72 protein-coding genes, 1 pseudogene and 2 other annotated features (1 of these 75 only partly in view) are annotated in these 56,418 nt (G+C 38.9%); of the genes and pseudogenes, 2 read left to right on the plus strand and 71 right to left on the minus strand.

Annotated features, from left to right (window positions below; all coding sequences use genetic code 11):
- The first annotated feature begins 284 nt into the window (after positions 1-284).
- Positions 285-941 (plus strand): hypothetical protein, encoded by a 657-nt coding sequence (locus tag ACIQ1H_RS19030; RefSeq protein WP_228134200.1) that lies wholly within the window; start codon positions 285-287, stop codon positions 939-941.
- A 46-nt stretch (positions 942-987) separates the two neighbouring features.
- Here ACIQ1H_RS19030 and ACIQ1H_RS19035 read toward each other — a convergent pair whose 3' ends face one another.
- The gene (locus ACIQ1H_RS19035; RefSeq protein WP_173479264.1) at positions 988-1,662 is read right to left on the minus strand and encodes a KinB-signaling pathway activation protein; all 675 of its coding nucleotides are present in this window, start codon (positions 1,660-1,662) and stop codon (positions 988-990) included.
- 151 nt (positions 1,663-1,813) lie between these two features.
- Here ACIQ1H_RS19035 and gerD point away from each other — a divergent pair, with 151 nt between their 5' ends.
- Positions 1,814-2,422, plus strand: a complete 609-nt coding sequence (gene gerD / locus ACIQ1H_RS19040) for a spore germination lipoprotein GerD (protein WP_402891010.1) — start codon at positions 1,814-1,816, stop codon at positions 2,420-2,422.
- A 51-nt stretch (positions 2,423-2,473) separates the two neighbouring features.
- Here the strand turns inward: gerD and ACIQ1H_RS19045 are convergent, their stop codons facing one another.
- The 70 genes and pseudogenes from ACIQ1H_RS19045 to gltX all read right to left on the minus strand — a co-directional run.
- A complete protein-coding gene (locus tag ACIQ1H_RS19045) occupies positions 2,474-3,529 on the minus strand; it encodes a P-loop NTPase (protein WP_173479262.1) in 1,056 nt (351 codons plus the stop codon).
- A 72-nt stretch (positions 3,530-3,601) separates the two neighbouring features.
- A complete protein-coding gene (locus ACIQ1H_RS19050) occupies positions 3,602-4,315 on the minus strand; it encodes an N-acetylmuramoyl-L-alanine amidase (RefSeq protein ID WP_139860807.1) in 714 nt (237 codons plus the stop codon).
- Between the two features lie 146 nt (positions 4,316-4,461).
- Complete coding sequence (locus ACIQ1H_RS19055) at positions 4,462-4,938, minus strand: YxiG family protein (protein WP_402891014.1); 477 nt, start codon at positions 4,936-4,938, stop codon at positions 4,462-4,464.
- A gap of 33 nt (positions 4,939-4,971) precedes the next feature.
- On the minus strand, positions 4,972-5,415 hold the full coding sequence (locus ACIQ1H_RS19060) for a YxiG family protein (RefSeq protein WP_402891017.1): 444 nt from the start codon (positions 5,413-5,415) through the stop codon (positions 4,972-4,974).
- A 17-nt stretch (positions 5,416-5,432) separates the two neighbouring features.
- Positions 5,433-5,891 carry a YxiG family protein gene (locus ACIQ1H_RS19065; protein WP_402891018.1) on the minus strand — a complete coding sequence of 153 codons (459 nt, stop codon included), beginning with the start codon at positions 5,889-5,891 and terminating at the stop codon, positions 5,433-5,435.
- Between the two features lie 831 nt (positions 5,892-6,722).
- Positions 6,723-7,343 (minus strand): hypothetical protein, encoded by a 621-nt coding sequence (locus tag ACIQ1H_RS19070; protein ID WP_402891019.1) that lies wholly within the window; start codon positions 7,341-7,343, stop codon positions 6,723-6,725.
- A 142-nt stretch (positions 7,344-7,485) separates the two neighbouring features.
- A complete protein-coding gene (locus ACIQ1H_RS19075; RefSeq protein ID WP_402891022.1) occupies positions 7,486-7,818 on the minus strand; it encodes a hypothetical protein in 333 nt (110 codons plus the stop codon).
- A gap of 292 nt (positions 7,819-8,110) precedes the next feature.
- A complete protein-coding gene (rpsI, locus tag ACIQ1H_RS19080) occupies positions 8,111-8,503 on the minus strand; it encodes a 30S ribosomal protein S9 (RefSeq protein ID WP_004233744.1) in 393 nt (130 codons plus the stop codon).
- Between the two features lie 25 nt (positions 8,504-8,528).
- Positions 8,529-8,966: a 50S ribosomal protein L13 gene (gene rplM, locus ACIQ1H_RS19085; protein ID WP_173479261.1), complete on the minus strand. Its 438-nt coding sequence runs from the start codon at positions 8,964-8,966 to the stop codon at positions 8,529-8,531.
- Positions 8,967-9,236: 270 nt separating this feature from the next.
- Entirely contained in the window at positions 9,237-9,977 is a 741-nt protein-coding gene (gene truA / locus ACIQ1H_RS19090; protein ID WP_402891024.1) for a tRNA pseudouridine(38-40) synthase TruA, read from the minus strand.
- Positions 9,978-9,989: 12 nt separating this feature from the next.
- Positions 9,990-10,787: an energy-coupling factor transporter transmembrane component T family protein gene (locus ACIQ1H_RS19095; RefSeq protein WP_402891026.1), complete on the minus strand. Its 798-nt coding sequence runs from the start codon at positions 10,785-10,787 to the stop codon at positions 9,990-9,992.
- Positions 10,784-11,656, minus strand: coding sequence for an energy-coupling factor ABC transporter ATP-binding protein (locus ACIQ1H_RS19100; protein WP_139859718.1), 873 nt, complete (start codon positions 11,654-11,656; stop codon positions 10,784-10,786). Before ACIQ1H_RS19100 ends, ACIQ1H_RS19095 begins: the two co-directional genes overlap by 4 nt.
- Entirely contained in the window at positions 11,632-12,477 is an 846-nt protein-coding gene (locus ACIQ1H_RS19105; RefSeq protein WP_402891030.1) for an energy-coupling factor ABC transporter ATP-binding protein, read from the minus strand. Before ACIQ1H_RS19105 ends, ACIQ1H_RS19100 begins: the two co-directional genes overlap by 25 nt.
- Before the next feature lie 385 nt (positions 12,478-12,862).
- Entirely contained in the window at positions 12,863-13,243 is a 381-nt protein-coding gene (gene rplQ, locus ACIQ1H_RS19110; RefSeq protein ID WP_010860588.1) for a 50S ribosomal protein L17, read from the minus strand.
- 56 nt (positions 13,244-13,299) lie between these two features.
- A complete protein-coding gene (locus ACIQ1H_RS19115; protein ID WP_004233733.1) occupies positions 13,300-14,244 on the minus strand; it encodes a DNA-directed RNA polymerase subunit alpha in 945 nt (314 codons plus the stop codon).
- A gap of 139 nt (positions 14,245-14,383) precedes the next feature.
- Complete coding sequence (gene rpsK / locus ACIQ1H_RS19120; protein WP_004233731.1) at positions 14,384-14,773, minus strand: 30S ribosomal protein S11; 390 nt, start codon at positions 14,771-14,773, stop codon at positions 14,384-14,386.
- A gap of 25 nt (positions 14,774-14,798) precedes the next feature.
- On the minus strand, positions 14,799-15,164 hold the full coding sequence (gene rpsM, locus ACIQ1H_RS19125; RefSeq protein WP_024364357.1) for a 30S ribosomal protein S13: 366 nt from the start codon (positions 15,162-15,164) through the stop codon (positions 14,799-14,801).
- Positions 15,165-15,188: 24 nt separating this feature from the next.
- Entirely contained in the window at positions 15,189-15,302 is a 114-nt protein-coding gene (gene rpmJ / locus ACIQ1H_RS19130; protein WP_000868344.1) for a 50S ribosomal protein L36, read from the minus strand.
- Between the two features lie 37 nt (positions 15,303-15,339).
- Entirely contained in the window at positions 15,340-15,558 is a 219-nt protein-coding gene (infA, locus tag ACIQ1H_RS19135; protein WP_004233690.1) for a translation initiation factor IF-1, read from the minus strand.
- 88 nt (positions 15,559-15,646) lie between these two features.
- A pseudogene (locus ACIQ1H_RS19140) lies at positions 15,647-15,724 on the minus strand (type I methionyl aminopeptidase); the annotation flags it as partial.
- A gap of 249 nt (positions 15,725-15,973) precedes the next feature.
- A complete protein-coding gene (locus ACIQ1H_RS19145) occupies positions 15,974-16,627 on the minus strand; it encodes an adenylate kinase (protein ID WP_402891033.1) in 654 nt (217 codons plus the stop codon).
- A gap of 69 nt (positions 16,628-16,696) precedes the next feature.
- Positions 16,697-17,992 carry a preprotein translocase subunit SecY gene (gene secY, locus ACIQ1H_RS19150; RefSeq protein ID WP_173479259.1) on the minus strand — a complete coding sequence of 432 codons (1,296 nt, stop codon included), beginning with the start codon at positions 17,990-17,992 and terminating at the stop codon, positions 16,697-16,699.
- Positions 17,992-18,432: a 50S ribosomal protein L15 gene (gene rplO, locus ACIQ1H_RS19155; protein ID WP_402891036.1), complete on the minus strand. Its 441-nt coding sequence runs from the start codon at positions 18,430-18,432 to the stop codon at positions 17,992-17,994. The genes secY and rplO overlap by 1 nt, the downstream gene beginning before the upstream one ends.
- Positions 18,433-18,466: 34 nt before the next feature.
- Positions 18,467-18,649 carry a 50S ribosomal protein L30 gene (gene rpmD / locus ACIQ1H_RS19160; protein ID WP_024364361.1) on the minus strand — a complete coding sequence of 61 codons (183 nt, stop codon included), beginning with the start codon at positions 18,647-18,649 and terminating at the stop codon, positions 18,467-18,469.
- Positions 18,650-18,662: 13 nt separating this feature from the next.
- Positions 18,663-19,166 carry a 30S ribosomal protein S5 gene (gene rpsE / locus ACIQ1H_RS19165; RefSeq protein ID WP_024364362.1) on the minus strand — a complete coding sequence of 168 codons (504 nt, stop codon included), beginning with the start codon at positions 19,164-19,166 and terminating at the stop codon, positions 18,663-18,665.
- Between the two features lie 21 nt (positions 19,167-19,187).
- Positions 19,188-19,547, minus strand: a complete 360-nt coding sequence (gene rplR / locus ACIQ1H_RS19170) for a 50S ribosomal protein L18 (protein ID WP_173479257.1) — start codon at positions 19,545-19,547, stop codon at positions 19,188-19,190.
- Positions 19,548-19,579: 32 nt separating this feature from the next.
- Positions 19,580-20,119 (minus strand): 50S ribosomal protein L6, encoded by a 540-nt coding sequence (rplF, locus tag ACIQ1H_RS19175; protein ID WP_079562361.1) that lies wholly within the window; start codon positions 20,117-20,119, stop codon positions 19,580-19,582.
- 30 nt (positions 20,120-20,149) lie between these two features.
- Positions 20,150-20,548 (minus strand): 30S ribosomal protein S8, encoded by a 399-nt coding sequence (rpsH, locus tag ACIQ1H_RS19180; RefSeq protein ID WP_008181717.1) that lies wholly within the window; start codon positions 20,546-20,548, stop codon positions 20,150-20,152.
- 29 nt (positions 20,549-20,577) lie between these two features.
- On the minus strand, positions 20,578-20,763 hold the full coding sequence (locus tag ACIQ1H_RS19185; protein WP_004233656.1) for a type Z 30S ribosomal protein S14: 186 nt from the start codon (positions 20,761-20,763) through the stop codon (positions 20,578-20,580).
- 21 nt (positions 20,764-20,784) lie between these two features.
- Positions 20,785-21,324 (minus strand): 50S ribosomal protein L5, encoded by a 540-nt coding sequence (gene rplE, locus ACIQ1H_RS19190; RefSeq protein ID WP_024364365.1) that lies wholly within the window; start codon positions 21,322-21,324, stop codon positions 20,785-20,787.
- Positions 21,325-21,353: 29 nt separating this feature from the next.
- Positions 21,354-21,662: a 50S ribosomal protein L24 gene (gene rplX, locus ACIQ1H_RS19195; protein WP_004233652.1), complete on the minus strand. Its 309-nt coding sequence runs from the start codon at positions 21,660-21,662 to the stop codon at positions 21,354-21,356.
- A 35-nt stretch (positions 21,663-21,697) separates the two neighbouring features.
- Positions 21,698-22,066, minus strand: a complete 369-nt coding sequence (rplN, locus tag ACIQ1H_RS19200) for a 50S ribosomal protein L14 (RefSeq protein WP_004233650.1) — start codon at positions 22,064-22,066, stop codon at positions 21,698-21,700.
- A gap of 43 nt (positions 22,067-22,109) precedes the next feature.
- Entirely contained in the window at positions 22,110-22,373 is a 264-nt protein-coding gene (gene rpsQ, locus ACIQ1H_RS19205; RefSeq protein WP_008181723.1) for a 30S ribosomal protein S17, read from the minus strand.
- An 18-nt stretch (positions 22,374-22,391) separates the two neighbouring features.
- Positions 22,392-22,592: a 50S ribosomal protein L29 gene (gene rpmC / locus ACIQ1H_RS19210; protein WP_004233646.1), complete on the minus strand. Its 201-nt coding sequence runs from the start codon at positions 22,590-22,592 to the stop codon at positions 22,392-22,394.
- Entirely contained in the window at positions 22,582-23,016 is a 435-nt protein-coding gene (rplP, locus tag ACIQ1H_RS19215) for a 50S ribosomal protein L16 (protein WP_010860599.1), read from the minus strand. Before rplP ends, rpmC begins: the two co-directional genes overlap by 11 nt.
- Before the next feature lies 1 nt (position 23,017).
- Positions 23,018-23,671, minus strand: a complete 654-nt coding sequence (rpsC, locus tag ACIQ1H_RS19220) for a 30S ribosomal protein S3 (RefSeq protein ID WP_069514333.1) — start codon at positions 23,669-23,671, stop codon at positions 23,018-23,020.
- Positions 23,672-23,674: 3 nt separating this feature from the next.
- The gene (gene rplV, locus ACIQ1H_RS19225) at positions 23,675-24,019 is read right to left on the minus strand and encodes a 50S ribosomal protein L22 (RefSeq protein ID WP_004233639.1); all 345 of its coding nucleotides are present in this window, start codon (positions 24,017-24,019) and stop codon (positions 23,675-23,677) included.
- Between the two features lie 22 nt (positions 24,020-24,041).
- Positions 24,042-24,320, minus strand: coding sequence for a 30S ribosomal protein S19 (gene rpsS / locus ACIQ1H_RS19230; RefSeq protein WP_004233637.1), 279 nt, complete (start codon positions 24,318-24,320; stop codon positions 24,042-24,044).
- A 60-nt stretch (positions 24,321-24,380) separates the two neighbouring features.
- A complete protein-coding gene (gene rplB / locus ACIQ1H_RS19235) occupies positions 24,381-25,211 on the minus strand; it encodes a 50S ribosomal protein L2 (protein ID WP_173479256.1) in 831 nt (276 codons plus the stop codon).
- Between the two features lie 47 nt (positions 25,212-25,258).
- On the minus strand, positions 25,259-25,543 hold the full coding sequence (rplW, locus tag ACIQ1H_RS19240) for a 50S ribosomal protein L23 (RefSeq protein ID WP_036205532.1): 285 nt from the start codon (positions 25,541-25,543) through the stop codon (positions 25,259-25,261).
- Complete coding sequence (rplD, locus tag ACIQ1H_RS19245; protein WP_139859731.1) at positions 25,543-26,166, minus strand: 50S ribosomal protein L4; 624 nt, start codon at positions 26,164-26,166, stop codon at positions 25,543-25,545. Before rplD ends, rplW begins: the two co-directional genes overlap by 1 nt.
- Before the next feature lie 26 nt (positions 26,167-26,192).
- Positions 26,193-26,822, minus strand: a complete 630-nt coding sequence (gene rplC / locus ACIQ1H_RS19250) for a 50S ribosomal protein L3 (RefSeq protein ID WP_139859733.1) — start codon at positions 26,820-26,822, stop codon at positions 26,193-26,195.
- 46 nt (positions 26,823-26,868) lie between these two features.
- The gene (gene rpsJ, locus ACIQ1H_RS19255) at positions 26,869-27,177 is read right to left on the minus strand and encodes a 30S ribosomal protein S10 (protein ID WP_004233624.1); all 309 of its coding nucleotides are present in this window, start codon (positions 27,175-27,177) and stop codon (positions 26,869-26,871) included.
- A gap of 367 nt (positions 27,178-27,544) precedes the next feature.
- Positions 27,545-28,861, minus strand: a complete 1,317-nt coding sequence (locus ACIQ1H_RS19260) for a Na+/H+ antiporter family protein (RefSeq protein WP_402891043.1) — start codon at positions 28,859-28,861, stop codon at positions 27,545-27,547.
- A 199-nt stretch (positions 28,862-29,060) separates the two neighbouring features.
- The gene (locus tag ACIQ1H_RS19265; protein ID WP_402891046.1) at positions 29,061-31,040 is read right to left on the minus strand and encodes an FtsX-like permease family protein; all 1,980 of its coding nucleotides are present in this window, start codon (positions 31,038-31,040) and stop codon (positions 29,061-29,063) included.
- Positions 31,030-31,791 (minus strand): ABC transporter ATP-binding protein, encoded by a 762-nt coding sequence (locus ACIQ1H_RS19270; RefSeq protein ID WP_173479254.1) that lies wholly within the window; start codon positions 31,789-31,791, stop codon positions 31,030-31,032. Before ACIQ1H_RS19270 ends, ACIQ1H_RS19265 begins: the two co-directional genes overlap by 11 nt.
- A 96-nt stretch (positions 31,792-31,887) precedes the next feature.
- Positions 31,888-32,910 carry a sensor histidine kinase gene (locus ACIQ1H_RS19275; RefSeq protein WP_402891049.1) on the minus strand — a complete coding sequence of 341 codons (1,023 nt, stop codon included), beginning with the start codon at positions 32,908-32,910 and terminating at the stop codon, positions 31,888-31,890.
- Positions 32,911-33,594, minus strand: coding sequence for a response regulator (locus tag ACIQ1H_RS19280; protein WP_402891277.1), 684 nt, complete (start codon positions 33,592-33,594; stop codon positions 32,911-32,913).
- A gap of 101 nt (positions 33,595-33,695) precedes the next feature.
- Positions 33,696-34,883 (minus strand): elongation factor Tu, encoded by a 1,188-nt coding sequence (gene tuf, locus ACIQ1H_RS19285; protein WP_173479253.1) that lies wholly within the window; start codon positions 34,881-34,883, stop codon positions 33,696-33,698.
- A 136-nt stretch (positions 34,884-35,019) separates the two neighbouring features.
- Positions 35,020-37,098, minus strand: coding sequence for an elongation factor G (gene fusA / locus ACIQ1H_RS19290; protein WP_139860379.1), 2,079 nt, complete (start codon positions 37,096-37,098; stop codon positions 35,020-35,022).
- Positions 37,099-37,140: 42 nt separating this feature from the next.
- On the minus strand, positions 37,141-37,611 hold the full coding sequence (rpsG, locus tag ACIQ1H_RS19295) for a 30S ribosomal protein S7 (protein ID WP_024364378.1): 471 nt from the start codon (positions 37,609-37,611) through the stop codon (positions 37,141-37,143).
- A gap of 149 nt (positions 37,612-37,760) precedes the next feature.
- Positions 37,761-38,180 carry a 30S ribosomal protein S12 gene (gene rpsL, locus ACIQ1H_RS19300; RefSeq protein WP_010860613.1) on the minus strand — a complete coding sequence of 140 codons (420 nt, stop codon included), beginning with the start codon at positions 38,178-38,180 and terminating at the stop codon, positions 37,761-37,763.
- A 98-nt stretch (positions 38,181-38,278) separates the two neighbouring features.
- On the minus strand, positions 38,279-38,527 hold the full coding sequence (locus ACIQ1H_RS19305; RefSeq protein WP_024364379.1) for a ribosomal L7Ae/L30e/S12e/Gadd45 family protein: 249 nt from the start codon (positions 38,525-38,527) through the stop codon (positions 38,279-38,281).
- A gap of 138 nt (positions 38,528-38,665) precedes the next feature.
- The gene (gene rpoC / locus ACIQ1H_RS19310; protein ID WP_402891053.1) at positions 38,666-42,352 is read right to left on the minus strand and encodes a DNA-directed RNA polymerase subunit beta'; all 3,687 of its coding nucleotides are present in this window, start codon (positions 42,350-42,352) and stop codon (positions 38,666-38,668) included.
- A 205-nt stretch (positions 42,353-42,557) separates the two neighbouring features.
- Entirely contained in the window at positions 42,558-46,133 is a 3,576-nt protein-coding gene (gene rpoB / locus ACIQ1H_RS19315) for a DNA-directed RNA polymerase subunit beta (protein WP_402891055.1), read from the minus strand.
- Between the two features lie 241 nt (positions 46,134-46,374).
- The gene (locus ACIQ1H_RS19320) at positions 46,375-46,977 is read right to left on the minus strand and encodes a class I SAM-dependent methyltransferase (protein ID WP_173479250.1); all 603 of its coding nucleotides are present in this window, start codon (positions 46,975-46,977) and stop codon (positions 46,375-46,377) included.
- Between the two features lie 74 nt (positions 46,978-47,051).
- Positions 47,052-47,411: a 50S ribosomal protein L7/L12 gene (gene rplL / locus ACIQ1H_RS19325; RefSeq protein WP_010860618.1), complete on the minus strand. Its 360-nt coding sequence runs from the start codon at positions 47,409-47,411 to the stop codon at positions 47,052-47,054.
- Positions 47,412-47,485: 74 nt separating this feature from the next.
- Positions 47,486-47,986 (minus strand): 50S ribosomal protein L10, encoded by a 501-nt coding sequence (rplJ, locus tag ACIQ1H_RS19330; protein ID WP_173479249.1) that lies wholly within the window; start codon positions 47,984-47,986, stop codon positions 47,486-47,488.
- 32 nt (positions 47,987-48,018) lie between these two features.
- Positions 48,019-48,165, minus strand: a sequence feature (ribosomal protein L10 leader region).
- 54 nt (positions 48,166-48,219) lie between these two features.
- Positions 48,220-48,918, minus strand: a complete 699-nt coding sequence (gene rplA, locus ACIQ1H_RS19335; RefSeq protein ID WP_173479248.1) for a 50S ribosomal protein L1 — start codon at positions 48,916-48,918, stop codon at positions 48,220-48,222.
- A 116-nt stretch (positions 48,919-49,034) separates the two neighbouring features.
- Positions 49,035-49,460 (minus strand): 50S ribosomal protein L11, encoded by a 426-nt coding sequence (gene rplK / locus ACIQ1H_RS19340; RefSeq protein ID WP_004233593.1) that lies wholly within the window; start codon positions 49,458-49,460, stop codon positions 49,035-49,037.
- Between the two features lie 231 nt (positions 49,461-49,691).
- Positions 49,692-50,225, minus strand: a complete 534-nt coding sequence (gene nusG, locus ACIQ1H_RS19345; RefSeq protein ID WP_139859436.1) for a transcription termination/antitermination protein NusG — start codon at positions 50,223-50,225, stop codon at positions 49,692-49,694.
- 313 nt (positions 50,226-50,538) lie between these two features.
- On the minus strand, positions 50,539-50,724 hold the full coding sequence (secE, locus tag ACIQ1H_RS19350; RefSeq protein WP_004233589.1) for a preprotein translocase subunit SecE: 186 nt from the start codon (positions 50,722-50,724) through the stop codon (positions 50,539-50,541).
- 48 nt (positions 50,725-50,772) lie between these two features.
- The gene (rpmG, locus tag ACIQ1H_RS19355; protein WP_139859437.1) at positions 50,773-50,919 is read right to left on the minus strand and encodes a 50S ribosomal protein L33; all 147 of its coding nucleotides are present in this window, start codon (positions 50,917-50,919) and stop codon (positions 50,773-50,775) included.
- 76 nt (positions 50,920-50,995) lie between these two features.
- Positions 50,996-51,643 carry an RNA polymerase sporulation sigma factor SigH gene (sigH, locus tag ACIQ1H_RS19360; RefSeq protein ID WP_139859439.1) on the minus strand — a complete coding sequence of 216 codons (648 nt, stop codon included), beginning with the start codon at positions 51,641-51,643 and terminating at the stop codon, positions 50,996-50,998.
- A 68-nt stretch (positions 51,644-51,711) separates the two neighbouring features.
- A complete protein-coding gene (locus tag ACIQ1H_RS19365; RefSeq protein ID WP_139859441.1) occupies positions 51,712-52,224 on the minus strand; it encodes an NYN domain-containing protein in 513 nt (170 codons plus the stop codon).
- Between the two features lie 2 nt (positions 52,225-52,226).
- Complete coding sequence (gene rlmB / locus ACIQ1H_RS19370) at positions 52,227-52,979, minus strand: 23S rRNA (guanosine(2251)-2'-O)-methyltransferase RlmB (protein ID WP_139859443.1); 753 nt, start codon at positions 52,977-52,979, stop codon at positions 52,227-52,229.
- Positions 52,979-53,398: a Mini-ribonuclease 3 gene (locus tag ACIQ1H_RS19375; RefSeq protein ID WP_139859444.1), complete on the minus strand. Its 420-nt coding sequence runs from the start codon at positions 53,396-53,398 to the stop codon at positions 52,979-52,981. The genes rlmB and ACIQ1H_RS19375 overlap by 1 nt, the downstream gene beginning before the upstream one ends.
- 5 nt (positions 53,399-53,403) lie before the next feature.
- Positions 53,404-54,804 carry a cysteine--tRNA ligase gene (gene cysS / locus ACIQ1H_RS19380; protein WP_402891062.1) on the minus strand — a complete coding sequence of 467 codons (1,401 nt, stop codon included), beginning with the start codon at positions 54,802-54,804 and terminating at the stop codon, positions 53,404-53,406.
- A complete protein-coding gene (gene epsC, locus ACIQ1H_RS19385; protein ID WP_139859448.1) occupies positions 54,801-55,451 on the minus strand; it encodes a serine O-acetyltransferase EpsC in 651 nt (216 codons plus the stop codon). Before epsC ends, cysS begins: the two co-directional genes overlap by 4 nt.
- A gap of 189 nt (positions 55,452-55,640) precedes the next feature.
- Positions 55,641-55,858 (minus strand) — a binding site (T-box leader).
- Between the two features lie 49 nt (positions 55,859-55,907).
- Positions 55,908-56,418, minus strand: the final stretch of a protein-coding gene (gltX, locus tag ACIQ1H_RS19390; RefSeq protein ID WP_402891065.1) for a glutamate--tRNA ligase. It continues 950 nt past the right edge of the window; the window shows 511 of its 1,461 coding nt (coding positions 951-1,461); its start codon lies beyond the right edge, outside the window; its stop codon occupies positions 55,908-55,910.

Genomic DNA, 56,418 nt, shown 5'->3' on the forward strand with positions numbered 1-56,418 from the left:
CAAACTCTCCATAAAAGAAATTTGATTAGCTCAAATTGTTTTGCTGGCATCAATTTTGATGTCCAAAATTTTGTTTTGTTCACTAACGAAGTTAGCTACTAAAAACTATATTGATTACGTTTTGCTTGTTCAGTTTTCAAGGTTCATTTTGTTTCGTTTGTCGCGTCATCTCTTGGCGACTTATACATAATAACATCGATTAATCATGAAAGTCAACACAAAATCATAAGTTTTTTTAAGGAGTTTATTTTTATGTTTAAAATTATAGAAATGGGGTTTTAAATATGCTTCGTAAAACGTTGGTATCACTGGTTGTCATAGGAATATTGTTTATCTTTATTAAACCAATTAATTCTACGATGATTTCTGTATTTAATATTGCTAACGCACCAACGGTTGTAACAAAAGGGCATTATGGCACTTCACTTATTGTCGAAATTTCTTTTTCTGATGATAAACTTTTAGATTGGCTTAAAAATGTAAAAGGACCTTATCCGCTCCTTCTTTTAGATGCGGCATGGATTGAACGATCACCTGAGCATATAAAAGTAATTCAAGAACGAAAACTACCTACAGGATTATTAGGTCCCGAGGATTCAGTAGAAGAACCAATTGATATTGCATTACTACAAAAAGATGTGAGTACTTATGAAAAATATTTAAAGACCACACCGCTTTGGTTTGCTACACGGAATCATCAGTATTCTCAGGATTTACAAAAAAGCTTATTTCAGAAGCAAATAAATATACTTTCTCCTTCACTCATTTGGCAAGGAGAAAAAACACCCGAATTACAAAAAGGCGATTTTTTATTTCTCCCTTTACATCAAGACACTAAGGTCACTTTTAAAGAGTTAAATACATTATTGCAACAAAATAAATTTATGTCGATTGAAGAAAATATATTCGGTTACTCAGTGCAATCTAAAAAAACTCCATAATAAAAGTAGCCTCAACATATTTGAGGCTACTCATTTTTCTTAATAACTATGCATTTTTCGCCTGATTAAGGCGCGCTTTACGACGTTCTTCTAATTTTTTGCGATCTTCATCGGATTTTGCATTGTATTTTGGTAATACTAATAATTGATATGCATTTACAGCTAGTAATGGAAATAACAATAGTGCAACATATTCGTTAATATTTTCATCGCGTCCCATTAAAGCGATTGTCCACTCTAATGTTGTAATAACAATCATAAAAAATAATGCAGACACTAGAACATGTTTTTTTCCTGTCATTTTAACTTTTTGTACAGCTGTCGCAATAGAAGCGAATATTAACACAATTAACAGCCCTAAATAGAATACCCAGCTTTGTCCATCCTTTACACCTGGTACAAAACGGAAGAACACAATATCAAATACGGTAATAACAATTAATAATAGCTGTACCCAATTCCATAAAGTTAGTGTTCTAAAGATGTTAACACCTACTTGATGAAGTGTTAAATAGGCGAAAAATCCAGCTTGTGCAATAACACTCATTGTAAACCCTAAAAATACCATCCATAAAAGCCCTGCGAAAAATTCACCCCATTGACCATTTTCTACATATGGTTGAAAGAAGCTCCAGCGAATAAATAAACTAAAAATTCCGTTGACTACGCCACCAACGAGCATTGCAAAGAAGAAAAACTTTGCCCAATTTCGTATCGTCACAACTCAAAGTCCCCCAATTTCTTCATATATCTGTAATCATTTTAACAATGCATTGTTAAAAAAGCTATTTCTCTTCGCAAGCTATACATAAAGTCATCATAAATGTGAACAATAATTGAAAGAGTCTATCTATAGAAAGGACTGATGTTGAATGCGAAAATGGACTTTATTACTGATTTTGACGCTTTTTCTTGCTGCCTGCTCACAACAAGATAAAACCTCTAACATGTCTTATGATGAGATAAAAAAAATTATGATCGACTCTCTACAAACTGAGGATGGTAAAAAGGCGTTACGACAGCTTTTAGAGGAGCCGAGTTTTCGTGAATTATTGATATTAGAACATGACGAAGTGAAAAAGGCGACAGAAGAGACTTTGCTTTCAAAGGAAGCTGAGGATTTTTGGAAAAAGACATTTGAGGATCCAAAGTTTAAAGAAACTGTAGCCAAAAGTATGCAAAAGCAACAACAAGATATTATGAAGGAACTAATGAAAGACCCTACATTCCAAAAGGATATGGAGTCATTCTTTGGTCAACCTGATATGCAAAAGCAAATGGAGACGATTTTAAAATCATCCAATCTTCGCAAGCAGATGGAGGAAGTCGTAAAGGAAACGATTGAAAGTCCACTAATGCAGGCGAAATGGCTAGAGCTTATCAAAAAGAGCGGTGAAAGTACTTCCTCGGAAAGCGGCAGCAAAAAAGAGGCTAGTGGTGAAAGTGACGGCAGCGCAAATAAGGATGACAAAAGCAAATAGCTTTTCAAAACAAAAAGGATTCCCTCAGCTATTTGAGGAAATCCTTTTTGTTTATTTATTTAATTTATTAATGACTTTCGAAGCAATATCTAAATATGTTTGTCCTGTTGAATGGTTCTCGGCATATACAGAAGGTGCGAAATCCTCATCAGACCAATCTGGCTGACCTAGTGGAATTTGTCCAAGTAGCTCTGTACGGAGTTCTTCCGTCAATTTTGCACCGCCACCTTGGCCAAATACATATTCGCGTTCCCCTGATTTTGACTCAAACCACGCCATATTTTCAATAACGCCTAAAATCTCATGTTCTGTTTGTAATGCCATTGCCCCTGCACGAGCTGCAACGAATGCTGCTGTTGGGTGAGGCGTTGTCACAACAATTTCTTTTGAAGAAGGCAACATTTGATGTATATCTAAAGCGACATCACCTGTTCCTGGTGGTAAATCTAATAGAAGGTAATCTAATTCGCCCCATTCTACATCACGGAAAAATTGATCTAACACCTTTCCAAGCATTGGCCCACGCCAGACGATTGGTGCGTTATTCTCAACGAAGAATCCCATTGAAATCATTTTTACACCAAAACGATCAACAGGGTAAATACGATTATCTACTACCTTCGGCATATCTGTAACACCCATCATATCAGGCACACTGAAACCATAAATATCGGCATCAATTAAGCCTACTTTTTTGCCAAGTCGCGCTAAAGCTACCGCTAAGTTAACTGATACGGTAGATTTCCCTACGCCACCTTTACCAGATGCAATTGAAATTACTTGCACTGTACTTAATGGAGATAAAATATCTTGAGCTTCAGCTTCTGTTGCTGTTCCACGGAAGCTTTGTAGTTTTTCTGCAGATAACTCTTCAAAACGAATACCAACAGTGTTAGCGCCCGCTTCTTTTAATACATCCACAATTTTCATTTGAAGTTGCATTTGTTCAGGTGTATTTGTTTTAGCAATAGCAATTTTTACACTCACATGGTTTTTTTCTTCTTTGATTGATACGTTCGTAATACCGTCAGTTTCTGCTAAGGTTTTATGTAAAAACGGATCTTGTAGTTGTCCCAGTTTTTCTCGTACTTGTTGTTCAGTTATCACGACGAACACTCCCCTTATTTTCTGTCAATGTTAGTATATCATAATGCTCTGATTTACATAGCAGCTGTTGCTCTATTCAATTTTCCCAAGTAAGTAGTCTTCAATACCTTCAACGATAGCAGTTGCCATTTTCTCTTGATATTTTTTATCGACTAATAGTGCACGTTCCTCATCATTACTGATAAATCCAGTCTCCACTAATGCAGCAGGCACTTCAGCCTTTTTCAACAAGTAGATTTGTTTAATCGATAAAGCTTCCCGATCAGTATTTTGTAAGTTCGTACGGATAGATTGCTGAATGCTCTTCGCAAGCAATTCCCCATCAGCATGTCCGTCTTTATGATAAAACACCTGCGCTCCACGCCATTTTGTTTCAGGAATTGCATTGGCATGAATTGTAACGAAAATATCTGGTTGTTCTTTAGCAACAATATCTTTCCGTAAGAAGATATCTTGCTTTTTCCGTTCTCTTAGTGTGCCAAATTTTTCTGATGACGCGTGTTCATCAATAACATCTCCATCAGTTGTACGTGTCATCACGACCGTTGCGCCTTTCTTCTTTAATTGCTTCTCCACATGCTGAGCAATTGCAAGCGTAATTTCCTTTTCAATTACTTCGCCCTTTGAAGCACCTCCATCCTGACCACCGTGTCCCGCATCAATGACAATCTTAATGCCACCAAGTGGGTCAGGTAAGAAGAAGTTGCGGTCCGAAGCATTCGTTTCATATGCCACGACCACTATACTCATCAGCATAATTACTCCTAGTGCAAGCCAGCGCTTCACCCATATCCACCACCCTTTATATGTAGTGTACGAAGTTAGTGATGGAACTATGCTAGAAAGTAAACAAAAAAACTCCCAAGCTTCTTGAGAGTTTAAAATGTATGAATTATGTTACGTGGTGCGTAGCAAGTACCTTTTCTAGTCAATCAACCTTCATCTTCCCATTTCAGCTCATGTTCTGGCGCGATTAAATCTTTAAAAACCTTACCTTCAAAAACGAAACGATTCGCTTCTATAAAGAAACAATCTTTATTGTTAATGTGAAAGCTAAAATTAGTAATAGATGAAATTTCTTCAATGCCTTTTAATTCAGGATCTAAACTTTCGATTGTAATTTTGTCAAAGCCATTTGGATGATAGCTAATCCCTGTTAGCAATAACTCATCTCCGTAATCGTAGTCGTTTAAACGAAAGCCCTCTAGATCTTCGAGCTGACACATGTAGAAAGACAGTACTTGTTCAAAGAAAAAAACCTTTTTCAACACCTCTTGTTTGTATTTTTTAGCGACAACTAATTTAATGGTTTCTCCAAAATAACCTATATCTACTTTAATCACAACACCGAACGCCGCTTCTTCTGTTAGTAGTGTCTGAATTTCTTCCATTACATTTTCCTGTTCCATACTATCTCCTTCATTTAAAAGAATTCATGTTTTTTAAGGAACTAACAAATTATTAAACACTTTATTATTGATGATTAAGCGATTCGCTTCTATAAAGAAATAGTCTTTATTATTTACTTGGAAATAAAAATTAGTATTTGAAGTAATTTCGATATCTTTTAAGTTGGCATTTATGTTCTCTGCTTTAATTTTACCGAAGCCATATGGGTGGTAGCTGATTTCTGATAATAATGCATCGTCCGTATCATTAAACTCATTCAAGCGAATGCCTTCTATCTCATCAAATTGGCACATATATAGTGACAGTACTTGTTCAAATAAAACAAGTGACCTTTCAATTCTTTTATTATTTATACTAAGAATATCTAATCTTACAGTTTCTTTTAAATAATCGATTTGAACATCAAAAACTCTTCCAAACTCTGCCTCTGTAAATAACAACCTTTGAATCTCCTCAATCATATGCACTCTTGCCATAGCACCACCTCACTTTTTCATGTATCCTTTTTAAACATTAAAAGATTATTAAAGACTTTATGATTGATTACTAAGCGATTGGCCTCAAGAAAGAAATAATCTTTATTGTTTACTTGGAAATAAAAGTTGGTTTTTGACGTAATTTTTTCAATGCCCTTTATTTTGGCATTTATAGTTTCAACATTTATTTTCCCAAAGCCATATGGGTGGTAGCTGATTTCCGATAATAATGCTTCGTCTATATCATTCAGCTCGTTTAAGCGAAAGCCCTCTGCATCCTCAGACTTACACACGTACAAAGAAAGTACTTGTTCAAATAATAGAATGGTCTTTTTAATTTGTTTTCTGCTTGTACTAAGCACATCTAATCTTACGCTTTCCTTTAAATAATCGATTTGAATATCGAAAAGTGCTCCAAACTCAGCTTCTGTAAATAAAAGTGATTCTATTTCCTCAATTATTTTTTCACTGGCCATAGTTTCTCCCTACTTTTTAATTTTTTTATCAAATTGATTAGTGTAAGAATATAGCAAGTGGGAAACCAATGATGTAGCCTGTAAATCTAAACTGTTTTGAAGTAGCAAAAATTTCAGTTATGATATAAAAAATAATAAAGCATGCGAGTAAACTCTTTGCAGCAATGTCTCGCTCCCTTTCCATATTCATTAGAATGTTTAACACATCCTTTGCATATTCCTTATTATTTTCTAGTTAGTAGATGCAGAGATTCATAAATAATGATATTAACACGAGGTCACCATACGTAGACTTTAATACTTAAGAGTTATTCCGATTTTTCACAATCAATTTATAACGTAAAAATGCTGCGATGAGGAATCCAATGATGGGAACAGCATAATTAACCAGCCTTGAAAAAGTAAATATTTCTTTTAAGATAATGAAAACAATAAAGTAGGCGAGAATAAACTTGAAAGCAAGGTCTTGCTTCTTCTTCATATTCATAGAATGTACCGCATCCTTTGCCAATTTGGTTATTAAAATGAAAGTGCAAAATAAAAGTATCCTAAAACAGAGGGGCAACGCGTAGATTTAAATGATGTGTTCTAATTTCAAGTTATTCCGATTTTTTATCTTTAAATTTATACCTTATAAATACTGCAATAAAGAAAAAAATGATGTAGCCTGTATATCTAAACTGCTTTGAAGTAGCAAAAATTTCAGTAGTTAAGAAATAAAAACTAATAAAGCATACGAGTAAACACTTTGCTGCAATGTCTCGCTTCTTTTCCATATTCATAAGAACGTTTCCACATCCTTTACAAATTAGAATTAATACATATAGATTTTTAAATTTCTACATCGTATAAACTATAGTTACCAGCGTATCCACTCTCATTTCTGTAATTGCTTTTATACAATTTGTACAGCACTTCTTTTGAATCGATTATTTTATCTTTAAATACTAACTGGAATGTCCAAATTCCTTCGACTAATAGTGGAGAGATTTTTAATCCTGCATAATAAATTCTTTTACCATTATTTTTATTTTTCTTTAAGCATTCAAAATCCAAAAAATATAATTCCCCTTTTGGATTAATAATTTGAAAAAGAATTAGTGAGTCCTCTAGTATATTTTTCAAATTAGCCTTATAACATATAGCTATATCTAAATTTGAAAATACATTAGTTTTACCAATAATATTAAAAGTAGACTGTTGAAAATCCTTTCCAGTGACCGAATATTCAACCACTATATCTTTTGCTTGTTTAACTGTATTAGCTACTTTTGAAAAATACATATTATTCACTTCATAAACCCTATGACAATTTGGGTCGCAAACACAAAATTTTTCATTCACTATAAAAGCATAATAATTTATGTTGTTTGCAATTCGCTTTTGCTCTCCTATAGGGACTTCCCAATGTAAGCCATTTCCACTAATAAGGTTCAATTTATTTTTTTGCATTTTTTTATCAAAGTATCTAATTTAATTTGACTATTATATTTAATATTCATTAAATCAGTCCTCTTTCATTTTTGGTACAGTTTAGTTCTCTAACTAGAAAAGTAACAAGTTGAAAAAATCTCAACTTGTTACTTTTTTATCATTATTTAGACCCAAGAATTACATCATGAATTATATTGTGAACAGACCTAACCCCAAATTCTAAAAGCATGGCAGTACCCACACCTTTGGCGACGCCTTTTAAACCACCCTTTGCTGCCCCATAAAAAGAACCTCCAATAATTGATGCTGGTTCATTCATATTTCCATACACCGTTTGTTGAGCAGCCTTATTAATTGCTTTCCCATAATCTACAAATACTTGACCGGCTTTTTTGGCAGTACTATTAAATGCTTGCCCTACCTTTGTATTATTTAAAGCTTCACCCATATTTTTACCAACATTATATGCATCAGAACGAACCTGAGTAGTCATTAAACATCACCCTCCATTTTAAAATTTAATATGCAAATTTCCATAGACAAACGAGCTTCAATCTACATAAACTTTCACATTAATTTCTATATATAGAGACTGTTTTACCTTAAGGTATTTTTATATTATCATCCTATATAATTTTTTGTAAATATATTTTGAATATTTTCTATATTAGTTTTTTTATAGCTTTTTATTTCCTAATAAGCGGAAGTAACACTTTAATTTCATACAAAAAAACCCTCCCCCACAAAAGTGGGAAAGGGTTTTGAAAACGCATATAATCGGTTGATTAACGTTTTGAGAACTGAGGTGCACGACGAGCGCCGCGTAGACCTGGTTTTTTACGTTCTTTCATGCGTGAATCACGAGTAAGTAATCCAGCAGATTTAAGTGCAGCACGGAAATCTGGGTCTACTTGAAGTAGAGCACGAGCGATACCATGACGTACAGCTCCAGCTTGACCAGTGTATCCACCACCGTTAACGTTTACGTGGATGTCATAGCTTCCTGTAGTTTCAGTAGCTACTAATGGTTGTTTAATTACTTCACGTAATGCAGCGAATGGTACGTATTCTTCGATTTCACGTTTGTTGATAACAATTTTACCTGTACCTGGTACTAAACGTACGCGAGCTACAGAGCTTTTACGGCGACCAGTGCCGATGTATTGAACTTGTGCCAAAGTAATATCCTCCTCTTAATTTATATTATCCGCGAAGCTCATAAGCTTCTGGTTTTTGTGCAGCATGTGGGTGCTCAGTTCCAGTGTAAACGTTAAGTTTACCGAACATTTTACGACCTAAAGAGTTTTTAGGAAGCATCCCTTTAATAGCTAATTCGATCATACGTGTTGGGTACTTTTCTAACATTTCACCAGCAGTACGAGTTTTTAAACCACCCGCAAATTGAGTATGGTGACGGTAAAGTTTACCCTCTAATTTGTTACCAGTTAAATGGATTTTGTCAGCGTTGATGATGATTACGTGATCACCTGTGTCAACGTTTGGTGTGAATGTTGGTTTATGTTTACCACGTAAGATTGCAGCTACTTCAGAAGCTAAACGTCCAAGAGTTTGGCCTTCTGCATCAACTACTAACCATTTACGGTCTACTTCGTGACCTTTAGCCATGAATGTTGTACGCATGTATATATCCTCCTAATCGATTCGATTACCGTTATTTTTCATTAGTCTACACTATAAGTTTCGGGGCTTATTTTGTGGTGGTAATGAAAATACCATCTGTTATCATATAATGAATGGCTTTTAAAGTCAAGTAATTTCATTAAACACCTGGTGAAGTTGTACAGGGTAACGTTTGGCATTTACATTGCCATTTTGCCCCTCATATTTTGTTCCATTTAAAGCGAATATCCGCCCCTCTATAACATTCAATATTCGCTTAAACAAATCTCCCTAATAGAACACCTTTTCAAGATATAAACCTTGTGGTGGTGCTGTTTTGCCAGCCTTGTCGCGATCCATCGATGCAACAACGGCCTCCACATTTTTTACTTCTCGGCGTCCTATGCCGACTTCCCACAAAGTACCGGCAATGATGCGTACCATATTGTATAAGAAGCCACTACCTTCAATGACCATATGCAGCTCTTCGCCATGCCATTCAAATTCAAGTGCATTTACTGTTCGCACTTTATTTTGCACACTCGTATTCGCTGCACAGAAGCATGAGAAATCATGTGTCCCGATTATAGCCTTGGCAGCATCCTGCATCGCTTTTACGTCTGGCTTCACACCATTCGTCTCTACAGTGTAATGTCTACGGAATGGGCTTTGTACAGACTCACACGACCATATATAGCGATAGCGTTTTCCTGTTACACTATAACGCGCATGAAAATCATCTGCCACTTCCTCAATCGATAATACACGGATATCTCTTGGAAGCTGAACATTCAATGCCTTCATATACTTTTCTACTGGTATTGCAAGCGGCGTATCAAAATGCAGTGTTTGTCCAGTTGCATGCACTCTTGCATCTGTGCGACCACTTGCCGTAACTTTTACATTGTGACCTTTATGCATAGTAGCAAGTACACGCTCAACCTCTGCTTGTACAGTTCGCTCTCCTGGCTGTACTTGATAACCAGAAAACTGCGTTCCATCATAACTAATAATTGCTTTTAATCGTCGCATAAAGCTACTCCTTTAACTTCTATAGAAAAATAATAAAACAGCCATGGCTCCTAGTAAGGCAATAGCAAACGAATCGCCAATATCCCACTTTAGCTTACGATAGCGCGTACGCCCTTCACCGCCACGATAGCCTCGCACTTCCATCGCAGTGGCTAAGTCCTCTGCACGTTTAAAGGCACTTACAAAGAGCGGTACTAGTAATGGCACAACCGCTTTAATACGGTCTTTTATCGGTCCTGAAGATAAATCGGAGCCACGTGCCATTTGTGCCTTCATAATCTTATCCGTCTCATCCATCAACGTTGGAATAAAGCGCAGTGAAATGGACATCATTAGCGCTAGCTCATGGACAGGTACTTTTATTTTTTTCAATGGATTTAGCAACACCTCAATTCCATCTGTAATGGAAATCGGGGAAGTTGTCAGTGTTAAAATGGACGTCATAAACACTAAAACAAGGAAACGAGTCGAAATATAAATCCCTTGACGAACGCCGCCCTCATAGATGGAGATAAACTTCCAATGAAATAATAGGTCGCCTTCCTTCGTCATAAAAATATGTAGCAAGAAAGTAAACGCCATTAAAAAGAGAACAGGCTTCAAGCCATTTATTAAAAAGTACAAGCGTATACGTGACACTAAAACAATGAGTAACGTAAATGCTAATAGCATTGCATAGGTTATTGTATTATTAGCTAAAAATACAATAATGATAAATGCAAAAACGAATACGAGTTTAGATCGTGGGTCAAGCCTATGGACAGGAGAATCTCCTGGCAGGAAGCGCCCGAAAATCATCTTCTCCATCATGACTCTGCACGCTCCTCTCTCAATAATCGAGCCATTTCAATTGCAAGCTCCTCTTCCGTTAAACATACCTTTGCTAGTGGAGTATTGATCATCTTTTCAACCTTTTGCTGGAACCGTACAATACGGGGTGGTTCTAAACGAAATTGCTTTAATGTCTCAACATCCTTAAAAATATCACGCGGTGTCCCACTCAACACATTTTTCCCTTCATGCATTATGACAATATTGTCAGCATAACGGGCTGCATCCTCCATACTGTGCGTAACGAGTATCGTCGTTAAACTACGCTCCTGATGTAATGCATAAAACATATCCATAATTTCTTTTTGTCCCCGAGGGTCAAGCCCAGCCGTTGGTTCATCTAATACAATCACCTCTGGCTCCATTGCCAATACGCCTGCAATAGCGACACGACGCATTTGTCCACCCGATAAATCAAATGGTGATTTTTCGAGCACATTTTCAGGCAAACCAACTAAACGGACAAGCTCTCTAGCACGTGCTTCAGCCTCTTTCTCTGAGACACCAAAGTTCATAGGACCGAACATAATATCCTTTAATACTGTTTCTTCAAACAGTTGATGCTCTGGAAATTGAAAAACAATACCTACACGTTGGCGAACCGCTTTTAAATCCTTTGCCTTTTTACCAGCTTCCACTGTACGCTCACCTATTTGCACCTTGCCAGATGTAGGCTTTAACAGTGCATTAAAATGCTGAAGAATGGTCGACTTCCCAGAGCCCGTATGGCCAATAATCGCTTGGTATGTGTGAGATGGAATCTCAAAGTCCACATCGAATAACGCTCGTTTTTCAAAAGGCGTTCCTTGAGAATATGCATAGCTTACTTGTTGAAGTTTGATGTCCATAAATCATTCACCAACTCTTCTTCTGTCATATGTTGTCCCATTAACGGAACACCTTCCTTTTGCAATAACTTTGATAACTTCATGGCAAATGGTAGATCAAGCCCTAACTCCGTTAACTTGTCCCCTAGCGAAAAAATTTCAGCAGGAGGACCTTCTGCAAATTTCTTGCCATCATTCATGAAAAGTATACGATCTGCCAACATGGCTTCTTCTAAATCGTGTGTAATCGATAAAACCGTTAGCCCAGTTTCCGCGCGTAACGTTTGTACAGTTTGTAAAACTTCTATACGGCCTTGTGGATCTAACATAGATGTTGCTTCATCTAAAATGAGCAACTTTGGCTTTAAAGCTAATGCCCCTGCAATAGCGACACGTTGTTTCTGTCCACCTGATAAATGATGTGGCTCATGATCCAAAAAATCACTCATCTTTACTTGTTCTAGTGATGCATGCACACGCTTTACCATTTCTTCAAACGGTATACCGTTATTTTCAAGAGCAAAGGCAACATCATCTTGTACAGTAGCACCTACAAATTGGTTATCTGGATTTTGAAAAACCATTCCCATTTGCGAACGACATTCCCATAGGTTGTCTTCATTTAATACTTCTCGTAATATACGAACATCTCCCTGTTGCGGGAATAGTAAACCATTCATCAGTTTAGCTATCGTTGATTTACCAGAACCATTATGACCAACTATGGCAATCCATTCACCTTCCTGTACGGTAAAACTTACATTTTCGACTGCATTTCGCATCTCTGGATTATCAGGCGTATATGAAAACGTCACATTATTTAACGATAAAATTTCGGGCATTTCTAGAACTCCTCTCTACATGCTCAGCTATACTAACTAACTTACACTTTTTTATGTATGAATTCTACCACAATCAATATGTCGGTATAAGAAAAGTGCCTAAGCGCTTATTCCTATATATTAAAAAAAGCACCATCAATTGGCGCTGTTAATAATAAAAAAGCGCGCACCTCATTCGATAGAAATGCGCTAGTCGTTACATTTACAAGAAACACGGGTGCTCAAGCCCTAGTTTCTTTTGAATGAGGTGCGGAGAGCTAAACGAGACGCCACACATAAGTGTCCGCTCATCATAACGCTCAGCTTAATTATTTGTCGTATAAATCGTTTTATAAAGAAAGAGGGTGGTGGTTCCACCCTCTTCACCACTTGTTTTCTCTTATGATTAAACTAATTCAATCACAACAACAGGTGCACCGTCACCACGACGAGGACCTACTTTAAGAATACGAGTGTAACCACCTTGACGTTCTGCGTAACGTGGTGCAACATCATCAAATAGCTTTTGTAGTGCAAATGAAGTTGTTTCGTTACCTTCTTCGTCAGTAGTTGTTACTAGTTCACGACGGATGAATGCAGCAGCTTGACGGCGTGCGTGTAAATCTCCGCGTTTACCTAAAGTAATCATTTTTTCAACAGCTTTACGTACTTCTTTAGCGCGAGCCTCAGTAGTTTCGATACGCTCGTTGATGATTAAATCAGTAGCTAAGTCACGTAACATCGCTTTACGTTGAGAACTTGTACGACCAAGTTTTCTGTAACCCATGGATGTTTCCCTCCTTTATAAAAAATATCTGATCTTATAAGTTTTGTTTAAATCGCTTAGTCTTCTTTGCGTAACCCTAAACCAAGCTCTTCTAACTTCGCTTTTACCTCTTCTAATGACTTACGTCCAAGGTTACGAACTTTCATCATATCGTCTTCTGACTTATTCGCAAGTTCTAGTACTGTATTAATACCAGCGCGTTTTAAGCAGTTATAAGAACGAACAGAAAGATCAAGTTCTTCGATAGTCATCTCTAAAACTTTTTCTTTTTGATCTTCTTCTTTTTCGACCATGATTTCAGCAGTTTGTGCCTCATCTGTCATGCCAACGAAGATGTTTAGATGCTCGGTTAAAATTTTTGCTCCGAGCGAAATCGCCTCTTTCGGACCGATGCTACCATCTGTCCACACATCAAGAGAAAGTTTATCGTAGTCAGAAGACTGACCTACACGAGTATTTTCCACTTGGAAATTGACGCGTGATACTGGAGTGTAAATAGAGTCGATCGGGATCACGCCGATAGGAAGATCCTCACGTTTGTTTTGATCAGCAGGAGTGTAACCACGGCCGCGTTGAGCGTACATACGCATACGTAAATGACCGTTTTTAGCGATTGTTGCAATATATAGATCTGGGTTTAAAATTTCTACGTCACTGTCATGTGTAATGTCAGCAGCCGTAACTGTACCATCGCCCTTTACATCAATCTCAATAACTTTTTCTTCGTCAGAGTAGATTTTAAGAGCAAGCTTTTTCACGTTCAAAATAATTGAAGCTACATCTTCTACAACGCCTTCTACAGTAGAGAATTCGTGAAGTACACCATCAATTTGGATTGAAGTGACAGCAGCTCCTGGTAATGAAGACAGAAGGATACGACGTAAAGAATTACCCAAAGTGTTTCCATATCCGCGTTCAAGCGGTTCTACAACAAACTTTCCATATTTGGAATCTTCGCTGATCTCCACCGTTTCAATCTTTGGTTTTTCAATTTCGATCATTTCATTTACCCTCCTTCAAAACATCGAATGTATAGGTTCTTTCCATCATAGATTCGATCGTCATTGACGTATCGTTTAATATCTGCACAAGACAGTCTGTACAAAAAATGATGTTCTCATACAATATGAGACGCACCCATTACACGCGACGACGTTTTGGCGGACGGCAACCATTGTGAGGAACTGGAGTAACGTCTTTAATAGCAGTTACTTCTAAACCAGCAGCTTGAAGTGCACGAATTGCAGCTTCACGACCAGCACCAGGACCTTTAACAGTTACTTCCAACGTTTTCAGACCATGTTCAAGGGATGTTTTAGCAGCAGTTTCTGCAGCCATTTGTGCAGCGAATGGTGTAGATTTACGTGAACCACGGAAACCAAGAGCACCAGCGCTTGACCAAGATACAGCGTTACCTTGCATATCTGTAATCGTTACAATTGTATTGTTAAATGTAGAACGGATGTGTGCAATACCAGATTCGATATTCTTTTTCACACGACGTTTACGAGTTTGTTGTTTACGAGCCATGTTAAGAAGGAACCTCCTTTACGTATTATTTTTTCTTGTTCGCAACTGTTTTACGAGGACCTTTACGCGTACGCGCATTGTTCTTCGTATTTTGACCACGAACAGGTAAACCACGACGGTGACGGATACCACGGAATGAACCGATTTCCATCAGACGTTTAATGTTTAATGAAGTTTCGCGACGTAAGTCACCTTCAAGTTTGTAAGAATCTAATTGTTCACGGATTAGGTTTAACTGATCTTCAGTTAAGTCGCGTACGCGTGTATCTTCTGAAATACCTGCGCCAGCTAATACTTTCTGAGCTGTAGTTTTACCAATACCGTAAATGTAAGTTAATGAAATTACCACGCGTTTGTCGCGAGGAATGTCAACACCAGCAATACGTGCCATGTACGTTGTGCACCTCCTTTAGAATCAACCTTGTTTTTGTTTGTGTTTAGGATTTTCACAGATTACCATTACTTTACCGCGTCGGCGAATTACTTTACATTTTTCGCAGATCGGTTTCACAGATGGTCTCACTTTCATCTAACCTAACCTCCTTAATAGTCCGGAGCGCAAAAGATTATTTAAAACGGTATGTGATACGACCGCGAGTTAAATCATAAGGAGATAACTCGATAGTAACCTTATCTCCAGGTAGAATACGGATAAAGTGCATACGAATCTTACCAGATACGTGTGCTAAAATCACATGTCCATTTTCTAATTCTACCTTAAACATCGCGTTTGGCAAAGTCTCAACAACTGTTCCTTCGACTTCAATTACATCATCTTTCGCCATCTACTCTGTCTCTCCTCTCTATATGCAAATTAAAGTTCTCATCGTTACATCAAACGGATATCTGCTGCAACTATAGAAGCAACCTCGTTTCAACATATGTTTGGATTGTATGAGAGATGTTTGAAAGACGCTCGTCTGGTTTCGCTTCACACAATCCACGGAATATACAGGACCAGTCTGGGCACTGAATCTCCCATGTTTACACGAATACCGGAATGTCTTTGATGAGATATTCATACCCGTTACACAGATGCTTCCACGAAACCCATTATACTCTCCCAAAAGTAATGTTGCACTTTTTAAAAGAAATATATACCGGGCACAATATGCTTTTGCAACTCTCAAAAAAATTATGTTTCGGTGTTGCTCCCGCATGCCTCCCGCGGAAGCAGTATTCTGCGCCCGGAGCCGGGTATCAGCTGCGGCTGCTCTGTAAAAGAGCATCAAGATCAGCAAACACTTTATTAATATCTTGCTGTCCATCAATATTTGTTAACACACCTTTTGCTTCATAGAAGTTGAGCAAAGGTTGTGCTTGATTCATATTTACTTCCAGACGGTTTGCAACCGTTTCAGGATTATCATCCGCACGTGTGTAAAGTTCGCCGCCATCTTTATCACATTTACCTTCCACAGCAGGTGGATTGAAAATTAAATGATATGATGTACCGCAAGTTTTACAAATACGACGACCTGATAAACGAGCAATAAGCTCATCTTTCTCAACTTGAATGTTTATCGTATGCTCAATAGCTTTACCAAGATTAGCTAAAATGCTATCTAATGCTTCAGCTTGTGGAACAGTACGTGGGAATCCATCTAATAAGAAGCCCTTTTCACAATCAGGTTTAGCAAGTCGCTCACGAACAATACCAATCGTTACTTCATCAGGTACTAAAGCACCTTGATCCATAAACGATTTAGCCTGTAAGCCTAGTTCTGTACCTTCATTAATAGCGGCACGGAACATATCTCCTGTAGAAATATGAGGAATTGCGTACTTCTCTACAATTTTATCTGCCTGTGTACCTTTACCAGCACCTGGCAGACCCATTAAAACGATATTCATCGGAAATAGTCCTCCCACAAAAGGTTTGCTGATTTTTAGGAAACGAGGAACGTTCCCTAAAAATCAACATTATTTCATAAAGCCTTTGTAGTGACGTTTAACAAGTTGGGATTCTAGCTGTTTCATCGTTTCTAGCGCTACGCCGACTACGATAATTATACTAGTACCACCGATTTGCACTGAAGCAGGTAGATTCATAAGGTTGATGAATATAATCGGCATTACAGCAATTACAGTTAAGAATATCGCGCCAACAAAAGTCAGACGATATAACACGCTTGTTAAATACGTTTGAGTGTTTTCACCCGGGCGAATACCTGGAATGTAAGCACCTTGTTTTTTCAAGTTGTCTGCCACATTTTCTGGATTCACTTGTACGAATGCATAGAAATATGTGAACGCGACGATCAATGCAACATAAATCAACATCCCAACAGGTTTCTGATAATCGAACGTGTTTTCAATGAATGTTGTTACATCATTTTGACCAAAGAACGCTGCTAACGTACGAGGCGTAACAAGGAACGCTACTGAGAAGATTACCGGAATAACCCCTGCAGCATTTACTTTTAACGGTAAGTGCGTTTGTTGACCACCTGTTTGTTGATTGCGTCCAGTAACTCGTTTTGCATATTGAATTGGGATTTTACGAAGTGCTTGTTGCACGTAAATTACACCAACGACAATTGCAAGTAAAATCAAAGCAAGTAATGCAAGAATGATAATGTTAATAAACAGTTTATCACCAGCACCCTCAATTTGTTGTGCATAAATTTGATTTATTCCTGTAGGTAATGCTGCAACGATACCTGCGAAAATTACAACAGAAATACCATTACCAACACCATGTGCAGTAATTTGCTCAGCAAGCCATACAAGGAAAGCTGTACCCGCTGTCAATACAATTGAAATTGTAACGTACGTTAGAATTCCCTCTTCTTTAATCAAAGATCCACCATACATTTTGTTGAAACCAAATGACATCGCGAACGATTGGATAAAGGCAAGAATAATTGTAAAGTAACGAGTAAATTGTGCAAGTTTACGTCTTCCGACTTCACCTTGCTTTGCCCACTCAGCAAACTTCGGTACTACGTCCATTTGCAATAACTGAACAATAATTGAGGCTGTGATGTATGGCATAATTCCCATCGCGAAGATAGAGAAGTTTTTCAAAGCACCACCGCCAAAAGTATTGAGGAAACCAACGAGGTTAAACTCATCAGTTGCCTTTAATACATTTGCGTCAACGTTCGGTACTGGTATAAATGTACCAATACGGAATACGATTAACATTAAAAGAGTGAAAATGATTTTATTTCTTATATCTCGAACACGCATAAAGTTAGAGATTGTCTGAAACATTAAATCACCTCAGTAGTTCCGCCGGCATTCTCGATTGCTTCTTTCGCTGAAGCTGAGAATTTATGAGCTTTTACAGTAAGCTTTTTGTTAAGTGTTCCATTACCAAGAACTTTAATTCCAGCTTTTTCATTGCTCACAAGACCAGTTTCAAGTAATAATGCAGTTGTTACTTCTGCACCGTCTTCGAAACGGTTTAATGTGGCAAGGTTAACGATAGCGTATTCTTTACGGTTAATGTTCGTAAAGCCACGTTTTGGTAAACGACGGAATAACGGGTTTTGTCCGCCCTCAAAGCCTGGGCGTACACCGCCGCCAGATCGAGAGTTTTGACCTTTATGACCTCTACCCGCAGTTTTACCGTTACCAGAACCGATACCACGACCAACGCGATTGCGTTGCTTACGAGAACCTTCTGCTGGTTTTAACTCATGCAGTTTCATAGTGGGTGGCACCTCCTTGTTCATTAATTAAAAATTAATTTTCTTTTACAGTAACTAAGTGAGCTACTTTATCAAGCATACCGCGAGTAGCTGCATTATCAGCTTTCTCAACAGTTTGATTTAATTTACGTAAACCAAGAGCTTCAATAGTTTTACGTTGTGCCGGTTTAGAACCGATCACAGATTTTGTAAGGGTGATTTCTAATTTGTTAGCCATTATTATTCCCCCCTTATCCTAATATTTCTTCCACTGATTTGCCACGTAATTTTGCAACGTCCTCTACGCGTTTTAATTCAGTTAAACCTTGAACAGTAGCACGCACCATGTTGATTGGTGTGTTAGATCCAAGTGATTTTGAAAGAATATCAGTAATACCAGCAAGTTCTAGTACGGCACGTACTGGACCACCAGCGATAACTCCTGTACCAGGAGCAGCAGGTTTGATTAGGATTTCTCCTGCACCGAAGCGACCAAGCACTAAGTGTGGAGTTGTTCCACCAACACGTGGCACTTCGATTAAGTTTTTCTTCGCATCTTCAACAGCTTTACGGATAGCGTCTGGCACCTCTTGAGCTTTACCAGTACCGAAACCAACATGTCCGTTTCTATCGCCAACTACAACTAATGCTGTGAAGCGGAAGCGACGTCCACCTTTAACAACTTTAGCAACACGGTTAATAGTAACTACGCGTTCTTCAAGTTCTCCAAGTTTGTTTGCGTCAATTCGACTCATGAAATGTGTCCCTCCTTCTTATTAAAATTCTAAACCGTTCTCACGTGCAGCTTCAGCTAAAGCTTTAACACGTCCATGATATAAGTAACCACCACGGTCAAATACTATAGCAGTAATATTTTTTTCCGTAGCGCGTTTCGCGATTGTTTCACCGATTTTTGATGCAGCTTCAACGTTGTTACCAGCACCTTCAAAACCATTTTCTTGAGAAGATGCGCTAACAATTGTTACGCCTGCTACGTCATCGATAAGTTGAGCGTAGATGTTCTTGTTAGAACGGAATACGTTTAAGCGTGGACGCTCAGCAGTACCCGTAATTTTAGAACGTACTCGCGCATGACGTTTTTTACGAACTTGATTTTTATCCTGTTTCGTAATCACAAGGGTCACTCCTTTCTAATGCTTAAGCAGCATTATTTACCTGTTTTACCTTCTTTACGACGAACGTATTCGCCTTCGTAACGGATACCTTTACCTTTATACGGCTCTGGTGGACGAACGTCACGGATATTAGATGCAAGAGCGCCAACGCGTTCTTTGCTGATACCTTTAACGATGATTTTTGTATTAGAAGGAACTTCTACTTCAAGACCATCTTCTGGTGTGAACTCAACTGGGTGAGAGTAACCTACGTTAAGTACAAGCTTTTTACCTTGTAATTGCGCACGGTAACCGACACCGATAAGTTCTAATGATTTTTCGAAACCTGCAGAAACTCCAGTAATCATGTTCGCTAAAAGCGCACGAGTAGTACCGTGGTTTGTGCGGTGTTCTTTTGAATCAGAAGGACGAGATACAGAGATCACATTACCTTCTTGCTCAATTTTCATATCTTGGTGGAAAGAACGAACAAGTTCGCCTTTAGGACCTTTAACAGTAACAGTGTTGTCAGCAGCGACAGTAACAGTTACGTTAGCTGGTACCTCGATAATTTTTTTACCTACACGAGACATTTAGTTGCACCTCCATTCATTTATTGCTAATTACCAAACGTATGCTAGAACTTCGCCGCCAACTTGTTTAGCGCGAGCTTCTTTATCTGTTAATAAACCTTGTGAAGTTGACACTAAAGCGATACCAAGACCGTTCAGTACTTTAGGAACTTCATTTGTTTTAGCATATACACGTAGACCAGGTTTAGAAATACGTTTTAGGCCAGTGATAACGCGTTCGTTATCTTTACCGTATTTTAAGAAGATACGGATGATACCTTGTTTGTTGTCTTCCACGTATTCTACGTCACGTACGAAACCTTCACGCTTTAAAATTTCAGCGATTTCTTTTTTCACGTTGGAAGCTGGTACTTCTAACTTCTCGTGACGAACCATGTTCGCATTACGAATGCGAGTAAGCATATCTGCAATCGGATCAGTCATTGTCATTACATTTACCTCCTTCCCAAATTAGGGGATTACCAGCTGGCTTTTTTCACGCCAGGAATTTGTCCCTTATATGCAAGTTCTCGGAAACAAATACGGCAAAGTTTGAATTTGCGATATACTGAGTGTGGACGACCACAGCGTTCACAACGTGTATATTCTTGCACTTTAAACTTTTGCTTACGTTGTTGTTTAACGATCATAGATTTTTTAGCCACGTTTTCGCCCTCCTTGTTTAATTACTTTTGGAACGGCATACCGAATTGTGTCAATAACTCGCGAGCTTCTTCGTCAGAATTCGCTGTCGTTACGATCACGATGTCCATACCGCGTACTTTTGAAACTTTATCGTAATCGATTTCTGGGAAAATTAATTGCTCTTTAACACCTAGAGTGTAGTTACCGCGACCATCGAATGCTTTTTTAGAAACACCACGGAAGTCACGTACACGAGGTAATGCGATTGCGATTAATTTATCCAAGAATTCATACATACGCTCACCGCGTAATGTAACTTTAGCACCGATAGGCATACCTTCACGTAGACGGAAACCTGCGATCGATTTTTTAGCTTTAGTTACTACTGGTTTTTGACCAGTGATAATTGTCAATTCTTCTACAGCAGCATCTAGTGCTTTAGAGTTTTGAACTGCGTCGCCAACACCCATGTTGATAACGATTTTATCAACTTTAGGAAGTTGCATAACTGATTTATATCCAAATTTGCTCATTAGAGCAGGTGAAACTTCATTTAAATATTTTTCTTTTAGGCGGCTCATGTGTGTACCTCCCTTCTTTTATTTACTAATTAGTCGATTACTGCACCTGATTTTTTTGCAACACGAACTTTTTTACCGTTTTCGATTTTATAACCTACACGAGTCGGCTCGCCAGATTTAGGATCGATTAGCATTACGTTCGAAACGTGAATTGCAGCCTCTTGGCTTACAATCCCACCTTGTGGATTCAATTGGTTAGGTTTAACGTGTTTTTTCACGATGTTTACACCTTCAACAAGAACGCGATCTTGTTTAGGGAAAGCAGCTAGGATTACTCCTTCTTTGCCTTTGTCCTTACCAGTGATAACCTTAACCTTGTCACCTTTTTTTACATGCATGCTGTCGCACCTCCTTGATTGGCACTGTCATGAAATTAAAGAACTTCTGGAGCTAGAGAAACGATTTTCATGAAGTTGCTGTCACGTAATTCACGTGCAACAGGTCCGAAAATACGAGTTCCGCGTGGTGATTTATCATCACGAATAATTACACAAGCATTTTCATCAAATTTGATGTAAGTACCGTCTTTACGGCGAACGCCTGATTTAGTACGAACGATAACAGCTTTAACAACGTCACCCTTCTTGACAACGCCACCTGGTGTTGCTTTCTTAACTGTACAAACAACGATATCACCGATGTTAGCAGTTTTACGGCCAGAGCCACCAAGCACTTTAATTGTAAGAACTTCACGTGCACCTGAGTTGTCAGCAACTTTCATACGACTTTCTTGTTGGATCACTTAGGTTACCTCCCTTCGGAAATTGGTTGTTCCGAAATAGTTATTAAATAATAACCGCTTTTTCTACAACTTCAACTAGACGGAAACGTTTAGTAGCTGATAGCGGGCGAGTTTCCATGATACGTACGATATCACCGATTTTCGCTTGGTTTTGCTCATCATGAGCTTTAAACTTTTTAGAGTACTTTACACGTTTACCATAAAGCTTGTGCTTTTTGTGAGTTTCAACTAAAACAGTAACAGTTTTGTCCATTTTATCTGAAACAACGCGGCCCGTGTAAACTTTGCGTTGATTACGCTCAGTCATACTTGAAAACCTCCTTTATCAGTTATTTGCACTGATTTCTCTTTCACGAATAACAGTTTTCATACGCGCGATTGCTTTACGCACTTCACGAATACGAGCTGTGTTTTCTAATTGACCAGTCGCCAATTGGAAGCGAAGGTTGAAAAGCTCTTCTTTCAGTGATTTCACTTTTAATTCAATTTCAGAAGTGGCAAGGTCACGGATTTCATTAGCTTTCATTAGATTCACCACCAGTTTCTTGACGTTTTACGATCTTACATTTTACAGGAAGCTTATGTGATGCTAAACGAAGTGCTTCACGTGCAATCTCTTCAGATACACCAGCGATTTCGAACATAACTTTTCCTGGTTTAACAACTGCTACCCAACCTTCAGGAGAACCTTTACCAGAACCCATGCGGACTTCTAGAGGTTTTTTCGTGTAAGGTTTGTGCGGGAAGATTTTAATCCAAACTTTACCGCCACGTTTCATGTAACGAGTCATCGCGATACGTGCAGATTCGATTTGACGGTTAGTAATCCAGCTAGCAGTTTGAGCTTGTAAGCCCCATTCGCCGAAAGATACTTCTTTGCCGCCTTTCGCTTCGCCACGCATGTTGCCGCGGTGTTCACGACGGTATTTTACGCGTTTAGGCAATAACATATTATTTGCCTCCTTCCACAGATTTCTTCGTAGGAAGAACTTCACCACGGTAGATCCATACTTTAACGCCTAATTTACCGTAAGTAGTGTCAGCTTCTGCGTGTGCATAATCAATGTCAGCACGTAGAGTATGAAGTGGAACAGTTCCTTCACTATAATGTTCAGCACGCGCGATATCAGCGCCACCTAAACGACCAGATACTTGTGTTTTAATTCCTTTTGCACCAGCACGCATTGTGCGTTGGATCGCTTGCTTTTGCGCACGACGGAATGAAACACGGTTTTCTAATTGACGAGCGATGTTTTCAGCTACTAGACGAGCGTCAAGATCAGCACGTTTAATTTCGATAATGTTGATGTGTACACGTTTACCAGTTAGTTCGCCAAGGTATTTACGAAGGTTTTCAACTTCCGTACCACCTTTACCGATTACCATCCCTGGTTTAGCAGTGTGAATTGTAATGTTTACACGGTTTGCAGCACGTTCGATTTCAACTTTAGAAACAGAAGCGTCTTTAAGAGCCGTTTCAATATATTTACGCACTTTGATGTCTTCGTGAAGTAGAGTTGCATAGTCTTTTTCAGCGTACCATTTTGACTCCCAGTCACGAATAATACCAACGCGCAGTCCTATTGGATGTACTTTTTGACCCACGGATTAACCCTCCTTCTTCTCAGATACCACTAAAGTGATGTGGCTTGTGCGTTTGTTAATTGCGCTTGCACGTCCTTGTGCACGTGGACGGAAACGTTTTAATGTTGGACCTTCATCAACGAATACTTCAGAAACAACTAAAGAGTTGATGTCTAGATCGTAGTTGTGCTCAGCATTAGCAACTGCAGATTTTAATACTTTCTCAACGACTGGAGACGCCGCTTTTGGAGTATGACGTAAAATTGCAACTGCCTCACCTACTTGCTTACCTCGGATTAAGTCTACAACTAGACGAACTTTACGAGGAGCGATACGTACTGTGCGAGCGATAGCTTTAGCTTGTGTCATTAGGAATTACCTCCTCTCAAAATTAGCGTCTTGTTTTCTTGTCGTCTGCACCGTGACCTTTATAAGTACGAGTCGGTGCGAATTCACCAAGTTTGTGGCCTACCATATCTTCTGTTACGTATACAGGAACATGTTTACGTCCATCATATACAGCAATTGTTAGTCCGATGAAGTTCGGGAAGATTGTAGAACGGCGAGACCAAGTTTTGATAACTTGTTTCTTCTCAGAAGCCTCTTGTGCTTCCACTTTTTTCATTAAGTGGTCGTCAACAAAAGGTCCTTTTTTCAAACTGCGACCCATGTAGGAACCTCCCTCTGTGATTCCACCACGGCTCTCACATAGAACCGTAGTTTAACCACTTTATTTTTTACGACTACGGATGATGAATTTATCCGATTTGTTTTTCTTGTTACGAGTTTTGTAACCAAGTGCTGGTTTACCCCAAGGAGTCATTGGTGATTTACGTCCGATTGGAGAACGTCCTTCACCACCACCGTGTGGGTGATCGTTAGGGTTCATTACAGAACCACGAACTGTTGGGCGTTTACCTAACCAACGGCTACGACCTGCTTTACCGATGTGTACAAGTTCGTGTTGTTCGTTACCAACTTGACCGATTGTAGCGCGGCAAGTAGCAAGAACTAAACGTACTTCACCAGATTGTAGACGAACGATTACGTATTTGTCTTCACGACCAAGTACTTGCGCAGAAGTACCAGCAGAACGTACTAATTGTCCACCTTTACCAGGTTTTAACTCGATGTTATGGATTGTTGTACCCATTGGAATGTTTGCTAATGGTAATGTGTTACCTACTTTAATATCAGCATCTGGACCAGATACGATTGTTTGACCAACCTCTAGACCTTTTGGTGCTAAGATGTAAGCTTTTGCTCCATCAGCGTAATTGATTAATGCGATATTCGCAGAACGGTTTGGATCATATTCGATAGTAGCAACTTTCGCTGGAATGCCATCTTTAATACGCTTGAAATCGATGACACGATATTGCTTCTTATGACCACCACCATGATGACGAACAGTGATTTTACCTTGGTTGTTACGACCAGCTTTGCGTTTAGTTGGTTCAAGCAATGATTTCTCAGGCTTGTTTGTTGTAATTTCCGCAAAGTCTAAAGACGTCATATTACGACGACCATTAGAGGTAGGTTTATACTTTTTAATCGCCATTGTGTTTCCCTCCTTCTTGATTGTTCAAATCATAAATCCATAAAGGATTACATTTCGAATAATTCGATGTCTTTGCTGTCCGCAGTTAGTTTAACAATCGCTTTACGACGTTTGTTAGTATAACCACCGTAACGGCCAACGCGTTTGAATTTACCTTTGTAGTTAAGAACGTTTACTTTCTCAACGTTTACGCCAAAGATTTCTTCTACAGCGTCTTTTACTTGAGTTTTGTTAGCGCGAGTGTCTACTTCGAAAGTATACTTTTTCTCTGCCATAAGTTCTGAAGAACGCTCAGTAATGACCGGACGTTTTAAAATATCACGTGCTTCCATTATCCAAGCACCTCCTCAACTTTTTCTACTGCAGACTTAGTGAATACAACTTTTTCGTGACCTAATAGATCAAGAACGTTGATTCCGTTTGCAGTTAAAACTGTTACACCAGGGATGTTACGAGCTGATAAAGCTACGTTTTCATCAAGGTCAGCAGTTACGAATAAAGATTTTTTCTCTAAAGAAAGATCTTTAAGGATTTTTGTGAATTCTTTTGTTTTTGGTGCTGCTAGTGTAAGAGCATCAAGAACTAAGAAGTTTTGTTCTACTACTTTAGCTGATAAAGCAGATTTAAGAGCTAAACGACGAACTTTTTTAGGTAATTTATAAGAATAGCTACGTGGAGTTGGACCGAATACGATACCACCGCCGCGCCATTGTGGAGAACGGATAGAACCTTGACGAGCACGACCAGTTCCTTTTTGACGCCATGGCTTACGACCACCACCAGCAACTTCAGAACGGTTTTTAACCTTATGATTACCTTGACGTAGAGAAGCGCGTTGTGCAACTACTGCGTCGAATAATACTGCTTCATTTGGCTCGATTCCGAAGATCGCTTCGTTTAACTCGATTTCACCAACTGAAGCACCTGTTTGACTAAGTACAGATACTTTTGTCATTCCTGTTTCCTCCTTTCTTGAAGTGATTAGTTAGCTTTAATTGCAGTTTTAACTGTAACTAGAGCTTTTTTAGAACCAGGAACATTACCTTTAACAAGTAGTAGGTTACGGTCCGCATCAACTTTAACGATTTCTAAGTTTTGGATTGTAACTACTGTGCCACCCATTTGACCAGGTAATTTCTTTTGTTTGAATACGCGGTTCGGAGCAACTGGACCCATTGAACCAGGACGACGGTGGTAACGAGAACCGTGGGCCATAGGACCACGAGATTGACCGTGGCGTTTAATAACACCTTGGAAACCTTTACCTTTAGTAACTCCTGTTACATCAATTACATCGCCTTCTGCGAAAATTTCTACTTTGACTTCTTGACCAACTTCGTATTCTTCAACGTTCACGTTGCGGAATTCACGAATGAAGCGCTTAGGAGCAGTATTCGCTTTTGCTACGTGACCTTGTTCTGGTTTGTTAGAAAGCTTAACACGCTTATCTTCGAAACCAACTTGAATCGCTTCGTAGCCGTCTGTTTCAACAGTTTTCTTTTGAAGAACTACGTTTGGAGTAGCTTCGATAACTGTTACCGGGATTAAATCGCCGTTTTCAGCGAAAACTTGTGTCATACCAATTTTTCTACCTAAGATTCCTTTAGCCATTTGTCACACCTCCTGTAAGTTTTAAAAAGTTATATTGTTTTTACCATTAAAGTTTGATTTCAATATCAACGCCAGATGGTAAATCAAGTTTCATTAACGCATCAACAGTTTGTGGTGTTGGGTTAACGATATCGATCAGACGTTTATGCGTACGCATCTCGAATTGTTCACGAGAGTCTTTGTACTTGTGAACAGCACGTAGAATTGTGTACACAGACTTCTCAGTTGGAAGTGGAATCGGACCTGATACACTTGCACCTGAACGTTTTGCAGTCTCCACAATTTTCTCAGCAGACTGATCTAAAATACGGTGATCATACGCTTTTAAACGAATACGAATCTTTTGTTTTGCCATTATTTTCCCTCCTTCTCGCCTATTTTCTAGACATTCTCCACGAAAATTCTCCAACGCACCGCCATGGCAAAGCGGCCGGGTGTGTCGGCAACCTCTCGTTTCATCGCAGTCAAAGACCAACATTCAACATTATATACAATAAAAAAAGAATAAGCAAGTCTTTTCGCTAAATTCTTTTAAATGTTGTAGATTTTCTTTACTACTAATATTTCTCGCTTATTTAAGCCGTTTACTAGTATATATAATTTCTAATGATTTTGCAACAGATAACCTAATACCATCAACGTTTTCGGACATTTCTAATAATGAATGTATATCTTTAAAGGATAAAAAGCAGTCTCTAAAGTTTAGAAACTGCTTTCAAGCATTATAGAAAGAATACACAAGCAATCCAACCAAAAATGACAAGCGGAATGTTTATAAAGATAAACGTCGGTACACATGTATCCCAAATATGATTATGCTGTCCATCTACATTTAAACCAGCAGTTGGACCTAGCGTTGAATCTGATGCAGGTGAACCTGCGTCACCTAACGCGCCCGCTGTACCTATTAAACATAGTATCGCTAAAGGGCTCATACCTAATCCTTGCGCTAAAGGAACAAATAAGGTTGCAATAATCGGCACAGTAGCAAATGAAGAGCCGATTCCCATTGTTACAATTAACCCGATTACTAGCATTAGGAATACCGCTAGGCTCTTATTGCCTTGAAGAAGCGCTAGTGAGCTTGTAATTAAGCTCTCTACATCACCTGTTGCATTGATAACTGATGCAAATCCATTTGCTGCAATCATTACAAAGCCAATGAACGCCATCATTTTCATTCCCTCAGATAATATCTCATCTGCTTCTTTCCATTTAAGGGCGCCTGTGAAATACATAATCATTATTCCTGCAAAAGCGCCGACAATCATAGAATCTGTACTGATTTGTGCATATAACGAAACAATTAAAGCAATCACAGTTGAAATAATAACCGATTTGCTTACCTTCACATTTAAAGTTGTAGTTTCCACATCATTATTGTGATATTTCCGTGGTTTACGATAAACAAAGAACGCTATAGCTAATCCAACCAACATGCCTAAGATAGGTATGGCCATTGCTGCTGGAACATCACTTGCCTTTGCCACCATGCCAGCATTCGTAACTTGTGTTGACACAATCTCTTGAAAAATGGCTCCGAAGCCAGCTGGTACAAAGCTATACGTACCAATCAAACCAACCGCAATTAATGTTGCGATAATTCTTCGATCTACTTCCAACATATTTAAAACTTTTAAAATAGGTGGTATTAGTAATGGAATAAACGCTATATGAATTGGGATTAAATTTTGAGAGAAAATCGCCATCATAAAAATAAGAAGAAAAATGAGTACTTTTACTAAGCCCTTCCTATTACTAGAGCCATTTTTATTTAACATATTTAAAATACCTGAAATCATCAACTCAGGTATTCCCGTTTTCGAGATGGCTATCGCAAAACCACCAAGTAATCCATAGCTTAGCGCGATCGTGGCACCTGCACCTAATCCTTCTGTAAATGACTCGACTGTTGCTTGAATACCCATGCCGCTTGCTAAGCCTCCTGCAAAGGCTCCTAACACAAGTGAAAGAACTACATTGATTCGAAGCAAACTCAATATTAACATGACAGCTACTGCCACAATTACCGCATTCATAAAGACACTTCACTTTCACACACTAGATTGTTAATATGTTAAACTTTAATATTCAGACAAACGAAAGTCAAGCAGTTCTTTCTTCATCACAAAAAGGCCGAAAAGTATGAAATCTCTCCTGCCATGTTCTCTGAGCAAAAAAACAGCATGATCTTTATCAGACCACACTGTTTTTTGGAGTTTCTACCTATTTAAATGTCTACAGAGACTCTCTAATTACTTTTTTATAATAACCAACTGACAGTACCGCAAATATTGCATATAACGCTATATAACAGCTCATCGCAATCCATAAGGGTGTTGTTAACTCTGTACCAAATAAAAACCATCCTGATTTCACCGCGAAGTAACTATGAAGTAGCCCGATTAATAATGGAACACCAAAATTAAATGCTTGTTTCATAAAGATTCCCTTCATAATATCACGTTCAGAAAAGCCAATTTTTCTTAAAATGGTATAAGCTCCCCGTTCCTCTTCTGCTTCAGACATTTGTTTAAAGTATAGGATGCTACCAGTTGTCATTAAAAATGCTAAACCTAAAAATGCTGTTGTAAAAATTGTTAAGCCAAGGGACTCGATATTTCCCTTACGCTCAGCCTCAAAGGAATCAATTATATAGCTTTGAGAATTGCCATCAGTATCTACAACAGAAATAACATTGGCGCCCGATTCTTTATACAATCTTTCAGCTAGATCTAGGTCAGTTTTTGACTGCAGCATAATAGAAGTTTGTTTATGCCAAGGGAAAAGCTTAGCCTGAGTAGACAACTTATCAAACAATGCGTCGGACACTACAAAAATGGGTCCTCCGCCTCCAGCCGTTATTGTCCCACCAATAATACTTTCCTCGTGAATAGCTTTGACATGCACTGTTTCTTTAAGGTCACCTGCAGACACTACTAAATCACGGTCCTTTTCTAAAGGAAACATCTCGGCCATATAGCCACCGTAGTTAGTTAAAATGACGTCATTACCCGAAATGGAAGCATTCGGTGATTTTTTTTGATAATCAGAAAGGGGAATTGTATAAATCGTTCCTTCCATATTATAAAAAGGGCTATCTTGTTGTTCATCAGCCATTAATTGGGCGATCGATGCTGTAACGCCTTGTAAACGATATTCAACCTTATCATAAGCGATATGATTGTCCTCTAGCTTTTTTAAAAATGCCTGGCCTTGATTTTCATGCAAAATATAATCTCCTGGTACTTGGCTATAAGCAGAAGCTTCTGAAGAATAATACGAAATATATGCTAGTGTTGTAATCCCAAGAGATACACCTGTTAAAACAGTAATGAGTGTCAATGATTTAGCATTACTTTTCATGCGATGCATAATTGGTGTTAATGCTAATACATCGTGGACAGACAAGTGTCCATTTTTCTTTAAACGAATGGTATTTAATATAAACGCTACGGAGAAACGGAAAACTAAGAACGTTCCACCAATTGTAGTAGCTAAAATTATAATCATATTTACAAATAGATTGCCTGCATTATTAATATCAAATAGCTTTGTTGATGCATAGTAGCCATATGCAATAAACACTAACCCTAAAAATCCAATAATCATTTGTAATGGATTGAATCGTTTCACACGCTCATCGGCTTGTTTAGCAGCGCTAAATAATGATAGTAGCGATACACGGTGGATCATCCACGTCATTTGAATCAAGACAACTACTAGTAAAATAGTGAAAACGATAATCGATTGCTGTAATGCCTGTGTACTAAAGGTCATCGTCACAAGTGATTCTTTTTCAAGTAAACGCAATAAAATCATTGCGATTAGGCGAGAGCTAAAGAAACCTACTACAATACCTACAACGACAGCTCCAACAAATAATAAAATACTTTCTAACGCCAATAATCGCACAATCAGACCTTTCGTCATTCCAATTAGCTGATAAAGCCCGATTTCTTTACTGCGACGCTTCATAAATAAATGGTTAGCATACAAAACGAAAAATAAAATAATAAAGTACAAAATATACGTAGCAGCTTTAAATCCTGCTGATGCAGTACCACTCTTCTGGACTGTATTGAACACTTCACCATTGTGCTGTAATGTCACAAAGGAAAAATAGAGCGTCACACTGAAAATAAGTGCGAAAAAGTATAAATAATAATGCTTCATATTTTTCTTCATGCTTCGGAACACAAGCTTACTAAGACTCATAACCGTCACCGCCTAGCACACTTTGCGTATGCATGATTTCTTGGAAAAACGCCTGTCTTGTCTTATCACCTTTATACAACTCACTGTAAATAAGTCCATCTTTTAAAAACAAAACACGTGTACAGAAACTTGCAGCTACCGCATCATGCGTAACCATCATAATCGTCGCCTTTTTCGTTTCATTAATGCTTTGTAAGTTTTTCAGCAATGCTGTTGCTGATTTTGAATCGAGTGCACCAGTAGGCTCATCAGCAAATACCATCGACGGATTTGTAATTAAAGCACGAGCAGCCGACGTTCTTTGCTTCTGGCCTCCTGATATTTCATTCGGATATTTATTTAAAATATCTGCAATACCGAGTAGATAAGTTAGCTCCTTTACGCGGCTTTCTGCAACAGCTTTTGGAAGCTTACCAATAGCTAATGGCAATAAAATATTTTCTTTAACTGTTAATGTGTCCAATAAATTATAGTCTTGGAATATGAAACCGAGCTGTTCACGACGGAAATTAGCTAACGCCTTTTCCTTCATTCCTCTTAAACTTTGGCCATTTATTTCAATGACACCTTCCGTTGCAAAGTCAATCGAACATAAAACATTTAATAGTGTCGTCTTGCCTGAGCCCGACGGACCCATAATACCAACAAATTCACCTTCATTTACTTCTAAATCTATACCTTTCAGCACTTCTTGCGCCGTTGACTTTTTACCATATACTTTTTTTACTTTACGTCCAATTAAAACTGCCACAGGTTAACTCCCCTTTCTATACTACAAGTGTACCCCGTCTGCTTATTCTTTTCGTTCGTTTTACATGACAATATAAAAAGGTAGGTGACAATTTCGTCATCTACCTGTTAGTTTGACATATTCATTTTGTAATGGAAATCGTAACGTAAATACTGAGCCTTCCCCTACAACAGATTGTACGCTAATACGGACGCCGATTTTTTGCGCGATATTTTGTGCTAAATACAAGCCCATCCCCGTTGATTGTGCAGATTCTCTTCCAGCCGTACCTGTATAGGATTTTTGAAAAATTCGAGGTAGGTCCTCTGCACGAATACCCATGCCTGCATCCTTAATATGTAGCAATGTTGCCCCCGATGAATCAATTTCTGTAAAAATAAAAATCTCGGATTTTACAGGGCTGTATTTTATGGCGTTGGATAGGAGTTGTCTAACAATGAATGCAATCCATTTGCTATCTGTCATGACGATTTCAATTAATTCTCCTATATCAAAACCAATATCCTTCTCTAAACACCAAGCCTGCATTGCTCGGATTTCTTTAAAAACAACTGTTCGTAGCTCGATTTCTGTTAAATAATTATCTTTTTCTATAGAAGCCAGGCGGGTTTGATGTAATTGCTGATCAACCAATAGATGGAGCCTGAGCCACTCCTTCTCTAATTTTCTACGCAAAGTTAAATCTTCAATATGGTCTAACATTAAATTAATCGTTGTTAGTGGCGCCTTCACCTCATGTACCCAAGCAAGAAGCTCATCGGCATACTCCTGTAGCTGCACCTTCGCATTATTTAATTCAGTATCCTTGTCATCAAAGACATCTTCAATTTTTTTATAATACGTTTTTTGAAACGGTGATAAAGCTAAACTTTTAGTATGCGGGTCATCAAGTCGACTATCCACATTTCCCAGGAAATCTTTCATCTGGCCAACTTCTCTTATATAACGCCATAATAAAAATAAAGAAAAAGTAACGAGCATGATAATATTGACGTACCAAATAGAGACACCAACTAACCCTACATCTAAAGAAAATAATATGTTAAGTATAATGATAAGAAAAACGAAAAACCCAATCCAGGCAAGCCGTTCTCTTAAAAACAATAATAGCATTTTCATTTATGACCCCTGCGTTACGGCTATATAACCAAGCCCCTTTTTTGTCACAATGACTTCCTGTAAACCTATATCCTCTAGCTTTGTACGTAAACGATTAACATTTACCGATAATGTATTGTCATTGACAAAACGCTCATCGTCCCATAACTTCCTCATTAAGTCTTCTCTCGATACAATTTGATTGGCCTTTTCCAATAAAATTCGTAAAATAAATAATTCATTTTTAGTTAAGGAAACGAGCTCGCCCTTAAACATAATTTCTCCCCGTGCATAATCAAGAACAGCCCCATTAAATCGAGTAACATCCATTGCTTCTTCAACATAGTCATAAGTACGACGTAAAATGGCTTGTACTTTTGCAATTAACACTTCCATATGGAAAGGCTTTTGAATAAAATCATCTGCACCCATTTGCATAGCCATCACCATATCCATCGGATGATCTCGTGAGGATAGAAAGAGAATAGGTACTTTCGAAATATGTCGTATTTCACGACACCAATGAAAGCCGTCATATGCCGGTAGCTGTATATCAATTAATACAAGTTGAGGCTTCTCTTCTATAAAATCATCCATCACCTTTTGAAAATCATTCGGTCCTACTACTTGTAAAGACCATTGCATAAAACGCTCTTGTATCATTGCAAAAATTGATGGATCATCTTCTATCAATAAAACCTTCATTTCCATATTGCAGTCACTCCTTTCGCATTTTTATTTTAACATAAAAAACCAATCTGTAAGCGTCCCTACAGATTGGTTTTAAAATTAGCATATGCTAAAAATTATTTTTGGATAGTAGCTACTACGCCAGCGCCTACAGTACGGCCACCCTCACGGATAGAGAATTTAGTACCTTCTTCAAGAGCGATTGGAGCGATAAGTTCTACTGTCATTTCGATGTTATCACCAGGCATTACCATTTCAACGCCTTCTGGTAAGTTACAGATACCTGTTACGTCAGTTGTACGGAAGTAGAACTGAGGACGGTAGTTAGAGAAGAATGGAGTATGACGGCCACCCTCTTCTTTAGATAAAACGTAAACTTCAGCTTTGAAGTTTGTGTGTGGAGTGATTGAGCCTGGTTTAGCTAATACTTGACCACGTTGGATATCTTCACGAGCTACACCACGAAGTAAAGCACCGATGTTGTCACCAGCTTCAGCGTAGTCTAATAATTTACGGAACATTTCAACGCCAGTTACAGTTGTAGATTTAGCTTCTTCAGCGATACCTACGATTTCAACTACGTCACCAACTTTAACTTGACCACGTTCAACACGGCCAGTTGCAACTGTACCACGACCAGTGATAGAGAATACGTCCTCTACTGGCATCATGAATGGTTTGTCAGTTTGACGTTCTGGAGTTGGGATGTAAGAATCTACAGCGTCCATTAATTCAACGATTTTTTCTTCCCATTCTGCTTCGCCTTCAAGAGCTTTAAGAGCAGAACCTTTGATTACAGGAATATCGTCGCCTGGGAAGTCATATTCAGATAGTAGGTCACGGATTTCCATTTCTACTAATTCTAATAATTCTTCGTCATCAACCATATCACATTTGTTCATGAATACTACTAAGTATGGAACACCTACTTGACGAGATAAAAGGATGTGTTCACGAGTTTGTGGCATTGGGCCATCAGCAGCAGATACTACTAAGATACCGCCGTCCATTTGTGCAGCACCAGTGATCATGTTTTTAACATAGTCAGCGTGTCCTGGGCAGTCAACGTGTGCATAGTGACGAGTTTCTGTTTCATATTCTACGTGAGAAGTGTTGATTGTGATACCACGTTCTTTTTCTTCTGGTGCGTTATCGATGTCAGCGTAAGATTTAGCTGTACCACCCATTTTTTTAGAAAGAACTGTAGCGATTGCAGCAGTTAAAGTTGTTTTACCATGGTCAACGTGTCCGATTGTACCAATGTTAGCATGCGTTTTTGAACGGTCAAATTTTTCTTTAGCCATTAGAGATTGCCTCCTCGAAATTGTATGTTTTATTTTAAAAATTTATAGAATGAATGCTGATAGAGAACGGGCCCATCCTCTATCCTGCAATCATAGCTTACAAATTAGTTATACTTTATGCAAGATGAAAATTCAATTATTCACCTTTATTTTTTTTGATGATGTCAGCAGCAATTGATTTTGGTACTTCTTCATAATGATCAAATGTCATTGAGAATACACCGCGACCTTGAGTTGCTGAACGAAGAGTTGTTGCGTAACCAAACATTTCCGAAAGTGGAACCATTGCACGAACAACTTGTGAGTTACCGCGAGCATCCATACCCTCAACGCGTCCGCGACGAGAAGTAATGTTACCCATGATATCACCAAGGTACTCTTCAGGAATTACAACTTCTACTTTCATCATTGGTTCTAAAATTACAGCATCACATTGTTTAGCTGCTTCTTTAAGAGCCATAGAAGCTGCGATTTTGAACGCCATCTCATTCGAGTCAACGTCATGGTAAGAACCGAATACTAATTTCGCTTTAATGTCGATTAGTGGGTAACCAGCTACTACACCGCGGTCAAGAGAGTCACGAAGACCTGCTTCAACTGCAGGGATGTATTCACGAGGTACAACACCACCAACGATAGCGTTTTCGAATTCAAAGCCTTTACCTTCTTCATTTGGAGAGAACTCAATCGTTACGTCACCATATTGTCCACGACCACCAGATTGGCGAGTGAATTTACCTTGAACTTTTGCAGAGCTACGGAATGTTTCACGGTAAGATACCATTGGAGCACCTACGTTAGCTTCTACTTTAAATTCACGGCGCATACGGTCAACTAAGATATCAAGGTGAAGCTCACCCATACCTGAGATGATTGTTTGTCCAGTTTCTGTGTCAGTGTGAGCACGGAAAGTTGGATCCTCTTCTTGAAGTTTTTGTAAAGCTTGACCCATTTTATCTTGGTCAGCTTTTGATTTTGGTTCTACAGAAAGAGAAATTACTGGTTCTGGGAACTCCATTGATTCAAGAATAACTAGGTTTTTCTCGTCACATAGTGTGTCACCAGTAGTAGTATCTTTAAGACCTACTGCAGCAGCAATATCCCCTGCGAATACTTTAGAAATCTCTTCACGAGAGTTAGCGTGCATTTGTAGGATACGACCTACACGTTCACGTTTACCTTTAGAAGAGTTTTGTACGTATGAACCTGCATCTAATGTTCCAGAGTACACACGGAAGAAAGTTAATTTACCTACGAATGGGTCAGTCATAACTTTGAATGCTAGAGCTGAGAATGGCTCTTCATCAGAAGATTTACGTTCTAACTCTTCGTCACCATCAACTGAAGTACCTTTGATTGCTGGTACATCAACTGGAGATGGTAAGTAATCGATAACTGCATTTAACATTGGGCGTACGCCTTTGTGTTTGAATGCTGTACCACAGATTACTGGGTAGAATTCTACTGCAATTGTAGCACGACGGATAGCCGCTTTAAGCTCAGCTACAGTGATTTCTTCGCCTTCTAAATATTTTTCCATGATTTCTTCATCAACACTTGCAACAGCGTCGATTAATTTTTCACGGTATTCTTCAGCCATTTCGCGGTGTTCTTCAGGAATTTCACCTTCAGTTACTGCAGTACCTTTTTCGTCGCCGTAGAAAGTTGCTTTCATTTCAACTAAGTCAATGATAGCAGAGAACTGATCTTCAGCTCCGATAGGTAATTGGATTGGGTGAGCGTTTGCTTGTAAACGGTCATGTAGAGTACCTACTGAATACAAGAAGTCTGCACCTGTTTTATCCATTTTGTTAATGAATACGATACGTGGAACACCGTATGTTGTAGCTTGACGCCATACAGTTTCAGTTTGTGGCTCAACACCAGATTGAGCATCTAGAACTGTTACAGCACCGTCAAGTACGCGTAAAGAACGCTCTACTTCTACAGTGAAGTCTACGTGTCCAGGAGTATCGATGATGTTTACACGGTGGCCTGCCCATTGAGCTGTTGTCGCAGCAGAAGTGATAGTAATACCACGTTCTTGCTCTTGCTCCATCCAGTCCATTTGAGAAGCGCCTTCATGAGTTTCACCGATTTTGTGAATCTTACCTGTGTAATAAAGGATACGCTCAGTTGTTGTTGTTTTACCAGCATCAATGTGAGCCATGATCCCAATATTACGAGTATTCTCTAGAGAGAATTCGCGTTTCATTAGGTATTTCTCCTTCCATATTGGGCTTATGCTATGTTTAGATTACCAACGGTAGTGAGCGAATGCTTTGTTCGCTTCTGCCATTTTGTGCATATCTTCACGTTTCTTAACTGATGCACCAGTGTTGTTAGAAGCATCTAGAATTTCGTTAGCTAAACGCTCTTCCATAGTTTTTTCACCACGAAGACGAGAATAGTTAACTAGGTAACGAAGACCTAAAGTAGTACGACGTTCTGGACGAACTTCAACTGGTACTTGGTAGTTAGAACCACCAACACGGCGAGCACGTACTTCAAGAACTGGCATTACGTTGTTTAGAGCAGCTTCGAATACTTCGATTGGATTTTCACCTGAACGTTCTTTAACTAATTCGAACGCACCGTATAAAATCTTTTGAGAAGTACCTCTTTTACCATCAACCATCATTTTATTGATTAAACGAGTTACTAGTTTTGAATTATAAATTGGATCTGGTAACACGTCACGTTTGGAAACAGGACCTTTACGAGGCATGTGTTTTCCTCCTTTCGAATAATTATCGATTTATTTTTATACGTTGGCCTTATACGAAGTTATCACTTATTGCGAAATCAGCTAGCATGATTTCAGTTTTGGTGATATCAACGTAAGACTCAACATTAGTTAACACTTAATGTGTTAAATTATTTTTTTTCTTTAGGGCGTTTTGTTCCGTATTTAGAACGTGATTGTAAACGACCGTTTACACCAGCTGTATCAAGAGCACCACGTACGATATGGTAACGAACACCCGCTAAGTCTTTTACGCGTCCGCCACGGATAAGAACAACACTGTGCTCTTGTAAGTTGTGGCCTTCACCTGGGATATAAGCTGTAACCTCAATTTGGTTAGTTAAACGTACACGAGCGTATTTACGTAACGCTGAGTTTGGTTTACGAGGTGTCATTGTACCTACACGAGTACAAACACCACGTTTTTGTGGAGATTTAACATCAGTTAAAGATTTTTTAAATGAGTTATATCCTTTGTTTAACGCTGGTGATTTTGATTTCGTGATTTTAGATTGACGAGGCTTACGTACTAATTGGTTAATTGTAGGCATCGGTATTTCCTCCCTTCATTTATTCCTTGTTAATACCACACATCCAGGTGGTTCATTTTTTGGGTAAAAACAAAGTCTTTGTGTTTTATACACAAAAACTAATCTACAGCAATCGCAACTACTGCAGCTCCAACATGGATTCCACAGGCTTTGCCCAGTTCCTTTTTAGACTCGACAAGAATAACTGGTATACCGATTTCTCTCGCGAAAGATATGGCCGAATCGGTTACCCAATTGTCTGCATCAAGTGCCACAAAAAGCTCTTTCACTAAACCAGCTTGCATTGCTTTTACTGCTTGCTTTGTACCAATGATTGTTTGACTAGCCCTTACTTTATCATAAGACATTTTCATATCCTCCGAAGTACAGACAGTTAACTATCAACCTTCAATATATTATCATTATCAATTTCTACTGTCAACTAATATCTTTAAAAAGTCCGAAGAGAGGGCGCTTTTGCCATCTCTTCGGAGCTTTTGTTTAAGTTATTCAGCAGAAACTAAATCTTCTGCGTCAAGCTCATCTTTTTCAATGCGGATTTGACGATAACGTTGCATACCAGTACCTGCTGGAACAAGTTTCCCAATAATTACGTTCTCTTTTAATCCTAGAAGTTCATCACGTTTACCTTTAATTGCAGCATCTGTTAACACACGAGTTGTTTCTTGGAATGATGCAGCAGATAAGAATGATTCAGTTTCTAGTGAAGCTTTAGTAATACCTAGGATTACTGGGCGACAAGTTGCAGGGTTTTTGCCGTTCATAACAGCATCTACATTTGCCTCTGAGAATTGGTGAATATCTAATAATGAACCAGGTAATAATTCTGTATCACCAGCTTCGATTACACGAACTTTACGAAGCATTTGACGTACCATTACTTCGATATGTTTGTCTCCAATTTCTACCCCTTGCATACGGTATACTTTTTGTACTTCTTTTAGTAAATATTCTTGAACTGTTGAAACGTCTTTTACTTTTAATAATTGTTTTGGATCGATAGAACCTTCTGTTAATACTTGACCACGTTCGATTGAGTCACCTTCGATAACTTTCAGACGTGCATTATATGGTGCTTGGTATTTACGAGTTTCTACGTCACCTTGAACTGTAATTTCTTTTAGACCTTCACGAATTTCAGTAATATCTGAAACCGTACCAGCAATCTCAGAAATGACAGATTGACCTTTTGGATTACGTGCTTCGAAAATCTCTTGGATACGTGGAAGACCTTGCGTAATATCGTCTCCGGCTACCCCACCTGTATGGAATGTACGCATTGTTAACTGAGTACCTGGTTCACCGATTGATTGAGCAGCAATAATACCAACTGCTTCCCCAACTTCAACTTTTTCACCAGTTGCTAAGTTCATGCCGTAACATTTTTTACATACACCATGTTTTGTATTACATGTGAACGCTGAACGGATTGTTACTTCCTCGATACCTGCTTCTATAATAACACGCGCGACATCTTGGTCGATTAAACCGTCTTTTTCTAAAATTACATCGCCTGTTTCTGGATGGAAAATCGTTTTCTTCGTATGACGACCAACAATACGTTCGTCTAACGCTTCGATTAGTTCTGTACCTTCCATTAACGCACCGATTGTTAAGCCGCGGTCAGTTCCACAATCATCTTCACGAACGATTACATCTTGTGCAACGTCTACAAGACGACGTGTTAAGTAACCTGAATCGGCAGTTTTTAGGGCTGTATCGGCAAGACCTTTACGAGCACCATGTGTTGAGATGAAGTATTCCAATACTGTTAAACCTTCACGGAATGAAGATTTGATTGGAAGTTCGATAATACGACCAGCCGGGTTGGCCATCAGACCACGCATACCAGCTAACTGTGTAAAGTTAGATGCGTTACCACGGGCACCTGAGTCAGACATCATGAAGATAGGGTTCGTTTTCTCAAGTGACTTCATCAGTTTTGATTGAATTTCATCTTTCGCTGCACTCCAGCTAGAGATAACACGGTCATAACGCTCTTCTTCTGTAATGAAACCACGACGGAATTGCGCTTGAACTTTATCTACTTTCTCTTGTGCTTCAGCTAGGATTTCACCTTTGTCTGGTAATACCACGATGTCAGATACACCAACAGTGATACCAGCGCGAGTTGAGTATTTGAAACCTAAGTTTTTCATGCGGTCAAGCATTTTAGATGTTTCAGTAATGTGGAAACGTTTAAACACTTCTGCAATGATATTTCCTAAGAATTTCTTGCGGAATGGGTTTACAACAGGTACTGATGCAAAATGTTTGCGTAGTACTGCTGAACGTTGTGCCTCTACTTTACCTTTTTCATCTAATTGGCTGTATGCAGCATCTGCTTCAAGCTCTGCTAAAGTTTCTTCGTCAATTGTTAAATTAGCGAAGTATTTTTCTGGTGTTACTTGCTCTAAGTTGAAATCAGTAGGTTCGTTAATGAACGGGAATGATTCAGGCAAGATTTCGTTAAAGATTACTTTACCCACAGTTGTTAGTAAGAACATGTTATTTTGTTCTTCTGTAAACGTTGGGTTGTTCAGTGAACTTGCTTTGATCGCGATACGTGTATGCAAGTGAACATGACCTGTATCATATGCGATTAAAACTTCGTTTGGTCCATAGAAAATTGAACCTTCACCGCGAGCATCTTCGCGCTCAAGTGTTAAATAATAGTTACCTAATACCATATCTTGAGATGGTGTTACAACAGGTTTACCATCTTTCGGGTTTAGGATGTTTTGTGCAGCAAGCATTAGAAGACGAGCTTCTGCTTGTGCTTCAGCTGATAATGGTACGTGAACCGCCATTTGGTCACCATCGAAGTCAGCGTTGTAAGCTGTACATACTAATGGGTGAAGACGGATTGCACGGCCTTCAACAAGTGTTGGTTCAAACGCTTGGATACCAAGACGGTGAAGCGTTGGTGCACGGTTTAGTAATACTGGATGCTCACGGATTACATCTTCTAAAACGTCCCATACGTCGTTGTTTAAACGTTCGATTTTACGTTTAGCAGATTTAATATTATGCGCAAGACCACGTTCTACTAATTCTTTCATTACGAAAGGTTTAAATAGCTCAATCGCCATTTCCTTCGGTAGACCACATTGGTACATTTTTAAGTTAGGACCTACTACGATAACAGAACGACCAGAATAGTCTACACGTTTACCAAGTAAGTTTTGACGGAAACGACCTTGTTTCCCTTTTAACATATGTGAAAGAGATTTTAACGGACGGTTACCTGGTCCAGTTACTGGACGACCACGACGACCGTTATCGATTAATGCATCAACAGCTTCTTGTAACATACGTTTTTCGTTTTGAACGATAATGCTTGGTGCTCCAAGATCTAATAAACGTTTTAAACGGTTGTTACGGTTGATTACACGACGATATAAATCATTTAAGTCAGATGTTGCAAAACGACCACCATCTAATTGAACCATTGGACGAAGCTCCGGTGGAATAACAGGTAGTACATCCAAAATCATCCACTCTGGAGAGTTACCTGAGTTACGGAATGATTCTACTACTTCAAGACGTTTAATCGCACGTGTACGGCGTTGACCTTGTGCTGATTTTAACTCTTCTTTTAAAGAATGAGTTTCATCTTCAAGATCGATTTTACCAAGAAGCCTTTTGATTGCTTCTGCACCCATTGCTGCTTCGAAAGTTGCTCCGAATTTTTCACGGTATGCACGGTACTCTTTTTCAGAAAGTAATTGCTTGCTCTCTAAGTTAGTAGCACCTGGTTCAATTACAACGTAAGATGCGAAGTAAATTACTTCTTCTAAAGCACGTGGAGACATATCTAAAATAAGACCCATACGGCTTGGAATACCTTTGAAGTACCAAATATGAGAAACTGGTGCAGCTAATTCGATGTGACCCATACGTTCACGACGAACTTTTGCACGTGTTACTTCAACGCCACAACGGTCACAAACTACGCCTTTATAGCGAACACGTTTGTATTTACCACAGTGACATTCCCAGTCTTTCGTAGGACCGAAAATACGTTCACAGAATAAACCATCTTTTTCTGGTTTTAATGTACGATAGTTAATTGTTTCTGGTTTTTTTACTTCACCATATGACCAAGAACGAATCTTGTCAGGGGATGCTAAACCAATTTTCATATATTCAAATTCATTAACGTCTATCAAGGAGCCTACCTCCCTCTAGTTATAGGTCTTTATAAAGACTCTTTTACGCAGCTCGACAATCGTTTGCAAAAATACCTTTTGACAAAAGATTAAAAATAGATTGATTTCATTCATAAAGAAAAGTCGAGCAGGGCGTTAAATCCTGCCCGACTAATTTGAAAAATAAGTTTGACCCTTCACACGAATGTGAACTTAACCTTATCCATTATTCAAAAGACTCTACTGGCTCTTCTTCTGTTTCTGGTTGTGGCGCAATATTAAGTGCGTCCGCAGGTTGAAGATCTTCTTCTTCGTCTAAATCGCGAAGCTCTACTTCTTCATCATTGATTGTTAACATTTTAACATCCATACCAAGAGATTGTAGTTCTTTAATCAATACTTTGAATGATTCTGGAACGCCTGGCTCTGGTACGCTTTCACCTTTAACGATAGCCTCGTATGTTTTCACACGACCAACAACGTCATCGGATTTTACAGTTAAAATTTCTTGAAGTGTGTATGCCGCACCGTATGCTTCAAGTGCCCATACTTCCATCTCACCAAAGCGTTGTCCACCGAACTGCGCTTTACCACCAAGTGGTTGTTGTGTAACAAGTGAGTAAGGACCAGTTGAACGTGCGTGAAGTTTATCGTCAACCATGTGCGCAAGTTTGATCATGTACATGATCCCAACAGATACACGGTTATCGAAAGGTTCACCTGAACGTCCATCATACAGGATTGTTTTACCATCACGGTTCATCCCTGCTTCTTCCATTGTTTCCCAAACATCTTCTTCGTTGGCACCATCAAATACTGGTGTTGCCATATGAACACCTAAGTAACGAGAAGCCATACCTAAGTGTAACTCTAAAACTTGTCCGATATTCATACGAGAAGGTACACCTAATGGGTTTAACATGATATCGACAGGAGTACCATCTGGCATAAATGGCATATCCTCTTCCGGTAAGATACGAGAGATAACCCCTTTGTTACCATGTCGTCCGGCCATTTTGTCCCCAACGCGGATTTTACGTTTTTGAACAATGTAAGCACGAACTAATTGGTTAACACCTGGTGGTAACTCATCGCCGTCTTCACGGTTAAATACTTTAACGTCAAGGATGATACCGCCCGCACCATGTGGTACGCGTAATGAAGTATCACGAACTTCACGTGCTTTTTCACCAAAGATTGCATGTAATAAGCGCTCTTCAGCTGTTAATTCTGTAACCCCTTTAGGCGTTACTTTACCTACAAGAATATCACCGTCGCGTACTTCCGCACCGATACGGATAATACCACGTTCGTCTAAGTTACGAAGTGCATCTTCCCCAACGTTTGGAATGTCGCGTGTAATTTCTTCAGGCCCTAATTTTGTATCACGAGATTCTGACTCGTATTCTTCAATATGAACTGAAGTATATACATCGTCTTTTACAAGGCGCTCACTCATAATAACAGCATCCTCATAGTTGAACCCGTTCCAAGTCATGAACGCAACAAGTACGTTACGACCTAAAGCAAGTTCACCGTTTTCCATAGATGGACCGTCTGCTAAAATATCGCGAGGTTTCACACGCTCGCCAACTTTTACAAGTGGGCGTTGGTTGTATGAAGTACCTTGGTTTGAACGAATGAATTTTTGTAATTTATATTTTGTTAAATCGCCTTTAACTTCTTTACCATCAACTGTTTCAATGCGACGCACATGGATTGAACGAGCTTCAACATGCTCCACAATACCATCGTATTTCGCTACTACAGCCGCACCAGAGTCACGCGCATCTACGTGTTCCATACCAGTACCAACAAACGGAGCTTCTGGATTTAAAAGAGGAACCGCTTGACGTTGCATGTTGGCACCCATAAGCGCACGGTTAGAGTCATCGTTTTCTAAGAACGGAATACATGCAGTCGCTGCAGAAACTACTTGTTTAGGAGATACGTCCATATAGTCCATTTGAGCCTTATTGAAAACTGTGTTATCCCCACGGAAACGACCTACAACTTCATCGTTAGTAAATGTACCGTCTGGATTTAATGGCGAGTTCGCTTGCGCTACATAGTAGTTATCTTCTTCGTCAGCTGTTAAGTAATCAATTTGATCTGTTACTTGGCCAGTTTCGTGATCAATACGACGATATGGCGTTTCAATGAAACCAAATTTATTTACTTTCGCGAATGAAGACAGCGAGTTGATTAAACCAATGTTCGGACCCTCAGGTGTTTCGATTGGACACATACGACCATAGTGAGAATAGTGAACGTCACGTACTTCGAAACCAGCACGCTCACGCGTTAAACCACCAGGCCCTAATGCAGATAGACGACGTTTATGCGTTAATTCTGCTAGTGGGTTTGTTTGGTCCATGAATTGAGATAATTGAGAGCTACCAAAGAATTCTTTAATAGATGCAATTACTGGACGAATATTGATTAATTGTTGCGGTACGATAGCGGCTGTATCATTGATAGACATACGCTCGCGTACAACACGTTCCATACGAGATAAACCGATACGGAATTGGTTTTGTAATAACTCACCAACAGAGCGAAGACGACGGTTACCTAAATGGTCAATATCATCTGTTGCTCCTACTTGGTAAAGTAGGTTGAAGAAATAACTTACTGAAGATAATACATCAGCAGGTGTAATATTCTTCACTTCTTCGTCAATGTAGGCATTGCCAATAACATTGATTTCTTTTTGCGCTTCATCTTTAGGTGCATAAATTTTAATAGATTGGATTGTAACGTCATCTTCAAGTACTCCGCCAACTTGTGATAAAGTGCGGTAGCCAATGCCTTTAGAAGAATCCTCTAGGTAAGGTAAAATCTTATCTAAAGTACGACGATCAAGCACAGTGCCCTTCTCTACTAAAATTTCGCCTGTTTCTGGATCAACAAGCGTTTCAGCAATCGTTTGGTTGAATAAACGATTTTTAATGTGAAGCTTTTTGTTCATTTTGTAACGACCAACGTTCGCTAAATCATAGCGCTTAGCATCAAAGAAACGAGAATATAATAAACTTTTCGCACTTTCTACTGTTGGTGGCTCACCTGGGCGTAAACGCTCGTAGATTTCTAAAAGTGCTTTTTCAGTACTTTCAGAGTTATCCTTTTCTAGCGTATTACGTAAATACTCGTTATCACCGATAATATCGATAATCTCTTGATCTGAACCGAAACCTAATGCACGAAGTAACACTGTTACTGGTAGCTTACGAGTACGATCAATACGTACATACACTACATCCTTCGCGTCAGTTTCATATTCTAACCAAGCACCACGGTTTGGAATTACTGTCGCACCGAAGCCTTTTTTACCGTTTTTATCAGTTTTATCATGGAAATACACACTTGGTGATCGAACTAATTGTGAAACGATAACACGTTCAGCACCGTTAATAATGAACGTACCTGTTTCTGTCATTAATGGGAAGTCACCCATGAATACATCTTGTTCTTTCACTTCGTCTGTTTCTTTGTTGTAAAGACGTACTTTCACGCGTAATGGAGCTGCGTAAGTAACATCTCGCTCTTTACACTCATCGACATCATATTTAGGATCACCTAAAGAATAATCGATGAATTCTAATGAAAGATTACCTGTAAAGTCCTCGATCGGCGAAATGTCACGGAACATTTCACGTAAACCTTCTTCAAGGAACCACTCGTAAGACGCCGTTTGAATCTCAATCAGATTTGGAAGCTCAAGCACCTCTTTAATACGCGCAAAGCTTCTACGCTGGCGGTGTTGTCCGTACTGAACTAGTTGACCTGTCAACTCATTCACCCCTCAATAAAGCGATATTAGGTCTTTGCAAAATCATCCAAATAGTGTATGATTTCGAAAGACAAAAAGAAAACGAGTCTTCAAAAGATCTCATTTTCGGTTAACTAAACTTATCTTGGCAAGTATACCCATATAAAATCATTCATATACCAAAAGGGCACACGACCTCAAAATAATATTTTTGCATTGTATCATATTATCATAGCCGTTTTGTCAAGTCAATATTTTATACATATTTCATTTATTTTTTTGCACGCACTATCCAGTATCCTTTTTTCTTCTCCACAACATCGACTTCAGAAAATTTTTCTTCTAAATAGCTAACCGTTGATGGCGCACCTTGCTTCTTCTGAATTACTACCCATAGCTCTCCAGAAGTCACTAACTTGTTATAAGCACCATCGTAAAAGCGGAAAACCGTGTCCTTTCCTGCCCGAATTGGAGGATTGGTTAAAATAGCTGCAGCCTTCGCCTCATCATCTACATTCGATAGTCCGTCACTGACAAATATTCGTACATTTTGAACACCGTTTACTTGCGCATTTTTTTGAGAAAGCGCAACCGCTCGTTCATTAATATCCATCATTAAAACAGTGCGCTCAGGATTCGTCTTGGCAATTGATAATCCAATTGGTCCATAGCCACAGCCTACATCAAAAATCGCACCATCTACATCTGGCATTTGAAACGCATCTATTAATACACGGGATCCAAAATCTACTTCGCTTTTACTAAATACACCTGCATCCGTTTCAAAGGAAAACGTATGCCCAAGTAACTTGAACGTCCAGTGACGAGGTTTACTTTCAGTTTGAGGCTTACTTGTATAATAGTGATCTGACATTTTCACGCCTCCTCAGAATGAAGAAAAAGCTCGCCACAATGACGAGCTTCCTTTTGTATAAAAGTAATACGAGATTACTTAACTTCTACAGATGCGCCAACTTCTTCAAGTTTAGCTTTGATTTGTTCAGCTTCATCTTTAGAAACGCCTTCTTTAAGAGCTTTAGGAGCGTTATCTACAACTTCTTTAGCTTCTTTAAGACCTAAACCAGTGATTTCGCGAACCACTTTGATTACTTTGATTTTTTCAGCACCAGCAGATGCTAATACTACGTCGAATTCTGTTTTTTCTTCAGCTGCAGCAGCACCGCCAGCAACTACTGCTACTGGAGCAGCAGCTGTTACACCGAATTCTTCTTCGATAGCTTTTACTAAATCGTTTAATTCAAGAACTGTCATAGCTTTGATAGCTTCTAAGATTTGCTCTTTGTTCATTATAATTTCCTCCTAATTGGATATGGTTTTAGTTTTTTTGCGGTCAAGCCGCGGAAGTTATGCGACGTAAGGAATTACGCGCCTTGTTCTTCTTTTTGTTCTGCAACAGCTTTTGTTGCAAGTGCGAAGTTGCGCACTGGAGCTTGAAGTACAGATAAAAGCATTGAAAGAAGACCTTCGCGTGATGGAAGTTCTGCAAGTGCTTTAACATCTTCAACAGAAGAGATTGTACCTTCAATGATACCCGCTTTAATTTCTAAAGCTTCGTTTTTCTTAGCGAACTCGTTGATGATTTTAGCAGGGGCTACAACATCTTCAGATGAGAACGCGATTGCGTTAGGACCAGTTAATACTTCATTGATTCCTTCAACGCCAGCAGCTTCAGCAGCACGACGAGTTAAAGTGTTTTTGTAAACTTTGAACTCAACACCAGCTTCACGAAGTTGTTTACGAAGTTCAGTCACTTGTGCAACATTAAGACCACGGTAATCCACAACTACTACAGAAGCAGCGCCTTGGAATTTTTCAGTGATTTCTTGCACTTGTGATTGTTTGTTTTCGATTGCTTTGCTCATGATGACACCTCCTATTAGAATGGGTCATTTATACCGACAAAAGTAAAGCCTCTGGGTCATATAGACACAGAGGCTGAAAGTCATCATCTTTAAAATAAGAATCCGAATTCCGATGTCCTCGGTAGGATCATTAAGTGACAAGTCACTCCTACTGTCTACGGTACAAATGGATGATTCACAACAGCATCCATCTTACCAAAGATACGGATAGCTGTCAACCGATTTATAATAAATTATTTTACTACTACGTTAGCAGCGTCAATTTTGATAGCTGGACCCATTGTAGTTGTAACATTTACAGATTTCATGTAAGTACCTTTAGCTGCAGCAGGTTTTGCTTTTTGAACAACGTCAAATACAGTTAAGAAGTTTTCTACTAATTTTTCTGTAGAGAAAGAAACTTTACCGATAGGAGCGTGGATGATACCAGCTTTGTCAGCGCGGTATTCTACTTTACCAGCTTTGATTTCTTCGATTGCTTTTGTTACGTCGAAAGTAACTGTACCTGTTTTAGGGTTTGGCATTAAACCTTTAGGTCCTAATACGCGACCAAGTTTACCAACTTCACCCATCATGTCAGGAGTTGCTACGATTACATCGAAGTCAAACCAACCTTGTTGGATTTTTTGGATGTATTCTGCATCGCCTACATAATCAGCGCCAGCAGCTTCTGCTTCTTTAAGTTTTTCACCTTTAGCGAAAACTAATACGCGTTGGGTTTTACCAGTACCGTTTGGAAGTACTACTGCTCCACGGATTTGTTGGTCATTTTTACGAGTATCGATTCCTAAACGGAAAGCAACTTCTACAGTAGCGTCGAAGTTTACTGAGCTAGTTTTTTGAGCAAGTTCGATTGCTTCTTGTGCGCCGTATACGTTGTTACGGTCGATTAATTTCGCTGCATCTTGCAGTTTTTTACCTTTTTTAGCCATTATATATTTCCTCCTTGATTGTGGTTATAGCGGATTTTACCTCCCACGAATAAAGGTTGCGCGTTCACAAAGAAACTCCGCAACCTTCCAAAAACAAAAACATCAAGTAACTGGGATTAGTCTTCGATAACAATACCCATGCTTCGTGCAGTACCTTCAACCATTAACATAGCAGCTTCAACTGAAGCAGCGTTAAGGTCTGGCATTTTAGTTTCAGCGATTTCGCGAACTTTATCACGTTTAACCGTTGCAACTTTTTTACGGTTTGGTTCACCAGATCCAGATTGGATACCAGCTGCTACTTTAAGTAAAACTGCTGCAGGTGGAGTTTTCGTAATGAAAGTAAATGAACGGTCCTCAAATACTGAAATTTCAACTGGAATAATAAGACCAGCTTGATCAGCAGTACGCGCATTGAATTCTTTACAGAATCCCATGATGTTCACACCTGCTTGACCTAATGCAGGACCAACCGGTGGAGCTGGGTTTGCTTTACCAGCAGGGATTTGAAGTTTAACAACTTTAATAACTTTTTTAGCCACGAGACACACCTCCTTAAGTCCGTGATGTGGTAATTGGGTTGCCCCTCCCACTCAATATCTGTCTGTCAGCTAAGTGCCGATAACATTAAAATTATCATTACAGACGTCATCCGAAGTATGACAGTCTGACCTTTGAAATGATACCACTTTTAATTTTTTTAAGCAAGTAGTAATTAACAAAATCTGCGATATACGCTTAATCATACGTAATATGTTAACTAGAAAGTAAAACTATAATTTTTGAATTTGCTCAAAATCCAGTTCCATAATCGTTTCGCGACCAAACATATCTACAGATACTTTCAGTTTTCCTTTTTCAGCGTCGATTTCTTCAACACGTCCTTGGAAGTGTGCAAACGGTCCTTCTAATACTTCAACTGCTTCACCAATAGTAATATCGATTTCAACAATTTTATCAGTCATACCCATTTGCTCTAATAGACGATCTGCTTCTTCAGGTAATAAAGGTGTTGGTTTTGCCCCACCACCTGATGAGCCGATAAAGCCAGTTACGCCTGGTGTATTGCGGACAACATACCAAGAATCATCTGTCATAATTAGCTCTACTAGAACATAACCAGGGAAGACCTTACGCATCATTGTCTTCTTTTTGCCGTCCTTCATTTCTGTTTCCTCGTGCTCAGGCACGATCACACGGAAGATTTTATCTTGCATCCCCATTGTTTCAACACGTTTTTCTAGGTTTGCTTTTACACGGTTTTCATACCCCGAATACGTATGAACAACATACCAATTTTTCTCCATAACTGCTAGGACTACTCGTCCGTCCCTCCCTTACAAATAAAAGTGAAAATGATCGCGATATGCAAAGTGCATCCTTTATTCTTTTTCACAAACTTCCCAATAGAAAAACATAGCTTTCGCCATAGCAAGCGAAAGCTCGATGATATATACCTAATTAGCATAGTCATCTATCGCTACCAACATACTTATACTGGTAGTCACACTTATCATAATGAGAACATTTTACTGCTCTTCACTTCATAAAACAAACGAAAAAACCCGTTATTGTAATGGACGGGCTATTTTCAAAAGTATTAACATGCTCTTTTCTAAATTATAAATCTAAGTACCAGCGGAATAATGATGAAATACCTAAGTCTACTAACACAAAAAATAAAGCCATAATTACTACAGTTGAAATTACAACGACTGTATATTTCGTCAGTTCTTTACTTTTTGGCCAGCTAGTTTTTCGCATTTCCGACATTACGTCGCTGAAAAAACTTTTAATCTTGCCCATTCTAGCCTAACCTCCGAATCAATCATATCTGTCTATTTACAAAATATTTTATAACGTTTGTTTATGCACTGTATGTTCATTGCAATGCGAGCAAAATTTCTTTAATTCGAGACGTACAGTAGTATCTCCCTTAGCAGGAAATGTGTAATTTCTCGATCCGCATTTTTCGCAATTTAGCACGACTTTCTTTGTCATGAAATCACCTTTTCGGCACTTTGTCTTTTAAAGACTAACACCTAAAATTGTCAATGTCAACAAGGGTACGTGCGCTCTATAACATTTCCTCGAGCACTAAATGACGCTCTAATTTCCGCTTAACTCGTTGCAAAGCGTTATCAATTGACTTCACATGCCGATTCAATTTTGCAGAAATTTCATGATAAGATTGTCCATCCAAGTATAGAGCTAATACTTGTAGCTCCAATTCGCTCAAAATTTCGCTCATTTTCTCTTCTAAATAACCAAACTCTTCTCTATGAATCATTAACTCTTCTGGATCATCCATAATAGCGCCCGTTAACACATCCATCAATGTGCGATCTGATTCCTCATCAAAAATAGGCTTATCTAAAGAAACATAGGAATTTAGCGGAATATGTTTTTGCCTTGTTGCGGTTTTAATAGCTGTAATAATTTGTCTTGTAATACATAACTCTGCAAAAGCTCGGAAAGAAGCCAGCTTGTCCCCTTTAAAGTCGCGGACTGCCTTATACAAGCCAATCATACCTTCTTGCACAATATCTTCTTTATCAGCCCCAATTAAAAAATAGGACCTTGCCTTTGCTCTTACTAGCAAACGGTATTTTGTAATTAAAAAATCTAACGCATCTGTATTACCTTGATGCACCATTTCAATAAGCTCTTCATCATTGAATCGTTCAAAATCTTGTGTCACTTGTACAATACTATTTTTAAACATGGTATCACCTCAGCTGCAACAGATAATTAGGAACAGTATAACGGAATTGGAAAATATGCGTCAATCAATCATTTTAATCCTCGACGCCACTTTTCGAATGCAAGTGCCACATCCGGCTTCAGTTCAATGCGCGAAGGTGGCTTGCTATCTTGCTTTCGTTTTACATCGTGAGAAATTTTATGCTGAATAATGCTCATATCAATTTCAAGCTCTCTTGCCGATTTGCGTAGTGCACCATTACCAAAAATAACACTTTGCTCTGCCATATCGGAAGTCGCAACATGAATTTGTACATGTCTTGCCTTAAGTTCATGTGTCATCTTTTCAATGCGTTCATCTGCTGTTTCATTTTTCCTTGTATAAATGATTTCGACACCATTCTCTATATAAGATTGTTCCACACCAGGCACAAGATGGGCGTCAAAAACTACAATTACGCGCCACCCTATCGCCGCTTTATATTCAGCCATAAGCTCAATTAATCGCTTACGTGCATCTTCAAAATTTGTGTCACGTAATGGACGTAGCTCTTTCCAAGCTCCAATCATATTATAGCCGTCAACAAGCAAAATGTTTTTCATCGTTACTCATTCGCTTCTTGACGTTTACGATACACTTCGTACATTAAAAGTGCAGCAGCTACAGAAGCATTTAATGATGTGACATGCCCGACCATAGGTAGATGATATAAAAAGTCACATTTCTCTTTTAACAGGCGCCCCATTCCTTTACCCTCACTACCAATAATAATGGCAAGTGGTAAGGTTGCATCCATTTTTCGATAATCCGCAGAACCTTTTGCATCTGTACCAGCAATCCATACGCCACGCTCTTTTAATTCATCAACTGTTTGGGCCAGGTTATTAACACGCACGACAGGTACATGCTCAATCGCTCCTGTAGAAGCCTTCGCCACAACGGCTGTTAAACTCACTGAGCGACGCTTTGGAATAATAATACCATGTACACCAATTGCATCTGCTGTACGCATAATAGAGCCTAAATTATGAGGGTCTTCTAACTCATCTAATATTAAGAAAAACGGATCTTCTTGTTTTTTTTGTGCCGCTGCAAATAAATCATCTATTTCCGCATAGCTATACGCTGCAACAGAAGCAACAATTCCTTGATGGTTAGCATCTGATAATTGATCGACCTTTTTCTTCGGTACGAATTGAACAATGATGCCACGTTCTCGCGCCAAATCAAGCAGTTCATTGACCCCTGATTTTTTAACACCTTCTGCAATCCATACTTTATTCATATCGCGGCCTGAACGAAGTGCTTCTAACACTGGGTTTTTACCGGCAATAATTTCACCATTTTGTTCTGCCATTATTTTGACACTCCTTTTAATTCCTCGATTATTTGAATAGCGTATGCAATGATGTCATAAACGCGTTCTAATTCACCTAGTAAGTACAAGCTTCCAAGTACCGCCTCAAAGCCAGAGCTATTCCGATATGTTTGGACATCGGTATTTTTCGGAACAGAACCAGACTTGGCATTGCGTCCACGTCGGAACACCGCCAATTCCTGCTCTGTTAAATAGTTTTCATCCATCATTCGATGTACAATCGTAGACTGTGCCTTTGCTGATACATAATGTGTTGCTTCTCTATGGAGTGTATTCGGCTTTACACGGCCACTACGCAGTAAATACTCGCGGACCTTTTGTTCTAAAACCGCATCTCCCATATATGCGAGCGCTAATGCATTTAATTGCTTAACATCTTCATTTCGGAGTTTATCCAAGTTACTTACCCTCGTTTCCATCTTGTCCCTTGGCGTGTATCCTCTAAAATGATACCTTGCGCCTGTAAATGGTCGCGGATTTCATCTGAACGAGCAAAATCACGGTTTTTACGTGCTTCAACGCGTTCTTGCAAAAGTGCTTCAATCTCTTCGTCTAGCAGTTCAGCTTCTTTTGCAAATTCAATACCTAAGACGTCACCTAATACCTCAAAAGTTTCAACAAAAGTGACTAAAACTTTTTCATCAGTATTTGTTTCATTCAAATAAATATTAGCAATACGAGCTAATTCAAATAATACTGAAATAGCATTTGCTGTATTGAAATCATCATCCATCGCTTCTTCAAATTGCGCTTTTTGTGTAGCGATTTGTTGGAGCCATTCATCCGAGTGATCACCTAGACTAGCAGTAGCAGATAGGCGGTACTTAACGTTATTGTAGGAAGTACGAATGCGCTCTAAGCCAGTAGCAGCAGCATCTACCAAATCTTTAGCAAAGTTAATTGGGTGACGATAATGTACAGATAACATAAAGAAACGTAAAATTTGCGGATCGATTTGTTTTCGAATATCGTTCACAAGTACAAAATTACCAAGGGATTTAGACATTTTTTCATTATCAATATTAATATATCCATTATGCATCCAGTAGCGCGCAAATGTTGTATCGTTATGCGCTTCAGATTGTGCAATTTCATTTTCATGGTGCGGGAATGTTAAATCTTGACCACCTGCATGTATATCAATTGTATCACCTAAATGCTCACGTGCCATAACAGAGCATTCAATATGCCAGCCTGGACGTCCGTTGCCCCAAGGACTTTCCCAATATATCTCACCTGGTTTTGCCGCTTTCCATAAAGCAAAATCTAATGCATCGTCTTTTTTCTCGCCTGCTTCGATACGTGCGCCGATTTTTAAATCGTCCACCGATTGATGTGAAAGCTTACCGTAGCCATTAAATTTCCGAGTTCGGTAATAAACATCGCCTGCAGATTCATACGCATATCCTTTTTCGATTAACACTTTAATAAATTCAATAATGTCATCCATATGATCTGTGACACGAGGGTGTACATCTGCCTTTTTGCATCCTAATGCAGTAACATCCTCAAAATAAGCAGCAATAAAACGGTCTGTAAGCTCATGCACCTCTTCACCAAGTTCATTTGCTGCTTTAATAATTTTATCGTCCACATCTGTGAAATTTGATACAAATTTCACATCGTAGCCTTTATATTGAAAATATCGTCGTACCGTATCGTACACAATGACAGGACGTGAATTCCCAATATGAATATAGTTATAAACAGTCGGACCGCAAACATACATTTTCACTTTTCCTTCTTCTAGCGGTACGAAAGTTTCTTTTTGTCTTGTTAATGAGTTAAAAATTTGAATACTCATTGTGTTTCTCTCTCCTTTTGTAAGCGTCCGATTTCTTTTTGCAATGCTGCTATTTGCTTTTCGAAACCTTGACAACGTTCCTCTACTGGGTCAGGAATATTTTGATGGTCTAGTTTTTTCTCCAAACGAACCCCATCTCTCATTACTACTTTACCAGGGATACCGACTACAGTAGAATTTGGTGGTACTTCTTTTAAGACGACTGAACCCGCACCAATTTTACTATTCTCACCAATTGTAATAGAACCTAATACTTTTGCACCAGTGGCAACTAACACATTATCTTCTAATGTCGGATGGCGTTTGCCTTTTTCTTTCCCTGTACCACCAAGCGTTACACCTTGATAAAGTGTTACATTATCACCTATCTCACACGTTTCCCCTATAACAACGCCCATGCCGTGGTCAATAAAGAAGCGACGACCAATTTTAGCACCAGGGTGTATTTCAATTCCTGTAAAGAAGCGACTTACTTGTGAAATCACACGTGCGATAAAATAAAAACGTCTTTTAAAAAACCAGTGTGCAACACGATGTGCCCATGTAGCATGCAGACCTGAATATGTTAACACAACTTCAAGTACACTGCGCGCTGCTGGATCATTTTCAAAGATTGTCTCTACATCTTCCTTTATTCTTTTAAACATCAAAAACTCCCCCTTTTCGATTCAATGTGTGTTTGCGACTCGACTACGTTATTTCAAACCTTACAATAACCCCAAGCAAAAATTTCTTTTAAACCTATTTGTTATTAGTAATGATTTCCCTTTTCCATCTAACACTTGAAAATCATAAAAAAATAATAAAAAGCGCCCCTATCATTCCTAAAAAGGAATGACAGAGACGCTGAATTTGCGCGGTTCCACTCTGATTGAAGGCACAAGCCTTCCACTTTGGACGTCCTATAACGGGAACGACCCGATAAAGCCTACTCATGTTCAGCTCTATGCTCAAAGGTGCATTTCGGTTTTGCCTTGGCTCAGACCACTTTCAGCCGGTGATGGTCCTCTCTTTAGAGCATGCGCCACGTACTTCTCCTTATCAACGCTTTCTCAATGTACATTCATTTTACATCGAAGAAACAGATTGTCAATTAATTTCTATTATTTCGCGAATTTTTCTACACGGTCAATTGTTTTCTCTTTACCGATTAAACAAATAGCATTTGGAAGTTCTGGACCATGTGTTTCACCTGTCGCCACTACACGGATTGGCATAAATAAATTTTTACCTTTATGACCCGTTTCTTTCTGTACAGCTTTGATAGCCGCTTTAACAGCTTCGGGTGTAAATTCTTCTAAATTTTCAAGTTGTGCTTTAAATGCAGCCATTACCTCTGGCACTTGCTCACCAGCTAAAACTGCTTTTGCTTCCTCATCATATTCAATATGATCGTTAAAGAATAGGCGAGATAGCTCTACAATTTCAGCACCAAAGCTCATTTGCTCATGGTAAAGTGCGATTAAATCCGTTGCCCAAGCATGCTCTTCTGCTGTTAACTCTTCTGGTAATAAGCCAGCTTTTTGTAAGTGTGGTAAAGATAAAGCCACTACTTCTTCTAAAGATAATTTTTTGATGTATTGATTATTCATCCAAGTAAGTTTTTGCTTATCA

The sequence above is a fragment of the Lysinibacillus sp. NPDC097279 genome, assembly GCF_044761745.1.
GTDB lineage: Bacteria > Bacillota > Bacilli > Bacillales_A > Planococcaceae > Lysinibacillus.

Coding starts and splice junctions, on each gene's coding strand:
- ACIQ1H_RS19030 (WP_228134200.1), top strand. CDS start 285: ATGCTTCGTAAAACGTTGGTATCACTGGTTGTCATAGGAATATTGTTT.
- gerD (WP_402891010.1), top strand. CDS start 1,814: ATGCGAAAATGGACTTTATTACTGATTTTGACGCTTTTTCTTGCTGCC.
- ACIQ1H_RS19055 (WP_402891014.1), bottom strand. CDS start 4,938: ATGGAACAGGAAAATGTAATGGAAGAAATTCAGACACTACTAACAGAA.
- ACIQ1H_RS19060 (WP_402891017.1), bottom strand. CDS start 5,415: ATGGCAAGAGTGCATATGATTGAGGAGATTCAAAGGTTGTTATTTACA.
- ACIQ1H_RS19065 (WP_402891018.1), bottom strand. CDS start 5,891: ATGGCCAGTGAAAAAATAATTGAGGAAATAGAATCACTTTTATTTACA.
- ACIQ1H_RS19070 (WP_402891019.1), bottom strand. CDS start 7,343: ATGCAAAAAAATAAATTGAACCTTATTAGTGGAAATGGCTTACATTGG.
- ACIQ1H_RS19075 (WP_402891022.1), bottom strand. CDS start 7,818: ATGACTACTCAGGTTCGTTCTGATGCATATAATGTTGGTAAAAATATG.
- rplM (WP_173479261.1), bottom strand. CDS start 8,966: ATGCGTACAACATTCATGGCTAAAGGTCACGAAGTAGACCGTAAATGG.
- truA (WP_402891024.1), bottom strand. CDS start 9,977: ATGCGACGATTAAAAGCAATTATTAGTTATGATGGAACGCAGTTTTCT.
- ACIQ1H_RS19095 (WP_402891026.1), bottom strand. CDS start 10,787: ATGATGGAGAAGATGATTTTCGGGCGCTTCCTGCCAGGAGATTCTCCT.
- ACIQ1H_RS19100 (WP_139859718.1), bottom strand. CDS start 11,656: ATGGACATCAAACTTCAACAAGTAAGCTATGCATATTCTCAAGGAACG.
- ACIQ1H_RS19105 (WP_402891030.1), bottom strand. CDS start 12,477: ATGCCCGAAATTTTATCGTTAAATAATGTGACGTTTTCATATACGCCT.
- rplQ (WP_010860588.1), bottom strand. CDS start 13,243: ATGGGTTACAGAAAACTTGGTCGTACAAGTTCTCAACGTAAAGCGATG.
- ACIQ1H_RS19115 (WP_004233733.1), bottom strand. CDS start 14,244: ATGATCGAAATTGAAAAACCAAAGATTGAAACGGTGGAGATCAGCGAA.
- rpsK (WP_004233731.1), bottom strand. CDS start 14,773: ATGGCTCGTAAACAACAAACTCGTAAACGTCGTGTGAAAAAGAATATC.
- rpsM (WP_024364357.1), bottom strand. CDS start 15,164: ATGGCACGTATTGCTGGTGTTGACATTCCTCGCGACAAACGCGTGGTA.
- rpmJ (WP_000868344.1), bottom strand. CDS start 15,302: ATGAAAGTGAGACCATCTGTGAAACCGATCTGCGAAAAATGTAAAGTA.
- infA (WP_004233690.1), bottom strand. CDS start 15,558: ATGGCGAAAGATGATGTAATTGAAGTCGAAGGAACAGTTGTTGAGACT.
- ACIQ1H_RS19145 (WP_402891033.1), bottom strand. CDS start 16,627: ATGAATATCGTTTTAATGGGTCTGCCAGGTGCTGGTAAAGGTACACAG.
- secY (WP_173479259.1), bottom strand. CDS start 17,992: ATGTTTCAGACAATCTCTAACTTTATGCGTGTTCGAGATATAAGAAAT.
- rplO (WP_402891036.1), bottom strand. CDS start 18,432: ATGAAACTGCATGAGTTAAAACCAGCAGAAGGTTCTCGTAAGCAACGC.
- rpmD (WP_024364361.1), bottom strand. CDS start 18,649: ATGGCTAACAAATTAGAAATCACCCTTACAAAATCTGTGATCGGTTCT.
- rpsE (WP_024364362.1), bottom strand. CDS start 19,166: ATGAGTCGAATTGACGCAAACAAACTTGGAGAACTTGAAGAACGCGTA.
- rplF (WP_079562361.1), bottom strand. CDS start 20,119: ATGTCTCGTGTAGGTAAAAAAATTATCGAGGTACCAGCTAACGTAACT.
- rpsH (WP_008181717.1), bottom strand. CDS start 20,548: ATGACAATGACTGATCCGATTGCAGATATGCTTACTCGCATTCGTAAT.
- rplE (WP_024364365.1), bottom strand. CDS start 21,324: ATGAGCCGCCTAAAAGAAAAATATTTAAATGAAGTTTCACCTGCTCTA.
- rplX (WP_004233652.1), bottom strand. CDS start 21,662: ATGCATGTAAAAAAAGGTGACAAGGTTAAGGTTATCACTGGTAAGGAC.
- rpsQ (WP_008181723.1), bottom strand. CDS start 22,373: ATGACTGAGCGTAATCAACGCAAAGTTTACACGGGCCGCGTTGTTTCA.
- rpmC (WP_004233646.1), bottom strand. CDS start 22,592: ATGAAAGCTAATGAAATCCGTGACCTTGCCACTTCTGAAATTGAATTA.
- rplP (WP_010860599.1), bottom strand. CDS start 23,016: ATGTTATTGCCTAAACGCGTAAAATACCGTCGTGAACACCGCGGCAAC.
- rplV (WP_004233639.1), bottom strand. CDS start 24,019: ATGACACAAGCTAAAGCTATCGCTCGCACAGTACGTATCGCTCCTCGT.
- rpsS (WP_004233637.1), bottom strand. CDS start 24,320: ATGGGTCGCAGTTTGAAAAAAGGACCTTTTGTTGACGACCACTTAATG.
- rplB (WP_173479256.1), bottom strand. CDS start 25,211: ATGGCGATTAAAAAGTATAAACCTACCTCTAATGGTCGTCGTAATATG.
- rplW (WP_036205532.1), bottom strand. CDS start 25,543: ATGGAAGCACGTGATATTTTAAAACGTCCGGTCATTACTGAGCGTTCT.
- rplD (WP_139859731.1), bottom strand. CDS start 26,166: ATGACAAAAGTATCTGTACTTAGTCAAACAGGTGCTTCAGTTGGTGAA.
- rplC (WP_139859733.1), bottom strand. CDS start 26,822: ATGGCTAAAGGAATCTTAGGTAGAAAAATTGGTATGACACAAGTTTTC.
- rpsJ (WP_004233624.1), bottom strand. CDS start 27,177: ATGGCAAAACAAAAGATTCGTATTCGTTTAAAAGCGTATGATCACCGT.
- ACIQ1H_RS19260 (WP_402891043.1), bottom strand. CDS start 28,861: ATGAATGCGGTAATTGTGGCAGTAGCTGTCATGTTAATATTGAGTTTG.
- ACIQ1H_RS19265 (WP_402891046.1), bottom strand. CDS start 31,040: ATGAGTCTTAGTAAGCTTGTGTTCCGAAGCATGAAGAAAAATATGAAG.
- ACIQ1H_RS19275 (WP_402891049.1), bottom strand. CDS start 32,910: ATGAAAATGCTATTATTGTTTTTAAGAGAACGGCTTGCCTGGATTGGG.
- ACIQ1H_RS19280 (WP_402891277.1), bottom strand. CDS start 33,594: ATGAAGGTTTTATTGATAGAAGATGATCCATCAATTTTTGCAATGATA.
- tuf (WP_173479253.1), bottom strand. CDS start 34,883: ATGGCTAAAGAAAAATTTGACCGTTCAAAAACGCATGCTAACATTGGT.
- fusA (WP_139860379.1), bottom strand. CDS start 37,098: ATGAAACGCGAATTCTCTCTAGAGAATACTCGTAATATTGGGATCATG.
- rpsG (WP_024364378.1), bottom strand. CDS start 37,611: ATGCCTCGTAAAGGTCCTGTTTCCAAACGTGACGTGTTACCAGATCCA.
- rpsL (WP_010860613.1), bottom strand. CDS start 38,180: ATGCCTACAATTAACCAATTAGTACGTAAGCCTCGTCAATCTAAAATC.
- ACIQ1H_RS19305 (WP_024364379.1), bottom strand. CDS start 38,527: ATGTCTTATGATAAAGTAAGGGCTAGTCAAACAATCATTGGTACAAAG.
- ACIQ1H_RS19320 (WP_173479250.1), bottom strand. CDS start 46,977: ATGTCAGATCACTATTATACAAGTAAGCCTCAAACTGAAAGTAAACCT.
- rplL (WP_010860618.1), bottom strand. CDS start 47,411: ATGAACAAAGAGCAAATCTTAGAAGCTATCAAAGCTATGACAGTTCTT.
- rplJ (WP_173479249.1), bottom strand. CDS start 47,986: ATGAGCAAAGCAATCGAAAACAAACAATCACAAGTGCAAGAAATCACT.
- rplA (WP_173479248.1), bottom strand. CDS start 48,918: ATGGCTAAAAAAGGTAAAAAACTGCAAGATGCAGCGAAATTAATCGAC.
- nusG (WP_139859436.1), bottom strand. CDS start 50,225: ATGGAGAAAAATTGGTATGTTGTTCATACGTATTCGGGGTATGAAAAC.
- secE (WP_004233589.1), bottom strand. CDS start 50,724: ATGGGCAAGATTAAAAGTTTTTTCAGCGACGTAATGTCGGAAATGCGA.
- rpmG (WP_139859437.1), bottom strand. CDS start 50,919: ATGACAAAGAAAGTCGTGCTAAATTGCGAAAAATGCGGATCGAGAAAT.
- sigH (WP_139859439.1), bottom strand. CDS start 51,643: ATGTTTAAAAATAGTATTGTACAAGTGACACAAGATTTTGAACGATTC.
- ACIQ1H_RS19365 (WP_139859441.1), bottom strand. CDS start 52,224: ATGAAAAACATTTTGCTTGTTGACGGCTATAATATGATTGGAGCTTGG.
- rlmB (WP_139859443.1), bottom strand. CDS start 52,979: ATGGCAGAACAAAATGGTGAAATTATTGCCGGTAAAAACCCAGTGTTA.
- cysS (WP_402891062.1), bottom strand. CDS start 54,804: ATGAGTATTCAAATTTTTAACTCATTAACAAGACAAAAAGAAACTTTC.
- epsC (WP_139859448.1), bottom strand. CDS start 55,451: ATGTTTAAAAGAATAAAGGAAGATGTAGAGACAATCTTTGAAAATGAT.